Below are 57671 nucleotides of genomic sequence, written 5' to 3' on the forward strand. Positions count from 1 at the left end.
TATTCTTCTCCGTAGGTATCGTAAAGCATTGCGGTTATAGGTTAAGTTAATATTTTGATTTGGATCTCAATTATTATGAAGTAAACTTATCGATTAAGGTCTAGGAAAAAAATAAATTGTGGTATAATCTTAGATTATTGTTGTGAAAAACTAATGTGGTGAGGTTACGTTTTTTTGCTTAATCGGGACCATACAGTTTATCCGATTTTATGTACCTTTTATCTTTTACCTTGATATATTGCCGTAAAATAAGCGCTTATAACCTCTGCCAGAAGAGGAGATACAGCCCTAAATGACCTACCTGATGTTTGTTATTTACCTGACCCTTTATACCCTCTTATAAAACGAATCTAAGAAATACAAGAATATTCTTCCAAGGTCTGTCTTCATTGCAATAAGATAGTTGTAAAAACGTTGAATATTTCCATAGGAACCGACAATCCTACCAAGTCGATGGCTAAACGTAACCCATGATAGCACAAGTGAAAACACCCATATTTAAAAATTCAGCAGTCCGACACGTTTTTTTTATACTTGCTCTTGTATTCTCCCCCTTGGGTCAAGCGAATTCCGAAATAGCACCGGCTGATCGTGAAGTAGTGCCCCTCTCCCCCACGATTCTTTTAGAGAGCCACAGTTTCAATGCGAAACAGAGAAGCAGTTTTAGGGTCAACGACCGAACAGAATATATTGAAAGAGGTATTACCCTTTTGCATTTTAATGGCGCTGAAGCATTTGAATATAAAACTTTTGACACCTATGCCGATGAAAAGTCTTGTCATAAGCTCATCGAAGTAATTGCCGAAATGCAAGCCGATCAGGTAGCGTTCGCCATATTGGCACACGATTCCGCTGCGAATGTTATATTACAAGAATCCAAGGCGTTGAAAAATATGGGATTTGAGAAGTTAACGGCTTTAAAGAGTAGACAGGCCTATATTATGTATCTCCAAAATGGCACTATAGTTGAAAAAGTAGACGACCTATCGGCAAAGGCGAGCTTTGACATTCCTGTCGGTGTAGTGAACAACAAAGTTTATTTTCCTAAGATAACCTATGATTTCGAGCCCAGTAACGATCGATATATAGCACACGCAGGAGGGGAAGTAAACGGGGTGAAATCTACGAACACAAGGGACGCCCTAGACCAAAATTACGCCAAAGGGTTTCGTCTTTTCGAATTGGACATCATTAAGACGTCTGATGGAAAATTCGTCGCCGCCCACGATTGGAACATGTGGGCCCGTTTTACCGATTACACGGGTGAATTACCCCCTACCCTAAATGCATTTAATAAAGAGAAGATATACGGAGACTATATGACACTTGATATGGACGGTATCAATCAATGGTTTGAAGCACACCCAGATGCGACCCTGGTCACTGATAAGATAAATGAACCCATAGCTTTTGCCAACGCCTTTGTCGATAAAGAACGATTGATCATGGAACTGTTCAGTGTGATGGCCGTTGAACAAGCCACAAAAAATGGTATTAATGCCATGATTTCGCAAGAACCCTTTTTTGATATCATCGGGGATAAACTCAATTTCCTCAAAATCAACAATGTTAACTATATAGCACTTTCAAGGAGAACCCTTTCAAAACATACCGAACTAATGTTGAAGTTAAAGGAAGCCGGTATTAAAGTATATGTGTATCATGTCAATTTCGATCCGGGAAAGGATGAGAGGTACGTTCAAGAAAATGAAATTGGACTGGTGTATGGTATGTATGCCGATAAATGGATTTTTGAAGGTGTAGAAGGACCTGCTCCCTCTAAATAGATTTCCCTAAGCATGCTGAAACGATACAAAGTAGCATTTCTACAGGAATATTATTTGGCTGGCAAAAACAAGTTGAAATACTAATAAAAAGGGCAACTAGCTCTATGGGTAACACGGCGTATCAAAATTTAACCTGGTAGGTCAACCCTGCCGATACGGCCCAAAAGAAGTTTCCGGAGTCATAGGAGAGCTCTTGTCTTGCTACTCCAATATTTGCCTTGTAGATATTCGGCGCATTTTTTCCCGTAAATTGATACTCGATGCCCAAACGCTGTGATTCTATATATAATAGAGTCTCCGCCAAAAGTTCGTCTCCCGATCGAAGCTGACGTAATTCCGGGGAATATCCCATACCTACGGTGCCTCCTATATAATTTTCGCCATCCCTCAAATACTTTCGCACTAAAAGGTTTCCGGAAAACCGGGTCAGATTATCGGGTCTAGGTGTTATATATGACCTTAGCGAAAAGTAATAGTTGCCTGTATAATATCCCAATGAATTCGTAACTACCCGCACATCCCTACTTTCGAACTTGATATATCGCCCACCCCCTGATAGCTCAATTCCTTTAGGAAGATTGACATATATATCACCTGCCATTTTGTGGGCAGGATAGATGGGGGCGTTAGAATAACCATAATTGAGATAGGCGTATACTTTTCTTGCTAATTTAGGATATAGGGACACGTCGTATTGCAACCCCTGCTGTCCTAGACGGTTACTGTAATTAATAGCTGGTATGATGCTACCCCATTTAGTCTGGTGCTTAAATGCAATATTGGAATATACCATAGGATCATATCGTTGATCGAACACGGTAAAGGAATTTCGAATTCCAAATCGATTTTTTAAAACCTCCTCGTCTAACGGTGTTTTTGGCTTCACTACGGTTTTGACCTCGGTAGTATCGACACTTTCATCCACTTTCTCCATTTTACGGCCTATTCGATTTTCTTTCTCTTGATTATTTTGGTCCACGGCTATGGCCTGGTCATCAAACCAACCATTTTCAGTAAACTCTTGATGTTCTATTCCTTCGAGGGCAATGGTCCTTAATCTTTCAATTTCGCTATTTCCATCAAGATACTTTAATGCTTTGTTGGCCAATCCTAGTGCCGTGGCATAGTTTTTCGTATATAGCTCGTTTTTGATCGATGAAATCCACGCATTTTTATGATCACGTCGTTTCGAAGTAATCAGGTTAAATTCATCCCTAGCCCTGGTATAATCCCCATTCCAACTATATGTACTGGCAAGAAGTGATCGTGCATCCAAATCATCGGGGGTTTTGGAAACCAAATCCAATAAAATCCGCTTTGCAGCTTCCGTCTCTCCATTATAGGCCAACTGAAAGGCATTGTCGTACGAAACCATAGTCTTTTGAGCAGGTTCTATTTCTTGAGCCTTAGCGAGCAAACAGGCTAGCAAAAATATAAATATCGAATATGTAACTCTTGTGAATATCATTTACTGGTTGAAAGGGCAGCAGCGGTTTGGATCGTACGGGGTTTTATAGGAATTCCTTTTTTTCTTGCCTGTCTTTTGGCCCTTGTTATCTTATCGGCAATCTCATTGACACTTGAACTATTCTGTTCAACCAAATCGATCAACTCAAGAGCTTCTTTGGACCTTTCCGACCAGAAGTATACATCGAAGAGTGCCGCATAAGAGTCAATATAGTTAGGGTTCATTTTAATACACTCATTCAAAATTTCTATGGAGGCTTCATAATTGCCACTCCATACATTAACACGGCCCGTTAAGATTTTCGTATCAATATGACTCGGGGCGTTCGACAGGATATATCTACATAACAACAAAGCCTTATCATATTTTTTATCGAAGGCCAAATCACGGGCGATGAAATATCCTTTATCGGAATCTTGGCCATTGTAGACACTATTGATCCAAATGATCTCACTATCGGTAAATTTCTCTTTCTGTACGGCAAAAATGGCCAGACTATCAGGTATGATCTTTCCATTCGATGTCACATATGCATTGATTGACTTGAACCTTTTTAACTTGGCTTCGGCTTTTGAACCTCCAAATGAGCTTCCCAAATCTATGTTTTCATCAATGGTATAGGTACCCCCATCAGAATATAACTTTTCGCCGCTGACAAACTCTTTGAGTTCGTTTTTGTTGCGCATCAAAGGAATGTCCTTGATACTTCTGAATTCTTTGTTCGTATCGAGAGCCTCCCCCATCCAGGCCACTTTCTTTGGCATCTTCAATTCGTATTTACCCGATAACAAGGCCAATATGGTAGGCGTGACATCAAAATGGGAATTAAGGGCGCTCATCTTTCTCGGCGTTTTTAACATCGGGCTAAACATTATTAAAGGCACGTGAAAACGACTCAAATTATTACGCTGAGGTATTGGTATCAGCCTATGGTCTCCCGTAACAATAAAAATGGTATTCTCATAGTTGGGCTGCTTTTTATACGCTTCAAAAACGTACTTCAAGGCATCATCGGTGTAAAGTAAGGTGGCAAAAACATTATCGTTCTTTTCAATAATTTTTTTGGTGGTACCCTCATGAATACCAGTGGCTAAAATTTGTTCAACTTTTTCTTCATATACGTCTTGTTGCGGAGGGATAAATGGCTCATGGGTACTGATTGTCATATACACTTCCATTCGTGGTTGTTCGGCATCCCTGGGTAGGCTCATGCTTTTCTTAAAGAGCTCTTTGTCAGGATACCCCCAAGACGACCCTGCGGCATCCTCTTCCTGCATTTGGTAATTAGTACCGAACCCCGATTTGTCCAATACAAAATCTACGTTCTCACTCTTTAAAAACCTGTCTACATTGTCAAAAGAACTATTGGTTCCTTGATAAAATGAAGTGTGATAGCCATTATTTTTCAAGATGCTGTAGAGCGTGAGCTTGTTTGGGTATTCTTCCAGTTCCATAAAACCACTCTTTCCAAATGGTAATGAGCCTATCAATGATGGTAACACGCCAAAGGTTCTACCCGTATTGCTAAGGCAATTTTCCCAATAGAGGGACTTCGTAGTCAGCTCGTCCAAAAAGGGAGTAAAGCCCCCAAACTCGGCACCTTCGCCAATAAAATCCCTACCCAACCCTTCTACCATAATAAAAACGATATTGGGCTTGTTCTCCTTCAATTCAAAATACTCTCCCAAAACGTTGGCTACCGGCTTTGATTTGATTAAAGGATACTCAACGGTGGAGTCATACGAAGTATCTTCAGTCGTACTCGCATAAAGATTTACGGCAAGGTACTGGATCTTATTCTGGTTTATGGGCTTGCCTTCGGTAAGGAGGGTGGCAATAAAAAGACTGAACATCACAATAGTGAAGGGATACATTCGGCTAATTCTATGGTAGAACTTTGAGGTAATCTTGAATAACCCTACAAATAGTCCCACCATAATGAGTATACCTGCAAAGAGTGAGAGATACATGCCCGTTCCTCCGGAGTTTGCCAAGGTGATCTTAATATCGGAATAGCTATAGCCCAACAAATCGGATCCCAGAGGAACCAAAGTAGTACAATAATACCCTATTAGCATGGCCTCTATGACCAGAAGCAAGGTGAGTATGGTACAAATGAGGTTAAAACCGTACCTAGGCCTAAGATTCTCCCAAAAATTAAAAGGATAAACCAAAATAACGCTAATGATACAGGTAAACCCTATCTGATGTATAAGGGCGAGCAACAAACTGGTACCGAATATACTATCAACGACTCCTTTAAAGTACAGAGTGGTGTATTGAACGATAGATAACACGGCCAACACACCGAAAAATGCGATCATTAATCGGGTATATTGTTTAAGGTTATAACGCTCTTTTTTACTTGTATTCATTTTGTTTTACTATGAAGCTTTGGCAAACCCCCTTCTTACTTGTTGGCCCCAACCTGATTTAATCCTGAATAGTTTTTTATAATTCCCTCGAACCGCTGCATATATGATGATTGGATGAAACACGAAGGGTTCTATCAGGGCACAAGCCATCAAGATCAAGATATCTTTGGTTTTTTTATACTCATTATAGGAATAGACTTCCCATAGAATGGCATAAAATGAGAACATAATGGAAAAGAGATAAACGGCTACTGTAATCGCTATGAAAAAATTCCAGTTGAGAATCCCCAAATAGGCAAAAAGGATCACCGTGAAAAAACCAAAAAATTCCAAAAGCGGAGCAAGCCATTCATAGAAAAACCAGTAAGGATAACTGAGCAGACCCAATCTGCCAAACTTCGAGTTGAAGAACATATCTTTATGCTTGAACAAGGTCTCAAGGTTGCCCCGGGCCCACCTATCACGTTGATTCATCAATATCTTTAGATCTTCCGGCACTTCGGTCCAGCATAACGGGTCAGGCATATACTCAATGGTATAAGGCTCTCTTCTCTCGTGCATTAACCGCCTCATCTTAAAAACGATTTCCATATCTTCACCCACGGTGTTGGTGTCGTATCCTCCGGCCTCAAGGGCTATTTCCCGATCAAAAAAGCCAAAGGCCCCTGAGATAATCAACAAACTGTCTATACGGCCCCAGGCCATTCTCCCGAGAATGAAAGAACGGGTATATTCAAGGAGCTGAAATCTTGCCAACCAGTTTTTAGGCAGGCGTATCTCTTCAAGTTGCCCACCTTGAATTACACAAGAATTTGCAATTCGTATTACACCTCCTACCGCGATAACCCTCTTTTCCGAACGCTGATAAAAAGACTTTACCACATGCAAAAGGGCATCTGGTAGCAAAAGACAGTCTACATCGATGCAACCCACATAGCGGTTCGTTGAAAGAGCCATTCCAGTGTTCAATGCGTCGGATTTTCCGCCGTTCAATTTGTCGATTACCGTAAGTTTTGCAAAGGCCCGATGTGGAGATTTATAAATTCCCCTGATAGGCTTACTCTTCCAATTTGGGTCGGCCTGATAAGGTATTCGTTCCAGATCATAGGCTTCTATCATCTTTTGCAGTGTATCATCGGTACTGCCATCGTTAACGACCATTACCTCGTAGTTAACATAGCGGAGGGACATGAGTGAACGGATATTTTCAACAATGGTCAGCCCTTCATTATAGGCCGGTGCAATAATCGTTATAGAAGGTGACAAGGGCGACGCCATTATTTTTGAAATATCCCCAAAACTATTCTTCTTGCGATAATGGATAGAATTACGGGTAGAGAGGTACCCCATGAAACTGAACAACGTGAACAATACCACCGTAAATACCAGAAATACGAGATTAATATATTCAAGGGCGATATGAAACGCTTCACTATCCATTCTACTTACCCCTCATCTTTTTTGGAAAAGTTCGTAATTGTGATAGAATATTCTTCTCATCGGGCGATACTACGATCATTTCAACCGGTAAGTTCATGATATTTTCATCTAATTCGGCTTCTCCTTCCTGCAAAAGCTCGAAATCGATTTCAAAAATTTCGCTTTTCGGCGAAGGTTCTATTTCCATATTGTCCAACAACTTTTGATAGCTTCGGTTATCGGCCATCTTGTCGATTGGTTCCACTTCCTCACTAATATCTATCCACTGTCTTTCCGCACCTAAAGGTTCGATACCTGACTCTATGGTTTTCGGTACATTTTTAGAAAGCTTTTCGATTAATTGTTTTAGAACAATACTTGCTTTTTTACGTATTTTCTCATTAGGGTCCTCAAGTAGACCATCCAAAAACTCTATTTCCTTGTGATCTCCCACGTGCACGACCTCGTCAAGTAGAATAAGTTTCGATTCCACATCTAAATTTTTGAACAAATCGGCAAAGACACTGAAAAACGGCAACATTTTGGGTGGATCGACTTCATTCTTTCCAGTCATTTCATAAGGCTTCGTAAAGCGATCGATAAGGCGCTGAATCCTGTCTTTGACGAAAGCCTTGTTTTCCTGTTCCAAAAGCTCCTTTAAAAATGGTACTTCCCGATGGTCGCCCAAGTCTTCAAGATCATCGAGTAAACCCATCATATAATGCTCATGCTCATCGTAATACACAGGTTCAGGTATCAAATGTATTACCCCCTCTCCTGGCTCGTCTTGGCTAAGGTCTTCGTAAACCACTTTTATTTCTCTGAGTTCATTGACTGACATCAGCCAGGAAATCACATCCTCCTCCTTGTCTGAGGCGCTATTTATATCGGAGTCTGCAGATATTTTAGGTTCTTCGACAGTTTTATCATCCTTAGGAATTTTGACAAATTCTTTAGCTTTTTCAAAAGCGACCTCAAAATCGGCTAAGGTAAAGCCATCGATTCCCTTTTCTTTCTCATCAGTGCTAAGTGCCTCCCCGTCTTCAGCTTTCGTATCAGTGACCAAGGGCAAAAAATCCAATTTTTCAATTTCATCGATAAACTTTCCATCGGTAGCAATAGAGGCTTCCGCCTCCTCCATTTTAATACCAACATCTAAGGAAGCCTCTCCAAAACCACCGGATATAGTGATTTTAGGATTCGTTTCTTTATCCTCTTCATTATCGGTTACAATTGGAAGAAAAGCTATTTCGCTAATATCAAAGTCCAATGATTTTTGTGGTGGACGGGAAATTTCATTCTCGGGAATTATTTCTTCGAATTCAACTTCAAAATGGCTAATGTTTTTTTCAGACTCTTGTGAATTTTCCATGGACGGATCTTTACTTATTATTTTGGTAGATGAGGGTTCATTATCGGTAACAATTGGAAGAAATTCAACGCTTAAAGAAAAAGGTTCGGTATCTATATCAAGATCGTCTTCCGAACCTACCTCTTCCTGTTCCATCGAGCGGGGTGTTAGGCTATTATCTTCTAGGTGGTAATTTTCTTCACTCGTATCTAATTCAGGGGCCATATTCAGTTCTGGCACCACTTCAGGTACTTCGGGTACGGCATTGCACACGTTTTCTTCATTAATTTCGGAAGGTTCGGTAGCCAGAAGCTCAGATACCATTCGCTCTTCATCTTCTACAACATCTTCCATCGCCCCCGTCACTTTGTCTTCTTGCTGAACACCGATACCCTGTTGTTCAATATCGAGTTCATCAGGTTTTGATGCCATGTCCGAATCCATTACATCGGGATCAGCTGGGCCGTCTATACTACTTTCATCGGCTATATCGCTTAAAGTACTTTGGCTTTCAGACGGAAGTGGTTTCAAAGTTTCGGTATCTCGGTTATGATCTTCGCTATCAAACTCGTTTGTATGGCCCTCAGACTGGTCTTGTTCTGGTTTTCCATCTTCCTTAAAAGACCTATCGTCAGTCGAAATACTATTTTTTTGCACAGAAAATCCAGCCGGTATATCCAAATCTTCGATACCCTTTGTAGGCATTATAGTATCTGGAGCAATAACGTTAATAGCGTAAAGCGCCTTGCTCTTAATGGAAAAATTGCCGGAGTTTTGCGCTACCTCCTTTAAGAATTCAATATCGGACTCCGTACCCAATTCGGAAATCGTATCAAGTATGGCAATTTTTACGTCAAGATTCCCCTTCCAAAAAACCTGTTTAAGCACGGGTAGTGAATCCACCACGTGAAATTCCTTGATACAACCAATGGCCTCTTGTTTGATTTGATTATTTCGATGCTTTACAAGCTCAATAAGTGCATTTTTTGCATCGTTTTGATGGTAATATTTAATTGCCCTCAACGCAAAAAGAACCACATGCCTATTGGTTGAGGTAAGCCAGTTTTTGAAACGTGGCGGGGTATAATTTTCCTGATTTCGAATGACGTCCAAAAGTTTAAGTTGCTGCCATTCTGAGATTTTATATTTAGTCGAATCTAAAAAATAATTGATTCCTTCTGGTTTGAGGGTGACCGTAGCTATTTCGGCTTGCTTACGGATCGTGCTTCGTTTATCATTGATAAATTTAATGATGAAAGAATAGGCCGATTCGACGTTCATCTCGGTTAGCTCCAAAATTCCCTTGGAAACAAGTTCCCAACGCCAACTCTCTAGTTTTCGGAAAGCATCCTTTTCCAAACCAAGATCTTGGTAAAGATCGAACAACTTCCTTTGGGTATCCCCGGAAACGTCCTTTCTCAGGTCAAGTAAGATCTCGGTGAGCACCTTCCTATCGAAATCGACTTTTAAGAGTTCACGGATTTCTATTTTGAGATTGATGTAGTTTGATTTTTCATTTCTATCCCCACCTTCTTCGTAAAAAAGGAACTCGCTGACCATGGGAGCCAGCTCACTTTTTTTTTGTTTGATACGATTGGCGACCACCGCTATTCTATTTCGAAAAATGAACACAGAAATTAGATAGAGCACTGCAAGTAGTACAAAAATTGCACTTAGCGTCCATAATAGATCTGTATCCACCTCGGGTACGGTTACCCAGACAAGACTTCGATATGTGAGACGCTGTTTTAGCAAATTCAGGTTTTGTTCAATTCACGGGCCACTCGAACCAGTAGTTCAGAAGGACTGACGGGTTTGGAAATGAAATCGTTGGCCCCTAATTCGAATGCATTTAAAACATTCTCCTCGTTACCAGCTGACGATATAATAATGATGGGAATATTTAAGTTAAGCTCTTGACGAACATATGCAATTAACTCAATGCCAGAAAAATAAGGCATCATAATATCACTAATAATGATGTCAGGGGTGTATCGTGACAGATATTCCTTTACCTGTTTTCCATCGGCGCTTAAACTCACCTCGTAACCTCCCTTTTGTAATCGAAAGTTCAGTAACGAAGCTAGAAGCTCATCATCTTCGGCCAATAGAAGTCTTTTTTTCTGCATAGAACCTATTGCTTTTGCAGTTTCTTAAATGCGTCGTCAATCGCCGTTTTTACCAAGGGGTACTCCACAGTAAAACAATCGAAAAGAAACTGAAGGTGTTTCGCATCCCTATCATTTTTACAGCAATTTTCGATCTGCACTACGATGGAATGGAGGCTATATGTTTGCATCATGGCAAGGCCCGCTTTCATTTTATGTGCGGCTAGCCCCATTTGGTAAAAATCAGTTGTTTGCAAGCAAATTTTTCCTATTCCGATGAACTCAAGGGCATTTTTTTCATAGAGTGTGATAAGTTCGGCCAATAGATCATCGCTGCCCATGCATTCTTCGTGTATGGGGCTCAAGTCGATTTCTTCTAGGGTTCCTAATTGACGTAATATAGATTCGCTGACAAGCATTCTTGCCTTTTTATCTGTTTTCATTTGAGATCGATTTTGAGAGATTCAAGTAGCGACGTATAGGCGTCAAAGTGTTCTATTATCGCATTATATATTTCTGCAGTCAAAATAACCGATGACTGATCGGCATCATTAAACGTGTCATCTATAAAGGTTTCGGATACTTCTGAAAAATTATCCGAATGGCCCGATTCATTCTCCTTTTTGGCCAGTTGCAAAAACAAATTTTGCTTAAAGGACACAAAAGACTTTTGAACCAGTGAAGCTTCATTGGAATTGAGTTCTTCAAAAGAGAACTTTTTCAGCAGGTTTTCTACCCGTGAAATTTGAAGTAGTAGGTGTTTTGTTTTCAATTTGGGGAAATTGATTAGATTCAATATGCTTGGATACAGCTAAATTTCAGATTTCAGCTTTTCAAGATTCAGTAATTTTCTCTATTGTAATTTCAATTTTGATTATAAAAATCCACTTTTAACCAAGAGTTTACAATTAATTGTTACCTAGGGTACCATATCTGTTGTCAAAGTGCTTTATTTGTAGGTATATACATTCAAAAAATGAAGCAGTTAGTCTATTTAATCGGTCTTTTGGCGATAATCTCATGTAAGGAAAATTTATCGAAACCCGACGTATCTCCCGAAAAAACAGCCAGACAGATACATGAAGAAATAATTACTATCGATACCCATAACGATATTGATATCAGCAACTTCACAGATAGCATCAATTACAAGCAACGTTTAGAAACGCAGGTCAATCTACCAAAGATGAAAGAGGGAGGTCTTGACGTTACTTGGCTCATCGTTTATACGGGCCAGGATTCTTTAACTCCATATGGTTATACTCAGGCCGAAGAAAATGCTATGTCTAAGTTTGCGGCTATCCATAGACTCTGTGAGGATATCGCCCCTAACGAGATTACGCTTGCCCTCAATAGCGACGATGTTCGACGTATCGATGAAAAGGGTCAAAAAATTGCTATGATCGGTGTTGAGAATGCGTATCCGATGGGACTGGATCTATCAAATTTCGAAAAATATCATGCCCTGGGTGCCCGCTATATTTCTTTGGCCCACAATGGCCATAGCCAGTTTTGTGATTCCCATACGGGGGAGCAGGAAGGATTCTTATACAATGGTTTAAGTGATTTAGGCAAAAGTGCTGTATTAGAGATGAATAGACTGGGAATTATGATAGATGTTTCTCACATATCCAGAGATGCTATGCTACAGATCATTTCACTCTCAAGTGCGCCGATAATCGCATCGCATTCATCTGCTCGTGGCCTCTGCAATCATAGCAGAAATCTTGATGACGAGCAATTGAAGGCCTTAAAAAAAAATGGAGGCGTGGTACAAACGGTAGCGTTCGGCGGTTATTTGAACACCAAGAAAGATTCGTTGCGTACCAGTTACACCAAATCTATTTACGAACATGTAGCAGATTCTTTGGGCGTCAACTGGTATGATATTGAAGATTTTAATTCTCTTACCCGCCAAGAACAACAGGAATTTGAAAAAAACTATTCTAAGGTAAAGGTCATTGCCGAAGAAATGGCCTCAAAACGAAAAGACGCCCCTGAACCTGTAGGGGTAACTGATCTTATTGACCATGTGGATTATATGGTCAATCTTATCGGGATAGATCATGTGGGCATAAGTTCGGATTTTGACGGCGGTGGAGGCATCGCGGGCTGGTCAGACGCATCAGAAACCTTCAACGTTACCCAAGAACTATTACATAGAGGGTATACTGAGGAAGAAATCGCAAAACTTTGGGGAGGTAATCTGCTACGGGTCTTAGACGAAGTGCAGGCCCTGGCAAAGAAGTAACTACAAGATTAATCTTCGTTTGCGAGTCGATCTTTTACGTATTCGACCTTCGTTTTTCCATGCGAAGCCGGTTTCCCGTTGGCACCTAGATTAACCATAATAATGTTATCGACCGTTACAATGGTCTCGTGGGTCATTTTATTACGCACCTCACAGTTGAGCGTTAACGATGTTTTCCCAAACTTTACTACTTCTATTCCTATTTCAACAATATCGCCCTGCTTGGCGGTACTCATGAAATTGATTTCGGACATATATTTGGTAACGATTTTTTTGCTCTCAAGCTGTATAATGCTATATAAAGCCGCTTCTTCATCGATCCAAGCTAAAACGCGACCACCAAAAAGTGTTTCATTTGCATTCAGGTCCTCGGGCTTTACCCATTTTCTAGTATGAAATCTCATAACTCTCCCAGTTTTGATATATTTTATACAAACTACCCTACAAAATTAGGGAAGAAATATCCCTTAAAACAGACTACTCGAAGAATCATGGAGCGTTTTCGGAATTTTAAGATTTGTACCTAGTTTTTCGTTCAATTTTTCAATAAAACGCACGGATAATAGCGGAGATTCCAATTCCATATTTTGATGTACGAAAAAATGGATGTTTCGCAATCCCTTTTCTTTCCATATTTCTAAACGTTCGACCCAATCATCTAAACGCGCGTAGTCGCTTGGGTGATTAGCTCCGACATACCTGATAAAAGCTTCGTTCTTCGTGAGGCGCATGTGCATAATATCTCTTCTTCCAGCGGTATCTACCAATATATTGGAAATACCGTTTTCCTCCAGTAGATGATAGAGTTCTTGGGCAACTTTTGGATCGTTAAACCAGTCTGTATGTCTAAATTCCATGGCTAAGGGGAACTCCTTCGGCCAATATTCAACGAAGCGCACTACCCTATCCCAATTTTTAGGCGCAAAATTGTTGTGCATCTGTAGAAAGATTGTTCCCAACTTTTCTTTTAAATTGGAAGTGACTTCAAGATATCGGTCTACTATGGGATAAACGGCTTCATTCAAGCGTCTTAAATGACTTATGTCATTTGCCACTTTTGGAAAGAATTTAAAATCATTGGGGGTTTTATCATACCATTTTTCATATTGCTCGGCCGGAAAAATTCGGTAGAAGGTAGCATTAAGCTCGATGCTATTGAACTGGGTGGAATAATAAACAAGTTCATCCTTAGTACCCCTCGGATAAAAGTTTTTAAGGTCTTTTCGGTTCCACTTGGCACAACCCACATGTACTTTCAGAGGCTCATTAGATGAAGTTTTACGCAAGACAACCTCTGTTTCAGCGTGGTCTTCCGGAATGGTGAAATCTACGAGTTCTGGTTGCTCTACTTTTCCAAATTTCATTCTTATTTCCTTTAATTTCTTATCATTATTGTATATATACTGTTTTTTTGTTCATGAATTCCTTGATACCGTGCGAAGAAAGTTCCCTTCCATATCCAGATATTTTAACCCCACCAAAGGGCAATCTCGGATCGCTCTTCACTAATTCATTAACGAAAACTGCACCCTCGTCAAATTGGGGAATCAGTTTTTTGGCTCGCTCCCTATCTTTTGTAAATATAGAAACGCCCAAACCGAAATCAGACGCGTTGGAAAGGCTCACCGCCTCTTCATCGGTACTAAATGTAGTGACTCCAATCACCGGACCAAAGGTTTCCTGATAAAAAACGGGCATCTTGGGGCTTACATCGCATAATATGGTCGGTTCGAAATAAGTACCCGCTCTCTTACCTCCTAAGATAACGGTCGCTCCCATAGCTACCGAGTCGTTCACTTGCTCCTCTAAATCCTTGGCCAAATCTTCGCGGGCCAAGACCCCGATATAGGTGTCATCGTCCATCGGATCCCCACTTTTTAGTTCACTTACTTGAGTAACGAATTTTTCCAAGAAATCATCTTTGATTACGGTGTGTAGTAGAAGTCGCTTTCCTGCGATACAACTTTGGCCGGTATTCTGAAAACGAGCGTTTAGGCAGGTAGTCACAGCGGCATCGATATCAGCATCTTCAAAAACGATAAGGGCATTGCTCCCTCCTAGCTCCAATACTGTTTTTTTGATATGTTCCCCTGCTTTCGATGCCACCGATGCTCCTGCCGGCTTACTACCTGTAAGGGTAACCGCTTTAATGTGTTCGTGTTCAATTAGGGGAGCAATTTTATCACTACTCAATACCAGATTTTGAAAGCATCCTTCGGGAAAACCTGCCAAAGTAAAAATCTCTTGAATCATTTGGGCCGATTTCATCACATTTGAGGCATGTTTAAGAACACCGACATTACCTGCCATTAGATTTGGTGCGGCAAAACGGAATACCTGCCAAAATGGATAGTTCCAAGGCATCACCGCCAAAATAACTCCCAAAGGCTCATAGTATACATAACTTTCTGAGGCATCGGTCTTGATATTTTCTTCCTCTAATTGTTTTTTACCGTGCTCAGCGTAGTATTCACAGACCCAAGCACATTTTTCTACCTCTGCTACAGACTGGGTAATGGGTTTGCCCATTTCCTTCGTGATGATCTCCCCATATTTCCGTGCCTGCGCTTTAAGCTCCCTAGCGGTATTTAATAGGAGTTCCGACCGTTCTTCGAAGGACGTTTTTTTCCATTTAAGATAGCATTCATGTGAAAGTTTAACCTTTGAATGCAACTCTTTGTTATTCAATTCTTTAAAAGAATGTAATTTTTCACCATTATATGGATTAATAGATGTTTTCATAATGTAACTCCTGTTTGTATTAAAGCTAGGAATTACAACTTGGAAAGGAAAATCGTTAAGATGAATTTAACGCTATCTCGCTACTTTTAACTACAGTTTTCTAACACCAATGGCATAGGCGTGCTTAGGGTTTTCAACGAGCAGCCGGGAGATTTCCTGTTTTGAGAACCCTTCATTTCGCAATGCCGGAATCAATTTTTCGAATAAGGAGGTATAGCCCCTAAAATCTCCTCCACTCGGCTCTCCTACAGTATACCACCCTGAATCGTGTGAAATGAGTATGTGATCTAACATATCATTTTCTTTGCAACGTAAAAGGGTTTCTACAAACCATTCTATCCTATCCTTTTCTTCGCTTATGTGATCTAAAGATACCCAAGCGCCCTGGGCCACCGCCTCCTCATATCCATCAAACGTACCTCCTTGGGCATGGGTCCAAACAAAGGCCGCGGGGGAAACCCCCATTTCTTTTAAAATACGAAGTTGAGCCATGGCGGGTTCATCAGGGCCCGTATGGGAAACAATGGTCAACCCTGATCCTAAATGGGTAATCGCAGCAGCCTTAATAATCTTTTTGTGCATGGTCGACAATTCTGCTTCACCGTCTACGGATATCTTTATAAAACCTGGGCGTATACCTGAATTGTCTATCCCGTTATGAAACTCATTCAACCAAATATCGGCCCATTTTTCCGCTTGCATTGATTCCATATTTTTAGGAATATATTTATTATTCCGAGCCCCATAGAAGCCTGTATTTGTTAGAATATTCATTCCGGTTATATTCGATAATTCCCTTAAAACATAGGGGTCACGGCCCAGATAGGCGGGCGTGCAATCTATGAAGGTGTTAACACCCCGAGCCTTGGCTTCCTCTAAGAAGGGTGTAGTACGTTTGACCACTTTATCCCGGTCCCAGCGCTGATACCCTGTACTATCGGCACCGATCCAATCGACCATCACATGTTCATGTATGAGTGAAAGGCCCATGTCATCCAAAGGAATCGTTCCGTTTACAGTCATTATTTGGGAAAAGGTCAAGTTATACCAAATCAGTAATAATGGAATTAAAAGAAGACGCGATCTTCTCCCATCAGGATGGCTATATGTTGTCACTTTCATAGTAAGCATATTTAGATGATCTGCCCTTAAATTACAACAATTTCAATAATTGTTCGGGTAAAGAGCTATATCGATTCGATACAATGTTTATAACCTAGTTAAAAACTAATACCTGCACCAAATCGCTCCAAGATGATATTGGCTATCTTTATAAAAACCCACAAAATGAACGATAGAGATCACTATCTTTTAGGCGTTCGGCCAGAAATTCCCGCCGCTAGAATAACCGATGACATGACTGCCGAAGAGCAGTTTCAAAACCGAACATTGCGCCCCGTTATCAAATTTCAGAACAATCTTCTTATTGCGGCATTCAAAAATTATATCCGAAAATATAAGAATTCGTTCTTTGATCTATCGTTGGAGAAACGATTGACCTATATTGAAAATGCCATTCAAAAGGATATCAAATTTCGAAATTCCCTCAAAGGAATGATCATTGGTCAGTTTACCATAACGGAGTACGAAACCTATATTAGACATTCTTCGGCCCTTAACAAGCGAATGATGGGCATGGTCATTGCCCGCCTGAAAGATCAGATTCAACTTTTTGAAATGGAAGCACTAGTTTGAGAATAGGGGTGTACCGTTAATATCGGTAGTCAGCACTTCGCTCATGTAATCGAAATAAGGCCTGATAACCCGAAACGAGCGATCTACTTGATCAATAAATTTTGGAGCCAGTACTTCTTTATCAGTAAAATTTCTAGTAAAGATGTATTGCTTCTTTTTTATAAGGTCAATATTGACATGATCACGATCGAACCCTTTTGGGGCCGTTTTAACTTCACCTCCTTTTATCTCGCCCCATATCTCGGTTAGGTTTTTATCATTTATTATTTGGCGAATCTCAGTGGCATCTTGTTCAAATTCTTTTCTAATTCGCAATAAATCTTCTTTGTCAGGTTGCCAAAAACCCGTAGCGACGAAACTGTTTCCTGGTTCGATGTGTAGATAATAGCCACCCCTCAGTCTTATTCCTGCCCTTGTAAAGGATCCTGAAAAATGGGTCTTATAAGGGGTCTTGTCATTTGAGAACCGAATATCTCTATAAATACGAAACATTTTCATCTTATCGATTTCATCATGCCCACGTAACCTTTCCATTACAAGAGTAAAAAATCCTTTTACCTCTTGTTGGTGCCTCTTGAATTCCTTTTTATGGGCGGTAAACCAATCACGGTCGTTATTTTCTTTGAGATTTTCTAAAAAATACAAAGCTTCCTTAGTAATTAGTGGATGTAACATACGACCAAAATGTTGTTAATTATGCTAAAGTTAACCAATTTGCGAATTTGTCTTTTAGAATAATCAGTATTTTTGAACCAACAGAGAGCCTATGAACCAAGATTCTATAATCGAGAAAATAAACTGGCACAAAAAACAGCCTAATCTTCGATACAAACTCAAAGAAAAAACGGAAGCCTTTACAAACCTTCTTTTTTACACGCTTTTTGATATTGATACTCCCGTTGAAAAAAACCTCGGAAAATTACATTCCATTTTTGATGAACTTGTAGACTTAGCCTGCTGGGACCTTGACAAACCTTGCAAAAGTCTTTGGGAAGGCTATGTAGAGAAACTTCCGGAAATATTAAAGCGTTTAAACCTTGATGCTGAAGCTACGGTCAATTGCGACCCTGCTTCCCTATCCATTGAAGAGGTATATATGGCATATCCGGGATTTTATGCCATTGCCATTTATAGGCTTGCCCACGAACTCTACCAAAGTGGATTTCCATTGGTACCTCGCTTAATGACGGAATATGCCCACAGGCAGACCGGTGTGGATATTAATCCAGGTGCGCAAATCGGCGACTCTTTTCATATCGACCACGGCACCGGAGTAGTTATAGGGGAAACCGCCGTCATAAAGAATCATGTGAAGATTTATCAAGGAGTAACCTTAGGTGGACTTTATGTGGCCAAACACCTTCAGAAAATCAAAAGGCACCCTACTATTGAAAATAACGTTACCATTTATGCCAATGCCACTATTCTTGGTGGGGATACTATTATCGGTGAAAATTCTATCATAGGAGGAAATGCGTGGCTTACCGAATCAGTACCTTCGAATTCTACGGTTTTTCATACACCTGAAATAAAGATAAAAACTCAAACCAATGCCTCATAGTCTCCTAGATCTTATCGGAAATACGCCTTTGGTCGAAGCACGAGTTGTGAACCCGAATAAAAGCGTAAGACTCTTTTTCAAACTTGAGGGACACAACCCTGGAGGAAGTGTTAAAGATCGTGCTGCCAATAATATGATCAAATCGGGACTTGAACGCGGGGATTTTGATACAGGTTCTAAATTGATAGAGGCCACTAGTGGAAACACAGGTATTGCGCTGGCAATGATAGCTTGTATATACGGACTTGACATTGAGCTGGTTATGCCTGAAAACAGCACCAAAGAGCGCGTTCAGACCATGAAGGCCTATGGGGCGAAAGTAACACTTACTTCGGCCGATATAGGCATAGAGGGCGCCCGTGACTACGCGGAAAGCAAAGTAAAGAATGAGGGCTTTATCATGATCAACCAGTTTGCGAACGACGATAATTGGAAGGCCCATTACAAATCGACCGGACCGGAAATTTGGAGGGACACCGAAGAAAAAATAACCCATTTCGTTTCCGCCATGGGAACGACGGGTACAATCATGGGCACCTCTACCTTCTTGAAAGAGAAAAATAATGATATACAGATTGTTGGTGTACAGCCCACGGACGAATCGAAAATACCAGGCATCCGAAAATGGCCGGTGGAATATTTACCTAAAATATTCGATGCCAAAAAAGTCGATCAGGTCATAGAGGTCAGTGAACATGAAGCAATTCACATGGCCCAACGCCTGGCCAAAGAGGAGGGTATTTTTTCAGGAATGAGTAGCGGAGGGGCCGCGACCGCTGCTTTAAAACTGGCCGCTAGTCTGGAAAGTGGGGTTATCGTTTCGATCGTGTGCGACCGGGGTGATCGTTACTTGTCTTCAGATCTGTTCGAGTAAATCATTTTATAAACAGAGCTTCATTCTTCTATAGGTATTAGTCCAAAGCCTCCGCCATTCCCTTTTTGAAGGCCTCAAAGTCTTGAAGGTAATTATGCCCCCCCTCTTTTATACTGAATAGTTTTTTATGATCGGTCGCCATACTTTCATACAACTTTTTTGCGGCTTCATAGGGTATAACTTCGTCGTTTGTCCCATGAAAAATGTATATGGGGCAACTAATGTGTTGTACGTATTCATTGGATGGAAAGCGATATCGCGATAGCCATTCCACCGGCAAAAAAGGAAAACGATGACTGCCCAAAGCTACCGCACTATAAAAAGGGGATTCCAAAATGAGCTTCGACGGATTGTTTTTAGAGGCCAGCCAAGTGGCAATACCTGTACCGAATGATCGACCATAGACTACTATATCCTGCTCGTTATAATTCTCTAAAATATAGTTATAGAAAAGTTGAGCATCACTATAGAGGGCCTCTTCGCTCAATTCACCAGTACTTTTACCATAGGTTCTATAATCGACCAACAACGATTCATATCCTTTTGATGAAAAGAGATTAGCCACATGGATGAGATGCGATATATTCCCTGAATTTCCATGAAAATAAATTACTATGCCCCTTGATTCAGCCTGTTTAATATGTACGGCATTGAGTTCGGCCCCATCTTGCGTTTTTAAAAAAATCTCTTCGTAGTCTTGGCAAAAATCATAGGTATGGTTCAAAGGCATTTTCGAGGGGAAAAATATTAGCCGTTCTTGATACCTATAGGCCAAAACCGTCAAAGACACATACAATCCAATGAGTAAAAACGCCCATATCCTAACCCTTCGCATCGACTAATCCTTTTTAAAATAAGTAATAATCATAGTCAAACTTTACTAGAGCCATCTTTTTCTCTTGAAATAAATAATCATCGCAATAAATAGAAAAAGCATTACTCCTAAAACCATATAATATCCATTTTCCCAATGAAGTTCTGGCATATGGTCAAAATTCATACCGTATATACCGGCTATAAACGTCAAAGGTATAAAGATCGAGGCCATAATGGTCAGCACTTTCATCACCTCGTTCATTTTATTACTAATGTTACTCATGTACATCTCCATCAGACTCATTGACATTTCTCGATAAATCTGTAGGCTTTCATTGATTTCCAACGAATGGTCAAGCACATCTCTTAGAAATACCTTGGTGTCTTTTGAAATGAGCGCGTTTTGCGTATCTATCAATCTACTAATGAGCTCTTTTACAGGAAAAATTGAGCGTCGGATCTTAAGTACTTCTTTTTTTAGCTGCTGGATGTTTTGGGCGACCTCAGGTGTAGGATTTGTATAGACCATCTCTTCTAGATGTTCTATTTTATCGTTCAAATGTTCTAGCACGGCAAAATAGTTATCCACTATAGCGTCCAATAGGGCAAAGTACAAGTAATCCGCACCTTGCGAGCGTATACGCCCCAATTTATTTTTAACACGTTCCCTTACACCATTGAACACATCATATTCCAGTTCTTGAAACACGATTACACAATTTTCAAGAAGCACCATGGCCACATGTTCTCCGACCACTTCACTTTCTTGATTGATATACAGCATTTTGTAAACCCCAAAAATATAGTTCTCGTATTCATCTATTTTCGGTCTTTGGTGTGTATTGACCGTATCTTCCATCACTAGAGGATTCAAACCGAACCGACGCCCCACTTTTTCGATGAATTTTTCATCACTCAGGCCTGCTATATCCACCCACGAGACCAATGGAGGGGCTTTGTGTATCACGATTTCATCAATATTTCCCGGAGCATGTACATTGAGCTCGGTCTCGTTGTATTCCAAGATTTTCACAAAGGTTTCCGTACCTTCCCTACGCCCCATGTAGGTGATGGTACCTGGGGCCTCTCCCATTTTTTTTTGAAACCTTGATGGTCTTTTAGGAATGATCTTCCCTAATTTTATTTTTTTGCCCATAATTGACCGCTGCTTTGATCGTTTTTGTATTTGATATAAATATAGGGAACTTCCGTCGAGATCCTTATTGAACTTTACAGGCCTTCGTCTTCAGTTTCCTGACCAAATTCTACAGCGTGCAGTATGAGCCCTGATCCCGGTGCTACATAAGTGAGTTTTTGATTGCTGTTCCTTTGAAGGGAGCGCTTAATGTCGTTCAAACTGAGCTCTCCCTTCCCTAGCTGAATGAGGGCTCCCATCATCATCCGTATTTGATACCTCATAAACCCCTTTCCTTTTATAATTAGCGTATAACTTGAAGAAGGAAAAAAATTGGCTTCGAACATATTATTTTCACAAATCTCACAGGAAATAACTTTTCTTAAGGTATTGGTACTTTTTTGCAATCTGGCCGTGTAGACATCAAAATAATGTGTTCCCTCAAAAATTTTGGCTCCCTCGATCATTCGGTCGATTTTTAAATCTTCCAAAATATTAGCCATAAAGGGGGCACAAAAAGGATGGTTTTTTTGACCAAATGAAAAAAGATAGACGTATTCTTTCGTCTTTACACTTTTTATGATATTAAAAGACTTATCGACCTGTTCAACAGACAATGCCCTTATATCCGATGGGAGGTTGAAGTTTAATAATTTGTTGAAGGCAACCAAATCTTCTAAAGGGTCTCCCTCCAAAAAAATCTCAACACCCATGTCGAGTGCCGAAACTTTAGCATCGGTTCTACCTGATCCTAAAATTTTGAAATTTCTAGAGGGAAGTATGAACTTTAGGGTTTTCGCCAACATACCTTCAACGGTTTTCCGTTCAGGCTGTTTTTGCCATCCGCTGAATCTAAATCCTAAATATTGCAAACGTAACAAGTAATAACTTCGAAGAGGTTTCATTCGTGTTGGCTTTTGCACCAAGCTAACGATTTTTTCGTATTTTGTAATACACAATCAACCGTTCTGCCATTATGACAACAAACCTTAAAACCAAACCACCCTATTGGTTCTGGGCCGTCAGTGTGATTGCACTACTCTGGAATCTCATGGGCGTAGCCGCATACTTAGGCGATGCCTTTATGACCGCCGAAGACCTCGCTCAGCTTTCACCGGATATGCAATCCCTATACGAATCAAGGCCCGCATGGGTAACCGGTGCCTATGCCATCGCTGTTTGGTCAGGAACGTTAGGTTGTATCGCCCTTCTTCTGAGGAAAAAATGGGCCATTACCTTATTGATACTATCGCTAATCGGTGTATTAGCCCAAAATGTCTATCAGTTTTTTATGAGCGACACCTTTGAAGTATTAGGTACCGAAGCAGTATATCTTCCTATAGTGATTATTCTGGTAACCATTATGCTCGTTTTGTTCGCCAGGACTTCGGCCAACAAAAACTGGATCGTTTAACAATCCGTTCACATCTGTGGGTTTCCGTTTGTCGTTGATGACGCCCCTCGAAACGCTAATAGTCCCTTCATATTTGTTCGTGCTAACCAAAATATGCTGCCCTTTATCGATTTTTTCTAATATCCTTTTTTAAGGACCGTTTTTATATAATAATAGCCTCACCCCATAAGGTGAATAAATTGTTACTATGAAAAATGTCTTTAAATTATTGACTTGGAAACGCTGTATTTACTTCTCAATTGCGGTTTTGACCCTTTTGATAGTTTTTAGTTTTTATGGGTTGTATTCCAACACATTTTATGTACTGAAACCTGACAATTATATATTTCCCTTGCTCACCTTGGTACATTTTACCTTTCTTTACGTGCTATGGTTCAAAATCGAGGAAGGTGAACTTACAGACCCATTAATGCGAAATGTCGAATATACCCTTTATGTGATATGTTTGGTATATCTATACGAAGCCTTCGAAACAGCCAGAATACTCATGACGTATTCAGAATTTGAGAACTATGTAATACCGGAAACTTTTCTACCCATGGGCACTTTTATATTATCGCTACAAATTCTTCTTTTGATGCTTACCCTAATATCTTTTAAATACAGAAAAGACTTTGTGGGAGCTTATACATTCGACAATATCAACCAACATATTGATTCTTGGGAGTAACCCCGTGTAAACTAAAAGATGGTCCAGAGATTAATGCCTGGACCATCATTTATCAACTTCACCATCTATTTTAATAGGTCTCGATACTGAGCGATACCAAATTATACCCTCCCCTAGCATCTCCGTTGGCCGTTACACCGGCAGATGAGTTAACTACTCCTTTGCCAAATTGTACGTCATTTATTTCAGTTACCCTACGTACGGTGTTATCGGTATCATCCGCTCCGGTATTTGGTCCTGATTGGAAAGGTGCCTGATCCGGACCAAACCCTATAGGTTGATCGACCTCGGTACCGGCATCAAAAAGATATACCTGTCTGGAGGCCTTTTCGTTGCCTTTCGATTTTCCTACACCGTGTGACAAAGCATAACCCATATCACCGAAGGATACAAACCAATCGTTGCTAAAAACGAACATCGAATTAATACCTAACTTATATCCCTTGGGAACGTCAATCGTAAATGTTAGGCTCTCCCCGGGTCCTACGGGGGCGGTCTCATTGCTCTTGGCCCCTGGTAAGTGCAAGGTTTCGGTGATATAATCAAAAAGAACCATATTGTTGCCATCTTCTGCGATTTGTTCTATTCCGCTTTCAGGAATTACCATTTCCCCTTCGGAAAAAACCGGGTCGTTGGCAGATTCAAAGGCGTATACAACGCCTGGTGCAAATACGGTAAACGAAGAGGAAAGACGAACTGGCGCACCATCTTTTCCTACCTCGGTAAACCAGCTGTGAAGTGCGGTCGGATTACCCTCTCTTGCGATTTTTTCCAATCCAAAACCATAGTCCTCCTGCCCAACTTTAAAGAATGGACTATTCTGGGCGTGGAGTACGACCACTCCTGGACTAATCGCAATAGGATTCGAATCCACATCGACCCCTCGAATATTCTCAATGGTCAGGGTAAATTGATCAGAACTATCGTCATAATCAAGCCACACCTTCATATAATTCGTGACATCTTCTTCCACTACCCTAACCGCAGTATTATCATCAGGAATGCCAGTATCCATACCACCAAATGTGGCGGGATCCTCTTCTTCCGTACCATCATCCCAAAGATATATTTGATCGGTAATGTCGCCCTTTATAGGGCCATTACTATCGAATAAGGATATACCTTGTTCGCTCGGCGCAAAAAACCAATCATTGGATACGCCCGACATGGTTGCAAAGCTAAGCCTTGCACCGTTTACGGCCTTAAAGTCAATCGAGTATGACTGTCCTACAGCGGTCAAAGGTCCAGCTCCCATAGCCCCATTGGGAGTGTTAAAAGCCAATGCATTAAGATAGTTGACCGTATTGGTCAGCGTTACCTTGTAGGTCGTCGTGGGTTTTACATCATCATCTCCAGGACCATGGCCAAAATGTTCACAAGAAGTGAATAGCAGTGCTGAACCTAATAAGGTAAGGCCGATAATTTTTTTCTTTACTCTTTTCATGATCTTAATTTTTTAAAGGTTAATACATCGACAAACTAACCCCTCAAACATTGTATGGTGATCACAAAAAGATAAAATTTAAAATGGTTTTGTAAGGATTTTGTGAACTTTTCGGCTATTGAAGGAGTCAAGGCATTGATTTACAACCTAAAAAGTGGCATATCGCCTTATTTATCCCCTTTTTGACAATTTATAACGATGTGATATTCATGTGATACTTTTTTCCGTCATTAGCTATTGAATATGAAAGAAATTTTGATCATTGAGGATGATTACGAGATCATCAAACTTTTAGAGATACATCTGACCGACCTTATATACAAAACCTCAAAGGCAACGGATGGTGCACAAGGTTTAAAAATGGCCTTGGATCACGATTACGACCTGGTACTTTTAGACTTGACCTTGCCCACCATGGATGGGGTAGAAATTTGTAAAAAGTTACGCGCAAAAAAAAATACGCCCGTAATCATGCTGACGGCCAAGTCCGAAGAGATTGACCGGGTACTCGGTCTTGAGATCGGAGCTGATGATTATATCACTAAACCCTTTAGTATTCGAGAATTGCTTGCAAGGATCAAAGCGGTTATGCGCAGGGTCAATAGCCAAAAAGTTAGTCGTGAGAATAGCGCTACACTTAGTTTTGAAGGTCTTTTTATCGATATCGACAAGAGAAAAGTAATGCTTGGGGAAAAAAAAGTGGAACTCTCGCCCAAAGAATTCGAGCTTTTGGTATTAATGGCTTCAAACCCAGGTAGAAACTATACCCGAACAGAATTATTGAATGTAATATGGGGCTACAATTTTCACGGGTATGAACATACGGTCAATTCACATATCAACAGATTGAGGGCTAAAATTGAATCGGATATGGCCAACCCGAACTACATTTTGACCACTTGGGGTGTAGGATATAAGTTTAATGAAGAGATAGGAGTATGAAGAAGACCGAAAAAACACTGACTCCAAAATTGGTCAAAAAATTGTGGATTGCCTTTGTGCTCTTAGTTCTACTCATGGGAGCTTCCTTTATATTTATAACCGGATACTTTGCCAACAAGTACAGTCAAGAAACTACACAAAGGGTCAATGCCGATGTCGCTCATCACGTAATTGCCGAGAAATTCACCAATGCATCCCCATTTCTAGAAGATGGAAGTGTCAACAAGCCGCTTTTCGGGGATCTCATGCACGACATGATGGCGGTAAACCAAAGTATAGAAGTTTATCTTTTAGATGAGGCGGGCAACATCCTTTATTCGGTAGTTCTAGACCCTTCCGATAAGCATGCCATGCATAAGGTCTCCCTTGCACCTATAGCCACTTTTATTGATAATAAGGGTGAAAAGTTCGTCTTAGGTGACGATCCCCGAAATCCTGGCGAACAAAAGATATTTTCTGCAGCGCCTTATGCTATCGATAATCGCGAAGGATATATTTACATCATACTAGCCGGGGAAAAGTTTAAAGAAATTAGCAATAACCTTTTAGGGCAATATTTTGCCAAACTGGGAATTGGAGCTACGGTTCTGACTACGATTTTCTCCGCACTTATCGGTTTATTGGCTATTTGGTTCCTAACAAAAAATCTAAGGTTGATGACGCGTACGGTGCGAAAATTTCAGGAAGGAGATCTGAAGGCACGTATAGAAAAGCCAGAGACGTCGGATATCGAGGTCTTTGCCAAGTCTTTTAATGAGATGGCCGACACTATTGTAGGCAACATGGATAAGATGAAATCTGTGGATCTTTTACGAAGAGAATTGATTGCCAATGTTTCACACGATCTTCGAACACCTTTATCTGTTTTAAAAGGCTATATCGAAACCTTACAAATAAAAAGGGATACACTTTCGGAAGCTGAAAAGGAAGAATATTTGCAGATTACGCATGACAACGTAGATAAGCTGTCAAATTTGATCAACCAACTGTTCGAGTACTCCAAACTGGAAGCGGAACAAGTAGTTCCGGTAAAAGAACCCTTTTCAATCACTGAACTTTCACACGATCTTATTGCCAAATTCAAGGTGATTGCCGAACAAAAACAAATTACGTTGGAGCTGGATAATCCGGAAGAGAATTCGATGGTTTTCGCCGATGTGAGCCTAGTTGAACGAGCCTTGCAAAACCTGATCGAAAATGCCATAAAATATACCGAGGCCAGCGGAAAAGTGACCCTCTCGCTTACGAAGAAGGGCGAAAGCGTTGAAATTAATATTACCGATACAGGTACGGGCATTCCGGTAAACGAGCAGCCTTTCATTTTCGACCGCTATAAACAAGTCGCCAAAAACACGACAAAACATCAAGGCCATGGTCTAGGTCTCGCTATAGTGAAGAAAATCATGGACCTACATGATACAACCATTACCGTATTGAGCAAACCTCGGCAAGGAAGTTCGTTTATATTCAAACTACCCGCCTATCAGGTTTCGTAAACGCAAAGAGACAGAATATTTTTATTAAAGCCCGCTTATGAAGCTACCGTACAAATCTTTGAATTGATAGCCCTCGGTAAAACGATGTTTGCTTAACTTTTTATGGGAAACCAACCCCCAAAGAACCAGCTCCTTTAGAAAGTACACATCTTTTTTTGGGAAATCGGGCTGATATTTTTCTACCAATCGGTTCAACGCCGGAATGCTGTCTAGCGTGCGTTTATATTCTTCATTGGTAAAGTCATCGAGCAATTCAAAGCCTTGTCCTTGAAAAAACCACTGAAGCACATCGTCGTACGGCGTTTCAGCATCTTTTTTTTCTAGCTTATCGATTTTTGGAAAATACTCTGGAAACATGGATTTAACGGCGTCATCGACGAGTATTTCGGCGACACTACCGGCACCCTCCTGTTCACCTTCATATACCAATTCTATTTTACCGGTAATCGCAGGTACGACCCCCATGAAATCACTCAAACGAACCGTGGTCGTATCGGAACCGGTCATTAAAGATCTTCTTTCGGCACTACTTAACAAGTTTTCGAAAGCGGTTATACTTGTTCTGGCACTAACACCACTTTTGGCATCCACATATTCGCTCTTTCTTGCCTCGAAACTGATCTGTTCCAATAGGTCTTTGGCTATATCGGGCACATATATGGATTCGGCCTGTCGAGTATCCAAATTGGACTCTTGCTCGGTGATCTTCCGCGCGGTCTGGATATCATCGGGATAGTGCGTAAGTATTTGAGAACCTATTCTATCCTTTAATGGTGTCACAATACTTCCCCGGTTGGTATAATCTTCTGGGTTGGCAGTAAACACAAATTGAATATCCAAGGGAAGTCTTAGTTTAAAACCCCGTATCTGTATATCGCCTTCTTCCAAAATATTAAATAGAGAGACCTGAATGCGTGCCTGCAGGTCGGGTAACTCATTAATAACAAAAATGCATCGGTTGGCGCGAGGAATCATCCCAAAATGTATAACCCGATCATCGGCATAGCTCAGTTTTAGATTTGCCGCCTTAATAGGGTCAACATCTCCGATCAAATCAGCTACAGTCACATCGGGTGTCGCTAACTTTTCAGCAAATCGCTCATTTCTATGAAGCCAAGAGATCGGGGTATGGTCTTCTTTTTCCCTAATAAGTTCTATGGCATACCGAGACATAGGATTCAACGGATCGTCGTTGATTTCTGAACCTTCAACAATGGGTATCCATTCATCCAGTAGATTGACCATAAGGCGCGCCAATCTGGTCTTGGCCTGTCCCCTAAGTCCTAATAAATTAATGTTATGCCGTGATAATAAAGCTCTTTCCAACTCGGGAAGAACCGAATTTTCATAACCCCACACCCCAGGAAAAGTTTCTTCCCCGACCTTTATCTTCTCGATAAGGTTATTACGTAATTCATCTTTTATACTTCTTGTTTGGTACCCCGCCTTTTTTAATTCACCTAGCGTACCGATTTCCCTTGGGTTCAATTTCATATAATGTATTAATCAAATGATAATAATTCAGGTTCTAGAAAAATGTTCTAATTTAGTTTCAATTCTTATATAACTGTTGTACAAGGATAAATAATCAATGAACTAAAGTTATAATTTAAATTTTTAAGAGCCATAGTTTTTGATTTTGAACAGTAGTTAAGAAGGCTTCAATTCCGTATACACGAAGGTGAAGATAACCTAATCGCAAATGTGCTTTAGGACTTAACCATTCCGGTTCGAAAAGGTAAATCTCAAATTGTCGTCTAAATTTCGATTCCCTCAATTTGAAGAATTTCACCATTGTCATAGACTTACTCTCCTTTATTGACTAAATAGGTTTGACCTATTTTATTTTAACCTTTTTCGTCTATTAGACTCATAATCTTCGAATATCATTTCACCCAAGCCCTTTAATCCTGTAAAAAACGCTTTTCCTTTGTTGGCCTCGGTAAAATGACGTACAAACTGCATGAGATAAGGGTCTTGAGCAATCATAAATGTCGTTATGGGGATATGAAGTTTTCTTGCCTGCCGTGCCATATTGTAACACTTTTCGACAATGTACTCATCGAGCCCAACACTGTTCTTATAATAGTTTCCGTCAGGAAGACGAAGACAACTCGGCTTACCATCGGTAATCATAAAAATCTGCTTGTTGGTGTTGCGCTTTCTACGCAACATATCCATTGCCAATCGCAATCCAGCCACTGTGTTGGTATGATACGGCCCCACACGCAGATAAGGTAATTCTTTAATCGATATGGGCCAGGCATCATTGCCAAAAACCAATATATCTAATGTATCTTTTGGATATCTAGTGGTGATAAGTTCGGCCAAGGCCATGGCCACTTTTTTAGCAGGAGTTATTCGGTCTTCCCCATACAAGATCATACTATGACTAATGTCGATCATTAAGACCGTGCTCATTTGAGCCTTATATTGGGTGTCTTCTACGACTAAATCTTCTTCATTGAGGGAAAAGCTGCCGATACCATGATTGATTTGGGCATTTTTAAGACTTTCGGTCATCGAGATATGCTCAAGACCATCTCCGTAGCGATATTCCCTGAAGTCTCCTGTATGTTCGTCACCCTGACCAGATTTCCCTGTTTTATGGTTTCCGGCACCGCTACGTTTTAATTTACCGAATATTTGATCGAGAGCACGTTTACGGATGATACGTTCCATCTTTGCCGTAATCGAAATATTTGCCTTTCCATCCCCTTCATCGCCTTCTTGACCTTCCCCGGCATCCGCGCCACCATCCTCAAACTCCTCTCGAATATAGCCTTTGGCCTTTAGTTCTTCTATAAAGTCGTCAATCGTATACTCATCGTCGGTAAGTTCATATTCCTTATCCAGTTCGCGCAGCCATTCAATGGCTTCATCAAAATCACCCGAAGTATGGGTAATAAGCTCTTGAAAAATATCAAAAAGTTTTTCAAAAGGAGTCTGTTCCGGAGCTTCGTAGGTAGCAAAGCGAAAACCTTTTCTTGTATTCATAGCCATTACATAAAAGTAACGTTTTTAGCTATGAAAAACTCAATTTTAAGAAATGTTAACGGTTCATCCCATCAGAAGAACGGCAAGCACAGCTCTTTGATATAGATTATAGGCTAAAAGTTATTCTACGATGGCCAAAGCGTCGGTACTCTTCCAGGATCCGCGGGTGAAATCGGGAAACTCTTGAGGTGCTCCATTGGCCGCAACAGAAGCCTCACTTAAAGGTCCGACCGCACTCCAAAGACAACCTTCGTAGAGGTTTTGGTCTAGCGGCTCTCCTTTTCTTAAACATTCCACTATTCGGTATCGCATCATGAAATCCATACCTCCATGGCCTCCCATCTTCTTGGCCAGTTCGCCCAATCTTTTATATAGGGGATGCTCGTACTTCTCATATATTTTTTGGAGATCTTCTCCTTCGGCCCATTCGTGGTGACTCTCCGTAGCCCCTTCTACTCCGCCTTCCAGCGCTATACGCGTAGGGAAACTGGCTAATGTACCATTGGTGCCTTGAATGAGGTTTAAACGGGTATACGGTCTTGGACTCGTCTCGTCCCACTGTACCATAATCGTGCGACCAAGGTCGGTTTTAATGATCGAAGTGTTGATATCGCCACCTTTAAAATTCAATTGATTCCATTTATGGTCCGCAGGGAAATTTTCTTTTGCATATAGTGCTCGACCCTTTGCTGGGGATGAGAAGGAATTTAAATACTTGAAATTGTCTTCTCCTCTGGCCAGATTCATATACTGGGCAACGGGTCCCAAACCATGGGTCGGATAAAGATTACCGTTTCGTTCGGCATACTCATAGGTTCTCCATGAACCCGTACCTCGCTCCACTTCGTTCATTTGCCCTCTTAATTCATGAATATAGGCAGCTTCGCCATGCAAAAGTTCACCGATGACCCCCTGACGGCACATATTAAGATATAAGAGTTCTTCTCGTCCATAGTTAACATTCTCCATCATCATGCAGTGCTTCTTCGTTTTCTCCGAAGTATCTACCAACTGCCACATTTCGTCAATGGTCAAAGCGAGAGGAACTTCAACAAAAGCATGGGAACCGGCATTCATAGCACCCAATGCCATCGATGCGTGTACTTCCCAAGGTGTGGCAATGACCACGGCATCCGGTTTTTGCTCTTCCAACATTTTTTTCCAATCATTTTCACCGTTGGTATAAAGCTTTATGTTCTTATGCCTTTCACCCTTTCCATGTTCTTTGCAAACCTTCTCCGACTTTTTGGCCAAATCGTCATATAAATCACAAATAGCAACAACCTCTGTGCCCTCTATGGCCGCAAATTGGCTTGCATGCCCTGAACCTCTTGCGCCAACTCCAATAAAAGCAATGCGAACGGTGTCTAATTTAGGTGCTGCGAACCCCCCCATATAAACAGCTTCTGAAGGTCTGTTGGTGGAGAATAAGTTTGCTTTTGAAAGGTTTGGGGTCAAAGCTATGCCCGCGCCTACTAAAGAGGTCTTTTTAATAAAATTTCTTCTATTTGAATTCATACGATATATTTTGGGAGGTATGCCCTTGATTATTGTTCTCACAAGATAAAAAAGTTTTGGCAAAAAACAGCACTATCAAAACAGTTAAAGAACTGTTTGTAGGCGCAATATTACTTTTTAGTAACTTCAAGGCCCCCAAACCCCTGAAAAGGAGAGATCAGCACAAGCTTTATGGTCGAGAAACAGTGTATCGGATTCATGAGTACCCCCCCGTTATGGGTCAATGCGCAATTTGGGGTGGTTCAATTCGAATTTCCTGAAATCGACTTAAAAAGATTTCGACCAGATCCCATTCCAACCAATCTGCGTCTGGGTCATCAAATCGAATACATTTTTGCTCAGCTCATCGAGAACTCGGTCAACTACAGCATAGCTGTACAAAATCTTCTTGTAAAAAAAGATCTTAGAACCGTGGGCGAAATTGACTTCATACTAGTCAAATCGGATACCAATCAATTAGTACATGTAGAACTCACCTACAAATTCTACATCATAGATCCTCTAATATCAGAACCTGTACATCGTTTGATGGGACCTAATAAAAGGGATATGTTCTTCACCAAACTTGAAAAAATAAAAACCCAGCAGTTCAAGCTTTTGCATACAAAAGAGGGTATTGAGGCCTTGCGCCCCTTTAGTATCAACCCTTCGGAACTCGAACATCAGACTTGCTTTAAAGCTCAATTGTTTATTCCTTACCAATATTCGTCTTTAAATATACGCCCTTTGAATCAACGCTGCGTAAGCGGTTTTTGGTTGAATTTTGACCAATTTAGGCTTTCCGAATTTCAAGAACATTCCTACTATATTCCAAAAAAATCGGAATGGATAGTCGAGCCCTATCTTGAGGTAAAATGGAAGTCACATTACGATACGCTTTTAGATGTCAATGTACGAATGATACAACAAAGCTCTCCGTTGGTTTGGGTAAAGAAACCCAATAACCAATTTGAAAAATTCTTTGTGGTTTGGTTTTAGAGAATGCGATTGATAAAAAGAAAACTGATCATCGGTGACTTTTTGGCAACAAGATAGATTCGTTATACAAGAACCAGCTTCATAAGGAAATTCCAACGCCCCTTAAAACCAATGGTATGTTTTATAGACTCAAAGTCCTTTTTAATCCTCTAATCTTTAAATTTTCCTCCAAGGAAAAATATTTTTCTAAAAATGCAACTTTTTATGAATACCGTTGTCTTTGTTATATAAATGTTGGCTGAGTACGAACAACCATCCCACTTTAATTGAAAAACGAAATCCGATTTACCCATAAGGCCCTTGTGGAAAAGAGCAAGTCTGGTGACCGAAACGCTCAGTACCAATTGTACGAGTTGTATGTGGACGCCATGTATAACATAGGTGTGCGGTTTTTAAAGGTAAAAGAAGACGCAGAAGATATTGTTCAGGACAGTTTTGTGGAAGCTTTCAAAAATATCCACAAATTTAGATATGAAAGTACTTTCGGGGCCTGGCTAAAAAGAATAGTGATCAACAGAAGCCTTAACTACTTAAAGATGAAAAAAATACCCTTGACGCCAATCGACGAACACGAATATTACTTGTCAGAAGGCATTGAACAGAATAAAGTCAATGAGATGGACATTCACAAGATAAGAACCGGAATTGAGCAACTTCCATCAGGCTATAGACAAATTATCAATCTCTATTTAATGGAGGGATATGACCATCAGGAAATTGCAGAAGTGTTGGACATCACTGTCTCGACCTCTAAATCACAGTACCATAGGGCAAAGAAAAAGCTCATTGAAATCATAAATAAATGATAATGGATAAATTTGAAAAATACATTCTGGAAAACAGAAAACAATTCGATGTCCATAAGGCAGATAAAGAAAAGCTCTGGGCCAATATCGAAGAACGTCTTGGCCCCGATTCTAAAGTAATCCCCTTTTGGAAATTTCCCCTATTCAAAATTGCGGCAACAGTAGCCGTTATTTTAAGTGTGGCCGGTTTGATCGGTGTCGCCACTTTCGCTCATTCCGGTAGCTTGGAAAGCCCTGTGGTCTCCCAAGAATTACAAGATATAGACATGTACTATGCTAATCTGGTATCGTATCAAGTTCGATTGGTAGAGAAGAGTAGCAAACTTTCCGATGCCGACAAAGAAGAGTTTTTATCCTTCATGGACGAACTTGACAACGAGCATGAAGAATTACGGCTAGAACTACAGAACAATATCGATAATGAAGCGGTTCTTGAAGCTATCGTAGCCAATTATAAAAAGCGAATAGAGCTTATTGAGAATCTTTTAAAGCAACTCAACGAACCCAAAGTTATACAAGAAGATTATGGATACACTTTATAAAAAAATTATTTTGCTAATTGGTTCGATACTACTGTACCTCCCCGCTCAGGCACAGGAAAAAGTTTCTAAAGAACTGAGTAAGGTGTTCGAACTCACCAACAATGGCGACATACATATTGAAAACAAGTACGGCAACATCAGTGTATTTGGTTGGGAAAAAGAAGAGGTGTCCTTACGCATCACTATAAGAGTAACCCATAAAAAGCGGGATAATGCACAAGATCTATTAAACCGTATCAAACCAATACTGCATCATAGCGAAAATTTCTTGTCCGTCAGTTACGAAATTGAAGAAAAGGGTTCTAGCTTTTTCTCACAACTTTTCGAAAAGGCCAACCCTTTTGATTTTGACCGTAGCAATATTCAAATTGACTTTACATTAAAGGTTCCATCAAAAACAGAAATGGAAATCAGTAACAAATTCGGGGATGTCATCATCGAAGATTGGAATGGCACTCTTGATGCCCAAGTGGAGCATGGGAACATTTGGATCAACGAGAATCTCAAAAACGCAACCGTATCCTTAGAGTTCGGAAAATTACATGCCAAGGATATTAGCTTTGGAAGGCTCGAATTGAAAAATGGTGAATTGAATATGAACGATGCCAAAAACCTAAGGCTATATAGTTCAGGGAGCACGGTTGAACTGGGTACTATTGGCGTATTGGATATCGACTCGAACAAAGACGAGTTGATGTTGAAATGGGTGGATAACCTTTTCGGCGTGGTAAAATTCGGCCGGGTTGAGGTACATCGATTGCAAAAAGACCTGGACATAGACCTAAAAATCAGTGATTTTGTGGTCGATAAAGTTGGCGGAACGGACGTGGATATTTCCATAACACAGGAGTCTTCAGACATTACCTTAAACATAACCGATTTTTCACATCAATTTAGGGCGGTTTTAGAAGAAGGCTTAGTGCGATTGCCCAAAACCTATCGAGAGGTAGATTCCAAAATATTGGACAAGGGTAAAAAACTTAGGGAGATATATGCTACTTACGGCGACCACATCAGGGGAACCATTTTAATTGAAGGCAAGAAAGGAGTCGTGCTTTTAAAAGAATTGTAGGTATCCTAAAGTTTTTATGCCAAGCCCTATAAAGGTTCAGTCAAAATGCGGGAAAGGTGTAAGTACAGCGTAAAAGATAGAAAAAAATTGAACCCTAATGCAACATTTTCAATCCTAGGTTGTCTATTAAATAAATCATCATAAAACGAACAGTAATGAAAAAAATCAAAATCGGTCTCTTCGCCATACTCGTAGGGACTTCAATCTCAATTCTTGGACAAGATAATACAAACGAATACCTAGAATTTAATGACCGTAACAATGTCGTACACGGCGTGTATTTGGGACTCACCACCTACCTAGGCGAAATTGAAGAAAAGGTCACCTATATGGGGGGATTAAAAGTAGCCTACGTGGCCAACCAACAATTCGAGGTAGGTCTAGCGGGAACCTTCCTGTATTCGAGACAGGACGTCTATCGTATCACTGAAAACTATGACCAAGATTTGATAGGAGCGTATGGAGGCCTACATCTGGAGCCTATTTTCTTTAGCAAACACTTGGTAAACCTATCTTTTCCCATACTTATCGGAGCTGGCGCTGTAGGCTATATAGATAATAACTATTCGGATCATTACAACGAAAATCTTACCGAAGATGACTTCGATGCCCTATTTATTATAGAGCCTGGTATAAGTGCCTTATTCAATATTAGCAGGTACGTGCAACTAGAGGCCGGAGTGAAATACCGGTTTTCAAGTGAACTTGAACTAGAACCGAATGCCGTTGAGCGAATCAATGGTCTGTCGGCCGGGCTGGGCATCAAAGTGGGCGTTTTTAATATGGGTCGTAACCGATATAAAAAGAATATATAATGAGTTTCAAAGTAAATCTTAACGGCCTACCTGACAGTAAAAGTATCAAAACAAAATATGTGTATTCCGAGAACAGTCAGGTTTTTCTTAAAAAAGAAACAGAAGGAGACACGCTAACGGAAGAACAATGGTTTCCGATAAATTTCCAATGGATTCCCGTAGTCGAACTTCATAAATCGCTAACCGAAGTTTAACCCTAATATTCATCAATCAATCGTACGTTTTACGTCAAAAAATCTAAAAAATGAAGAAAACAGTATTATTTTCAACCTTGGTTGTACTTTGCAGCCTGATGATATCCTGTGATATCGATCATATTAGAGCAAAGGGAGAAGTTACTTCTAGAGATCTCACACTCACGGGCTATACCGGTCTTAACATATCAAATGCCTTTGAGGTTTTCGTTACCTTTTCAGACACGGTCGAGGACGTTCGTATCGAAGCAAACGATAATTTACATGATCGAGTAGTAGTGGCGCGTGAAGGGAACGATCTTGTAATCAGGTTGAAGAAGCATACGTTAATTCGTGGCAATCCTACCCTTAATGTATATATCACCACCCGAGAAATAAAGAACATTGACCTAAACGGGGCATCCAAGGTTTTTTTCGAGAATACTTGGGAAACAGAAAGCGGAAATGTAAAACTATCAGGTGCTTCGGAACTTATGGGTGAAGTAGACATAGATCATCTAGAGCTAGATTTAAGAGGTGCATCAAAAGCGGATATTTATGGGAAAGCAACTTCATTACATGCCGATTTAAGGGGAGCCAGCGATTTAAGGGACTATGACTTGCTCAGCAACCGACTTCACATCAAACTTTCAGGCGCCAGTGAAGCTTTTCTGTCTGCCATCGAGTCTATAGCTATAGACGCAGCTGGTTCAAGTGTGTTAAACTATAAGGGAGATGCCATTATTGTGCACAAAGACCTTAGGGGGGCATCACAGTTAAAGCACCGAAACTAGTTTTTATTTATGTCGCTTTTTTAGTTCGGCTTCGATATCCTTGAGGGAAAAGCCCTTGGCCTGAAGTAATATGAGGTAGTGAAACAAAAGATCTGCGCTCTCATTCAAAAACAGTTCATCGTTGTTATCTTTCGCCTCGATCACGGTTTCGACCGCTTCCTCCCCTACTTTTTGGGCAATTTTATTGATTCCTTTTTCAAAGAGGGAAGCTACATACGAAGTACTACCATCTGATGAAACACGACGCTTTTCAATTACACTTTCAAGCTTGGAAAGGAATCCGAAACTCGTCGTGTTTTCTTGATTCCAACAGGTATCACTTCCTTTGTGGCAAGTAGGCCCTGTAGGGGAAACGGACACTAAAAGCGTGTCGTTATCGCAATCGGTTTTAATGTCGATTAGATTTAGGTAATTACCGCTTTCCTCTCCTTTAGTCCACAGCCGCTTTTTTGAACGGCTATAAAACGTTACTCTTTTAGTTTCTTGGGTCTTTCTCAAGGCTTCTGCATTCATGTACCCTAACATCAGTACATTTTTAGTAATGGCATCTTGCACTACGGCAGGTACCAATCCGTTTTCGTTTTTTTTAAAATCTACGTTCATTTTTTTCTGTTGATAATTGGCGATCGCTTCGTAATGCTTACATTTCAAAAATCACTGAAAACGCGACCTCCAACGCTGTTCATAATCTCACGGGAATATCTTCTTTTTTTAATGCCTCCTTTAACTCTTTTATTTCGATCTCCTTAAAATGGAAGACACTGGCGGCTAGGGCCGCATCGGCCTTTCCTTGAATAAAAGTATCTGCGAAATGTTGCATGGTACCTGCGCCCCCTGATGCTATAATGGGAATGTTCAATGCATCGGACAATTCGGACAATGCTTCATTGGCAAACCCGTCTTTTGTACCGTCATGGTCCATCGACGTAAAAAGAATTTCCCCCGCTCCACGTTGTTCCACTTCTTTCGCCCATTCAAAAAGTTTGCGATCGGTGGGAACTTTACCGCCTACCAAATGAACGACCCACTCTCCATCGATCTGCTTCGCATCAATGGCTACCACGATACACTGTGAGCCAAACTTGGCTACCAGATCATTGATCAGCTGGGGGTTTTTTACGGCAGATGAATTTATTGATACCTTGTCAGCCCCATTTTTTAGAAGTATATCGACATCTTCGATAGAGGCTATTCCACCTCCCACGGTAAACGGAATGTTGACTTTCTCGGCCACGTGATATACCAGTTCTGCCAGCGTCTTTCTTTTTTGCTCCGTGGCCGAGATATCAAGGAAGACCAGTTCGTCTGCCCCTGCCCTACTGTATATTTCAGCAAGTTCGACCGGGTCACCGGCATCCCTAAGATCAATAAAATTGACTCCTTTTACGGTTCTACCATCCTTAATGTCTAAACATGGTATAATTCTTTTTGCTAACATCGTTCTTGATTTCGTATTTCCCGTTATTCGAACCTTAGCCCGTAGCTAAGCACAACTCCTTGACAATTAAACTTTTTCAACAACAATTCAAGGCTTGTTCTTGGCGTTCAAATCTATGCCATCGTAAAAGCCCAGTTGTTCATCGTTCAGTAATTTTACCCAAAAGGCGATTTGACCTGTATGATATGAAAAATGCTCCACTAAGTGGATGATATTACCAATACCTGAGAGATCGTATCCTTGAACTTCCTGATGCTTCAGCATGCGGCTTATAGAAATCGAGGCAACGCTTTCCTTTACTCGATCTACAGTATCTGAAAGCATCTGTAACAAAGCCACTTTAGCATATCTACCCTCCGAGAAAAACTCATTATCCCGATCTCTGCTATCTTCTATCTCGAGCAACGATGCTATTCCGTATTGGGTCATGTTACCACATATATGCAAAATGAGATTGCCTATACTATTTAAGGATGCATTTGGTTTTTGCCATACCTGTTCTTCAGATACTTTATTCAGGGAAATAGTGACCATTCTCAAATTTTGGTCTAAACGATAATGCGTGTTCTGTACGAACTCATCTCTAAATGCCGTTGTCCGATCCATTTCGTAATATGTAATTTTCCAATTGCTTCAGACTGATTTTCTGTTCATATATCGCTTTTCCGATGATCGTACCCTCACACCCCATTTCTGCGAGTTTAGGAAGTTCTTCAAAGGTAGATATCCCTCCAGAAGCAATCAAATTTAGCCCTTTACATTCCTTCAAAATACGCCGGTACAAAACAAAAGATGGTCCTTCGAGCATTCCGTCTTTCGAAATATCGGTGCAAATCACATGCTTAATTCCTTCCTTTTGATAGGCTTTAATAAAAGGTATCAATTCTTTTTTTGAATCTTCTTGCCATCCAGAAACCGCAATTTTTTCGTCTTTTGCATCTGCGCCTAAAATAATTTTGTCAGCACCATAGTTCGCCAGCCAATTGGTGAACGTGCTTTGATTCTTAACGGCAATGCTACCTCCGGTAATCTGTTTTGCCCCACACTCGAAAGCGATACGTAGATCCTCATCTGTTTTCAACCCACCACCAAAATCAATATGCAAAGTAGTTTTTGAGGCTATTTGCTCTAAAATACGATGGTTAACAATATGCTGCGATTTGGCGCCATCAAGGTCGACCAAGTGCAAATAGCGAATTCCATGGGCCTCAAATTGCTTTGCAACCTCAAGCGGATTCTCATTGTAGATTTTTTTGGTTTCATAATCGCCCTTGGAAAGTCGCACACATTTACCTTCAATAATATCGATAGCTGGAATAATTCGCATTTTATAATTTTAAAAAATTCTCAAGAATCCTGGCACCGTAATCACCGGATTTCTCTGGATGAAATTGTACTCCATAAAAATTGTCCTTTTTCAGCGCCGTGCTGTACCTGAGGCCATAGGTACTTGTGGCGATGGCTTCATCGTCTATAGGTGCATAAAAGCTGTGCACCAAATACACATAGTCGTCTTTAAGCCCTTTGAACAATTCCGATTTTAAGTTTTCAATTTTATTCCAGCCAATTTGCGGCACTTTGAGTCCATTTGAAAATCGTAGCACATCTACATCGAAAATACCCAAACCCTTCGTGTTTCCTTCTTCTGAAAAGCTGCACATCAACTGCATCCCCAAACAAATTCCCAATACGGGTTGTTCCAGCTTTGAAAGAATAACATCTACCCCGCTTGCCCTTAACTTTTTCATCGCACTACTGGCTTCGCCAACTCCTGGGAATATTACCTTATCTGCAGCCTGAATTTCTTCAACGTCATGGGTCAATGTAGCCTCATAGCCTAATCTATTGATGGCAAATTTGATACTCTGAATGTTTCCGGCCCCATAATCTATTATAACAATGTTCATCGTTTCTTCGTAAGTTTCATCCATTTAAAAATCATTCCCAAACTTTTCCATCTATTTTACAAAACCCCTTTCGTACTGGGCAACACCATTTTTTCTGCATCTCTTTTTACCGCCATTTTAATCGCTTTTGCAAAGGCTTTAAAGATAGCTTCTATTTTGTGGTGTTCATTGGTACCTTCAGCTTGGATGTTTAAGTTCGCCTTGGCTCCGTCCGTAAAGGACTTAAAAAAATGATAAAACATTTCTGTGGGCATGTCACCAATCTTTTCACGCTTAAATTCGGCGTCCCATACCAGCCAATTTCTTCCCCCAAAGTCGATGGCGACCTGGGCCAAACAATCATCCATGGGCAGGCAAAATCCGTATCTCTCTATGCCCATTTTATTCCCCAATGCACTATAAAAAACCTCTCCTAATGCAATGGCCGTGTCCTCGATAGTATGATGTTCATCAACTTCAAGATCACCATCTACGGCAATTTCCAAATCCATCTGGCCGTGGCGCGCGAGCTGGTCGAGCATATGGTCAAAAAAAGACAGTCCTGTATGGATGTCACTTTTTCCCGTACCATCGATATTTACTTTGACGCGAATATCGGTCTCATTGGTTTTACGGTGGGTTTCCCCTATACGATTCTCAAGTTTTAAATACTCATAAATCTTTTGCCAGTCATTGCTCTCCAAGGCTATTACAGTATTCAGTTCCTCTTTATTCACACTGATTTCCCCCGTACCCAAATGGGTATTGTCGTTTATAAAAATACCTTTCGACCCCAGGTTCTTCGCCAATTCCATATCTGTCAATCGATCTCCGATAACAAAAGAATTTTCCAAATCATAGGCTTCGGAAAAATATTCCGTCAATAGGCCTGTGCCCGGTTTTCTTGTATCTGCATTTTCATGCGGATACGTCCGATCTAGAAAAACCTTATCGAAAACCACTCCTTCATTTTCAAAAGATTTTATAATAAAATTATGCACGGGCCAAAATGTATCTTCTGGAAAGGTTTCCGTGCCCAATCCATCTTGATTTGTGATCATGACCAATTCATAATCGAGTTCTTTGGCAATTTTCCCCAAAAAGGTGAACGCTTTTGGATAAAAAACCATTTTTTCGAAAGCATCGATTTGCTCATCGGCCGTTTCCTTGATAATGGTACCATCCCTATCGATAAACAAGACCCTTTTTTTTACTCTATCGGTTTTCATTGTAATGATTTTAAAACTTCGATCAATTTTTCATTTTCCGCTTCGGTTCCCACGGTAAATCGCAACGTATCGGTACACAAAGGCTGAGTGGTACGATTTCGTACCACAACCCCGGCCTTCAATATTTGGTTGTAACGTCTATCGGCATTGTCGACCTTCGCTAGAACGAAATTGGCATCCGAAGGATGTACGTATACTACAAAGGGTATACTCTTCAAGGCCTTTACCAAACGTTCTCTACCTCTTAAAATACGTGATACTTCGCTATTTACCGAAGCTGTGTCCCTTACACGTTCCAATGCCTTTTGCTGGGTAAGTTCGTTTACATTGTAGGGCGGTTTTATTTTGTTTAAAATGGCAATGATATCAGAGGAAGCCCAACAGATCCCTAAGCGGATGCCGGCCATTCCATAGGCCTTAGACAGGGTCTGGGTCACTATAAGGTTCGGAAATCGCTGTAAATGAGAAATCCAGCTTTCTGTCGTCGAAAAATCAACATAGGCTTCGTCTATTACGACGAGTCCCCGAAAATTTTCAAGCAATTTTACGATACTCTTCCTAGAAAAGCTGTTGCCTGTCGGGTTGTTAGGAGAACACAAAAATAAAATCTTCGATTTCGAGTCGGCAGCATCCAAAATCTTGTCCACGTCCGGTTCGAAATCTTCGGTCAACCATACTTCTCGATTTTCGACATCATTGATGTTGGCCAATACAGCGTACATACCATAGGTCGGGGGCAGTGTAATAACATTATCTACGGAAGGCTCACAAAAAGCACGAAAAATGAGGTCAAGTACTTCATCACTACCATTTCCCAAAAGGATATTTCCTCGCTCTAATCCTTCTTTATTCGCTAGCTCTTGCTTCAAGCTTCTCTGTTGTGGATCGGGATACCGGTTAACACCGTTCTCAAAGGGGTTTTCATTGGCATCAAGAAACACCATGGGTGAACCGTCGGATACATATTCATCTCGCGCAGAAGAATAGGGCTTGAGACCTCTGACGTTCTTCCGGATTAAATTTTCAATGTCAAATTCTTTTTTCATTTTTCTATCGAATACGAGCCCGATATCTAACACTTAGATTTCTGGCCAAGAATCATTTTTATATACTTTCAAAAGGAATACTATACCTAATTCTATCACTAGTCCGGCCTTTTTTGCAAGCATGGTTCAATTCAAAAAATATTCACTTTTTTTGGCTCGTAGCTTTAAGTAGTTGTAAAATTATTTTTAGTTTTTTAATTCCTTTAATCGCAAACTCACGGCATTTTTATGAGCATGCAATCCTTCGGCTTCGGCCATTATTTCGATGGAAGGCCCAATATTTATAATACCTTCCGCTGTAATTCTTTGAAACGTCATGCTCTTCATAAAGCTATCAAGGTTAACACCGCTATATTGTTTTGCGTACCCATTGGTCGGCAGGGTATGGTTTGTACCGGAAGCATAGTCACCCGCGCTTTCAGGAGTATTATTCCCAATAAATATCGAACCTGCATTTTTAATATTCTCAATATAGAAGTCCTCATTACCCACACACACTATAAAATGTTCTGGGCCATATTCATTGATAAGGTCCATTGCCACATCTTGATCTTCTACCCATATCAACCTACTATTTGCAATGGATTTTTGCGCTATTTCCTTGCGAGGTAATTCGTTTAACTGCAATTCGACCTCCCATTCGACATTATCCAAGAGTGCTTTAGAAGTCGAAACCAATATGACTTGGCTATCTACACCATGCTCGGCCTGACTTAGCAAATCGGATGCAATGAAGGCGGGGTTTGCCGTATCGTCAGCGACCACCAAAAGTTCACTAGGTCCGGCTGGCATATCTATAGCCACACCGAATTTTGTGGCCAATTGTTTAGCTACGGTGACATATTGATTACCCGGACCGAATATTTTGTAGACTTGGGGAATATGGGGCGTGCCAAAGGTCATAGCAGCTATAGCCTGAATTCCGCCCACTTTAAAAATTTGGGTGACCCCGCAAAGATTCGCCGTATACAAAATGGCAGGGTCTATTTTCCCTTCCTTGTTCGGGGGTGAACACAAAACTATCTTCTCGCAACCGGCAATAGTAGCGGGAACGGCCAACATCAATATGGTAGAGAATAACGGCGCCGTACCTCCAGGTATGTAAAGACCGACTTTTTGTATAGGCCTTTTTTCCTGCCAACAGAAGACCCCGTTTATGGTTTCAATTTCGATCTTCTCGGTTCTTTGCGCCTCGTGAAATGCCAAAATGTTCTTTCTGGCTAGATCGATCGCATCTTTAAGTACTTCGGGAACCTGTGATACAGCATTTTCAATTTCTTCATGGGTCACTTTCAAAGTTTCTAGACCGACACCATCGAATTTTTGAGTATATCTTCTCAAGGCATCATCCCCATTTGATTGTACCTCCCTGAAAATATCGGCCACGGTAGCTTCAATATCCGCAACGGTTCTTGTAGGTCTCCGAAGTATATCGGCCCAATCATTTCTATCAGGGTTAAAAATTTTTTTCATGCTACAATTGTTTTTGATAGTGGTACCCTAAAATCTTATATCCCTGGCGTTTCCAGAAGCGTTGTCCAGCCTTGTTCTTTACGTAACAGTTTAATTCGGAAGCTGAACATCCTTGCGATTTCGCATATTCAAAAATCCATTCCATAAGCTTTTCACCAAGGCCTTTTCCACGATACTCGGGCAAAATATAAACATTATCGGGTTCAATATGCCTTCCTACATAGTATTTGGTCAACAACCAAATTCCCGATATGCCCACCAGTATATTTCCCTCAAAAATACCTACACACTGATACCCCTGCGATTTCATTTCTACCAACCGGTGCTCTAAAACGTTCATCTGAATATTAGGATTCAAACGGGCCAAAAGCGGAATGATCATTTCTAATTTTTCTTTTTCGATAAGGCGAATTTCAACTTCCATTTATTTTTGGGATTCTCTTTTTAAGCAAAAATTTTACCTGGTTTTAAAAGGTCTAGACAACCATCTTCTCAATAGGGCACACCAAAATTCCCTCTGCCCCACACTTTTTCAATTCATGGATAACTTCCCAAAACTTATCTTTATTGATCACCGTATGTACCGAACTCCACCCTTTCTCCGCCAATGGCAGGACCGTAGGGCTTCGCATACCCGGTAACAACGCCAAAATTTCATCCAATTTGTCGTTGGGGGCATTTAACAGTACATATTTTGAATTCCTGGCCTTTAGTACCGACTGAATCCTAAACTGGAGCTTTTTTAAAATCTCCATCCTTTCTTCTGATATTCTAGGAGATACGGCCAAAACGGCCTCGCTCTGCAGCATTACCTCCACCTCTTTTAAATTGTTCTTGAAGAGGGTGCTTCCACTAGAGACGATGTCACAGATGGCATCGGCCAAACCAATATTGGGTGCTATTTCTACCGATCCGTTAATAATATGTAAATCGGCATTTACCCCTTTTTTATCTAAATAGTTTTTGACCGTATTCGGATAAGAGGTTGCGATTCTTTTACCCTCAAAGTCTTGCACCGTATTATATTTGACCGATTTTGGAATCGCCAGGGATACCTTACATTTTGAAAAACCTAATTTTTCGGCAATGGAAATATCTTCCCCTTTTTCGATGAGTACGTTTTCACCAATAATTGCGATGTCGACCACACCATCCCTTAAATATTGAGGGATGTCTCCATTCCTTAGGTAAAATACCTCTAAGGGAAAGTTTCGTGAAGACGCCTTTAACTGATCTTTTCCATTATCTATTGAAATACCACAGTCTTTGAGTATCTGTAGCGAATCTTCATTTAATCGTCCTGATTTTTGAATGGCAATCCTGATTTTCATTTTTTTAATTATGGTTTTAAAGGTCAAAAATGTACTTTGTACTTAACTCTTCCTTTACTTGCGCAAATAACGTGAGAGAATTAAAAAAACCCGTTTGATTGCTCAAACGGGTTTTCATATCTTGTAATACTACAATACACTTTTACCTCGCTTGAGAGCAAGAATAAAAATGATGGTGTGTATTTTCGTTTTTCATTTCGGACATAAAATTAAAACTAAATTTTTACCGACCAAATTTATTTTAATTATTTCCTAAAATCAAAGGAAGTCCTGAATCTCCACTACCCACAACGACGACCTTTGCATTGGGTGATTTAGAAAGTTCTAAAGTAGCGTCAATGCCTTTATCCTGCAATATTTTATCTGTCAATGAGGCACTTAATATTCTATTGGCGTCGGCCTTACCTTGCGCTTCTATACGCACTTTTTGAGCCTCCTTCTCTGCAGTTACCAATCTAAACTCATATTCCAATGATTCCTGTTCCTGCTTCAATTTACGTTCAATAGCTTCTTTAATTGTCGGTGGCAAAGTTACATCCCTGACCAGCACTTCGTTCAATTGAATATATTGACCGTCGACTATCTTCTTGGTTTCTTCATAGATTTCGGCCTGAATGGCATCTCTCTTACTTGAATATAACTGTTCTGGAGTGTATCGACCCACGACGCTTCTTGCAGCCGATCGTATCGTAGGCAACAATACCCTTGAAACATAATCAGTTCCCTTCTCTTGATGTAATTTTCCCAGGAATTCTCTTTTTGGTTGAAACCAAGCCGAAGCATCCAATTTAATCTCTAGACCATTCGACGAAAGTACTTGCATCTTCTCAAATACTTCTTGTTGCCTTACCTCATACACAAAAACCTTGTTCCAAGGGGCTACGATATGAAAACCTTCGCCCAGTGGTGGCTCATCTGTAACTACCCCACCACCAAAGGTCTTATAAAGTACGCCGGCCTCACCAGAGCCTATGGTTACGGCCGATTTTGAAATTAATATTATCAATACAATTAAAATAAAAATTGCCGGTAAGGCGATTTTTGGTAGTTTGTCCATGTTATTTTCTTTTTAAATTAATCCGTTATATTTCCTTATAACCCACTCTAATGTCAGGGCAGTAGTGATAATTGCAAGCAAAATCCAGAAATCTATCAAAGATACGATATTTTGAATGCCTTTCCGTATTGGTACAAAGCGATTGTCCGTTTTTAAACGCTCCAAGATTTGCTCAGTTTGCGAGGGAAAATAAAGCTGCCCACCTGTACTTTGTGCCAAACGTTCTAATTTTCTATAATCGGTAGCCAGAAATTGTTGCTCCACGTCAAAATCAAGGATGGTAAAACTTCCAGATTTTGAAATGTTCCCATTATTGACCGAAACCCTAAAATCATACTTACCAGGTGATAAACTACTTAAGTCGGCTTCGTAGTACCCGTCTTTTAAAAGCATGGGGATTTCAACATTTTGTGGCCCTTGTTGTTTTTTAAAAATCAAAACAACCGTAGCATTACCATCGAAAACAAAGGTGTCATCAAAATAGCTCGCTGAAATTCGCGCCTCACTACTTCCTTCATAAACCGAATTATAATCTATGGTAAGCCTATCACGTGTAGCGTTGGTCGTAAGGTAGAGTATTATTTTTCCTAAGAAATCATCAAATTTTATAAAGTATTGGTCATTTCTATACGTCTGCATACGCCATTTCCAAATATTCTGTCCGAAGAGCACGGCCTCCCTATCCGTATTATCTTTAAAAACGACCAATAGTGGCTCTTCTATGGATATCCCCTTAATTTTTTGTGTCATTACAATGTCATTCGGCCCGTTCAAAGATATTTCTCCCAGGCTACTGAGCAAGGGTGGAAAACCTTCTATTGAAAAGTCTTGCAGATCAAAAAGACCAAACGCAGGATTCAATATCGGTTCAATTTCTTCAGTTTGCGCATAATCCTTTTTTGCGAAGCGTTTTTGAATAGAATTCAAGAAATTCCAATCGGTCTGTTCACCCGTTATCGTGAACATATTCACTTTATTCTGCTTAATAAAATCATAGATCCCATTAAAAGCAGGTGTTGGTTGATAAAGAATAAACAGATCAGTTTGCCCAAGTATCTCAGCGTTTATTTTAGGGGTGAAAATGGAAACCGATCGCTGTTCATTACTCTCGATCGCCTTTTTCAAAACACCTAAATCTGGGTGGAGAAACTCAGAAATAATAGTAACGTTCGTTTTTTCATCAATCACTTCGACCGCTATACTCTTCTTATTGTTCGCCGTTATGCGCTCTCCTGGAAGGGTGCCAGTAGATATTTCAATGGTCTTAACCCCCACGGAATTCGCGTCGAGCAGTACATTGATTATTTTTGCCTTAGTATTTTTCGAAAGTGAAACCGTTTCACGATAGGTTGTGCTTCCGTTTATGGAGACATTAAGTGGCGTGGTAATATCTTCATCACCCTCATAGGAAACTAGAATCTCAATAGGAAACTTATTATCCAAGAAAGCATACCTATTGGCATTAACCTGCTTTATAGCCAAATCTTCATACCGAGTGGTATCGCCTATTGCAATAGGGTAAATCGGAAATCGTACGTCGTCGATATATTCATAATCGCGCCCTAAAGTTTGATTGCCGTCAGATACTAATAAAATTACAGAATTTGTACTTGCATAAATTTCTTTCAATGTATTTAGGGCACTGGAAATATTTGTATTCGTGTCATCAAAGGTGAGACTGTCGGAATTTTCTATTGACGTACCGAACCTATATTGTTGAACCTCAAATTTATTCCCTATTTCTGTGCTTTCAGTCAATGCATCTAGAAAAGCAGTTACGGTGCCTTCTGATTGGGATATGGAACTACTATTATCTATTAAAACTAGGAGATTGGCTTTCTCTGTTTGATATTCGATTTTGGTCAATTGGGGGTTGATGAGCAATACAAAACCACCGAAAAATACGATAAATCGTAAACCGGAGAGCCAGAAACGGAGATTATCCTTTCTTTTGTTCGCATAATAATACTGAAATACCACTAGGCTCAAAGAGACGACTGCGGCAAGAAGTAGTAAAAGAACCGTTTGGGTATTCATTAAAAATTGTCCTCATTAAAGTCTTGGGTTAGAAGTTTTGAGCCCTTCACCTCTACAGAACCAACAGCTAGGTTAACATTCCCCCGTCTACATTCAGTACTTGGCCCGTGATATATGAAGATAGGTCGGAGGCCAAAAACAAACAGGCATTCGCAATGTCTTCTGGGGTACCCCCACGTTTGAGAGGGATACCATCGCGCCAGCCTTGAACCGTTTTTTCATCAAGTTTGTCGGTCATTTCGGTTTCAATAAAACCGGGAGCAATGGCGTTACACCGAATATTTCGTGAACCTAATTCAAGAGCCACGGACTTTGTGAAACCTATCATTCCCGCTTTTGAGGCCGCATAATTGGTCTGGCCTGCGTTGCCCTTTACGCCGACCACACTGCTCATGTTAACGATTGAGCCCTTTCTTTGTTTGAGCATGGTTCGCTGTACCGCTTTGGTCATATTAAAAACCGATTTTAGATTGACCTCGATAACCGTATCAAAATCTTTTTCAGACATGCGCATTAACAGATTGTCTTTAGTTATACCCGCATTATTTATCAGTATATCGACCCCGCCAAAATCCTCTAGAACCAAAGACACCAAGGTTTCGGCTTGTTCAAAGCTCGCAGCATTACTCTTATAAGCCTTGGCCTTTACTCCTATTTGGGTCAATTCCTTCTCAAGCTCCAAAGCAGGACCTTCGCTAGAACTATAGGTAAAGGCCACATTTGCTCCCTGTTCGGCAAATACCTTGGCTATACCGGTTCCAATACCTCTGCTTGCTCCTGTAATTATTGCAATTTTTCCTTCTAACAATTTCATTTTTAATCTAAAGTTTTATAACCATCCGAATTAACAATTTATCGGTATTTGCAAAGTATGCCCAGACTGAAAGATACATTTTGACATACCATCAAATATAGTCGTTGTTTTGGCTTGAAAGAAAAAAATCCCAAAGATTCCTGTAGATTCGGAAAAAATGGGATTTAAAGTTTTTGTAAAAATCAGGCCAATATCTATGACATCACCTGCTTTACTTTCAAACCGATTTCCGCGGGGGAATCCACAACATGGATGCCATGTTCGCGCATTATCTTCTTTTTCGCTTGGGCAGTATCGTCACTCCCTCCGACTATAGCTCCTGCATGTCCCATCGTTCTTCCGGCAGGTGCAGTCTCACCGGCGATAAAGCCCACTACTGGCTTCTTACTTCCACTTGCCTTGTACCATTTGGCGGCATCGGCCTCCAATTGTCCACCGATTTCACCGATCATCACCACACACTCAGTTTCGGGATCGTTGATCAAAAGCTCAACGGCCTCTTTTGTTGTGGTTCCAATGATAGGGTCACCTCCAATTCCTATGGCGGTAGTGATACCCAACCCCTGACGTACTACTTGATCAGCGGCTTCATAGGTCAAGGTTCCTGATTTTGAGACAATACCTACGTTTCCTTTTTTGAATACAAAACCTGGCATAATACCCACTTTTGCCTCTCCTGGGGTAATGACCCCTGGGCAGTTTGGCCCTACCAAACGACAATCTTTGTCTTTCAAATAGTTAAAAGCCTTTACCATATCGGCTACCGGAATACCTTCGGTAATTGTAATGATAACCTTAATTCCAGCGCTAGCTGCTTCCATAATCGCGTCGGCTGCAAATGCAGGAGGTACAAAGATGATGGTTGTATCGGCTCCCACTTTTTCAACTGCTTCTTCTACAGTATTGAAAACAGGCTTTCCCAAATGTTCTTGCCCACCTTTGCCGGGGGTCACTCCTCCTACCACATTGGTACCGTATTCAATCATCTGTTCAGCGTGAAACGTGCCTTCACTTCCAGTGAACCCTTGTACAATTATTTTGGAATCTTTATTGACTAAAACGCTCATTCTTATAAGTTATTCGTTAGTGGTTTTTCAGCTCTACAAATTGTGTTTCATCACAAAGCACAAAAATATAGGATTGCAGACGATTTCTAAAGGAATTATCTTTTAATTATTCCCCGATTTTCTTTAAAATGTCAGGAATCTTCTTTACATATGCCAATTGTTTTAACTTCTCCCGAGACTCCTCTATCGGAGTGCCAAAATAACTTTTACCCCCTGGAACGGATTTGGTCACACCAGTTTGCCCCATAATCACCGCTTTCTTACCGATGGTAATACCGCTATTTGTTCCCACTTGACCCCAAAGGGTAACCTCGTCTTCAATAATCACACAGCCCGCTATTCCTGTTTGGGACGCAATAAGGCATTTTCTGCCAATGACCGTATCGTGCCCCACATGTACTTGATTGTCGAGCTTAGATCCCTTTTTGATCGTAGTATCTCCAGTCACCCCTTTATCAATGGTACAGAGTGCCCCGATTTCTACATCATCTTCAATAACAACCCTTCCACCTGAAATCAATTTATCAAAACCGGCAGGTCTATTTTTGTAATAAAAGGCATCGGATCCAATAACTGCGCCGGCCTGAACGATTACGTTATCCCCAATTCGGCAATTATCATTAATAACCACATTGGCATGAATTAGGCAGTGATTTCCTATTTCCACATTGTTCCCAATGAATACATTGGGCTGAACTATAGTTTCTTTACCGATTTTAGCAGAAGTGGCGATAGCACTCAATGCTTTTTCAAAGGGTTTAAAATGCCGGGTCAATGTATTGAAATCACTAAAAGGATCTTCTGAGATCAGCAATGCCTTTCCTTCGGGACATTCAACCTGTTTGTTGATCAGAACCACGGAGGCTTTGCAAGACAATGCCTTATCATAATATTTTGGATGATCGACAAAAACAATATCCCCATGTTCTACTACATGAATCTCGTTCATTCCCAAAACAGGAAAATCATCAGCCCCAACATATTCGGAACCTATGATTTCAGCAATTTGTTTAAGGGTATGTGGATTCTGAAATTTCAACTAATACGTTTAAAATGAAGAAGATTTGCCTGAAAATAGATAGTCATACGATACAAAAGATACAGTATACATCTACTCTTTTACACGCTCCATATAAGAGCTGCTCGATGTATCGATTTTTATCTTATCACCTTCATTGATAAAAAGAGGTACGTTTATCTCTGCCCCTGTTTCTACTTTGGCCGGTTTCGTAGCATTGGTTGCCGTATTCCCTTTTACACCGGGCTCGGTATAGGTTACTTCCAAGACCACACTTGCCGGTAAATCAATCGAAAGTGGCATCATATCCTCCGTATTGAAGAGTATGGTAACGATTTCGCCTTCTTTAAGCAATCCTGGGGCATCTAAGGCGCTCTCTTGTAACGTAATTTGATTATAGTCATCAGTATTCATAAAATGATACGTTTCCCCTTCGGAATACAAATATTGATACGATCGCGTCTCCACCCGTACATCTTCGATCTTATGCCCAGCAGAGAAAGTATTGTCTAAAACCTTTCCGTTGGAAAGACTCTTTAATTTTGTACGTACAAATGCAGGGCCCTTACCGGGCTTCACATGTAAGAATTCGATAATTTTATAAATGTCGTTATTGTACCTGATGCACAATCCCTTTCTAATGTCGGATGTTGTAGCCATACTTTTTTAACTTGTTTATTCAAATTTATTTATTTCCTTTAAAGATGCCGCATAATTATTCTAAGTCGTCAAAACGGTTAGAAAAATCATCCTATAATTTTTTATTATACCTTTTGTTACTTTTTTAAAACAGCACCCCAACATTCTATTTACATACTAAGCCTTGCTAGGTTCGGTCTTGTCCATATTTAATCTCGGTTGTCACTTTACCATATCCGGTAAAAGGGTCTCTCCTCAATTATTACTGAAGTATCCTTTCATTATTCCTCTTTGGGAGTCTCGAATGAATTGAAGAATTTCATCCCTTTCGGGTGTTGCTTCCATTTCTGCCTCAATGATTTGAGTCGCTTGGGTATTGTTATAGTTCTTTTGATAGAGAATACGGTAAATATTTTGGATCTCACGTATTTTTTCAGAGACAAACCCCCTTCTTCGTAGGCCCACAGAATTAATACCCACGTAAGATAAGGGCTCCCGTGCCGCTTTTACGAACGGAGGCACATCTTTTCGTACTAAAGATCCTCCCGTTACGAAGGCATGTTGGCCCACAGCAACGAATTGATGAACTGCCACCAATCCTGCCAGAATTACATTATTACCAATCGTCACATGGCCTGCCAAGGTAGAATTATTCGAAAAAATACAATTATCGCCAACAATGCAATCGTGTGCTACATGGCAATAAGCCATAATCAAGCAATTTTTGCCTATAACCGTTTTATGTCTATCAGAGGTACCCTTATGAATGGTGGCACATTCTCGAATGGTCGTATTGTTCCCTATGGTTACCGTAGTATCTTCTCCGTTGTACTTAAGGTCCTGGGGAGGAGCGGAAATAACCGCTCCAGGAAAAATGTTACAATTCTTTCCGATGCGGGCACCCTCCATAATGGTTACGTTAGAACCGATCCAAGTGCCCTCACCGATAGTCACATTGTTATGAATTGTGGTAAAAGGCTCTACCACAACGTTTTTAGCGATTTTTGCGCCAGGATGTATATAAGCCAGAGGCTGGTTCATGCTACTTCTTTTTTACAATTTGTGCCATCATCTCGGCTTCACAGACCAGCTTGCTATTTGCATAGGCATAGGCCTGCATATGACAGATACCCCTTCGAATGGGCGAAATCAAACTACAATGGAATATCAAAGTGTCTCCCGGTAAGACTTTTTGCTTAAACTTTACATTGTCAATTTTCATGAAAAGTGTGAGATAATTCTCAGGGTCAGGCACCGTACTTAATACCAAAATACCTCCCGTCTGTGCCATAGCCTCTATTTGAAGAACTCCCGGCATAACGGGAGCCCCAGGAAAATGTCCTACGAAGAACGGTTCGTTCATGGTGACGTTTTTCATGCCTACTACATGGGTGTCGGAAAGTTCCAATATTCTATCGATCAACAAGAAAGGGGGGCGATGTGGCAACATTGCCATGATTTGGTGAATATCCATCAATGGAGGTTTATCCAAATCATATTTAGGCACGCTATTACGCTTTTCCAATTTTATCATCTTAGCTAATTTCTTAGCAAATTGGGTGTTCACGTAATGACCTGGTTTATTGGCGATTACCTTTCCTTGGATTCGTGTACCGATTAATGCCAAGTCGCCGATTACATCCAACAGTTTGTGCCTAGCGGCCTCATTGGGCTGATGTAAGGTCAGATTATCCAAAATACCATTGGGTTTAACAGATAGCTTTTTTTTATCAAAGGCTTTTTCAAGCTTTTGCATCGTATCTTCAGAAATCTCCTTATCGACATATACAATGGCATTGTTCAGATCACCACCCTTTATGAGTCCGTTTTCCAATAACATTTCCAACTCATGTAGAAAACTGAAGGTCCGTGCATCTGCTATTTCATCTTTAAACTCCGAAAGATTGTTAAGGGTCGCGTTTTGCGTTCCTAACACCTTGGTTCCGAAATCGACCATCGTGGTCACTTGATATGTATCTGCAGGAATAACTGTAATTTCGCTTCCGGTAGCATCGTCCTTGAATGAAATAACGTCCTTTACCACATATTCTTCACGTTCCGCCTCCTGCTCTTTGGCACCAACTATTTCCAAGGCTTCCACAAAATATTTGGAAGAACCATCCATAATAGGAGGTTCAGGAGCATCGAGCTCAATCAGAACGTTGTCTATTTCCATTCCAACCAAGGCTGCCAGTACATGCTCGGACGTTTGAATCTTGACCCCTCTTTTTTCCAAATTTGTTCCTCTCTGGGTATTCACCACATAATTGGCGTCGGCCTCAATAATCGGTTCTCCTTCCAGGTCTACCCTTTTAAAGGCATACCCATGGTTTTCAGGGGCAGGAACAAATTTCATGGTAACTTCGGCACCGGTGTGGAGCCCGACACCTTTAAGGATAATCTCCTTATTAATGGTTCTCTGTTTCATTTTTGTATCGCTCGCTGTAATTTTTTTCGAGTTCGTCAATTCTATTTAAAATCGTGGGTAATTTTTTGAAATATACGTATGACTTATTGTAATCGCCATATCCAAAAGCAGGGGATCCTTGTAGCACTTCATTACTCTTTACGTTTCGTCCTATACCGGATTGTGCCTGAATCTTGACATTGTCACCTATGGTGATGTGCCCTACGATACCGACCTGGCCACCGATCATACACCTTTTTCCAATTTTTGTAGAACCAGCAATTCCGGTTTGTGCAGCGATTACCGTATGCTCGCCAATTTCCACATTATGGGCTATTTGAATCTGATTATCCAACTTCACTCCTCTACGTAGAAATGTAGAACCTAGAGTTGCCCGGTCAATGGTGGTCCCAGCACCTATGTCAACATTTTCCTCTAAAACCACATTGCCTGTCTGTGGTACTTTTTGGAATTCTCCTTCCTTATTAGAACTGAAGCCGAATCCATCTGCGCCGATAATGACTCCGCTATGAATCACACAGTTTTTTCCGATAATCGATTCGGAATAAATTTTGGCGCCGGCAAAAATGGTAACATTATCCGCAATCTTTACATTATCACCGACATACACATTGGGGTATATCTTCACATTGTGTCCTATCGTCACATTGTTACCCAGATAAGAAAAAGCACCCAAATAAAAATCGGATCCATAAGTAGCACTTTCTGAAAGAAATACAGGTGATTCGACACCTACCTTATTGTTTTTTACCTGATTATAATATTCCAAAATCTTTGAAAACGCCTCATAGGCATCCTCAACTTTAATCAGTGTGGTTTTTAGGTTTTGATCCGGCGTGAAGTCTTTATTGACAATAGTAATCGACGCCTTGGTAGAATAGATATACGAGGTGTATTTTGGATTTGCCAAAAATGTCAGCGAGCCCTCCTCACCCTCTTCGATCTTGGCTAATTTATGAACGGCAATTTCAGGGTTTCCTTCGAGCTCCCCCCCTAAAATACCCGCAATTTGACCTGCCGTGAATACCATGTGCACAAAAGTAAGAAAAATTGTTAAACAGAAACTTTAGGATAACAGATATAATATTTGGTTACCTTTTTCGAAAGTGCTTCCAAATTCAAATGGTCGGAAGCCTTCGCTGCGTCTACCAAGGTTCCATTTTTTCTAAGTATATTGATATTCTGATGATATCTATCGTACGCCGTATTATCTATAGTACCAGTAAATACGAAATATTGAATCTCATGGTCTTTGAGTCGGTACGTCCGTATTATACGACCAATATGTTTTTGTACTTTTTCTTCTTGAATAGGCCTATTCTTCACCTTGATTTTCAAAAGCTTTCTATTGATAACCATTTTGCAGAGACTCGACAGAATAAAGTCAGAATGATCAACCCATGTTTTGACGCCGGATAAAATATCTACGTCGTCTAATTTGGAGAAAATTTCTAGGGATTCCTTGCCGAAATTATTCTTGTTTATTCTGTTTTCGAGAAAAAACCTTAGAGAGGCGCTACATTCTAACGGTACTTGTTTGTCCAAAAGTTCCTTGGAGCGCCTCAGTATTCGTATCAGTAGTTGTTCGGCTACGATACCTGTTTTATGAAGATACACTTGCCAGTACATGAACCTTCTGGCCATCAGAAACTTCTCGACCGAGTAAATGCCTTTTTCCTCGACAACCAAGGCTCCTTCGCATACGTTCAACATGGTAATCAGGCGTTCGGCATTGATATTGCCTTCAGCCACACCGGTGTAAAAACTATCCCTTTTTAAATAGTCAAGCCTATCCATGTCCAATTGGCTCGACACCAACTGGTTTAAAAAGGGTTTGTTACACTGACCCCTGAAAATCTCTATCGCCAACGTTAAACTTCCGTTAAAGATTTCATTTAAAGAATGCATGAACTGCGCGGAAATATACTCATGGTTCATACCATCTACTAGGCTGTGCTCCATAGCATGTGAAAAGGGGCCGTGTCCTATATCGTGAAGCAGTATTGCACAGTATAAAGCCTGTTCTTCCTCTTGTGTAATATCAATCCCCTTAAAACGAAGTACTTGCACGGCCTGCTGCATGAGATGCATTCCACCCAATGCATGATGAAACCGAGTATGGTGTGCCCCTGGATAGACCAAATAGGAAAGACCCATTTGGGAAATTCTACGTAGCCGCTGAAAATGCGGATGTGCGATAAGCTCAAAGGTTAGCGAATCGGGAATTGTAATAAATCCGTAAATTGGATCATTGAATACTTTGAGCTTTTTTGATTTCGACAAAATTAAAACTGCTTTGCTAAAAGTTACAATCGCAAAGTTATACAAATTGAATCTGGTAAATCAATAATTTGAGAACATCGTGTCAGTTCATCATAAGTCCTATGACCTTACAAAGAATCATACAAAATCGAACAAACGCCTAGCACAATCGATCAAATTTGTAAAGATTCAAATTAACCCGTACGACCAATGAATAAAATAACCATTTTATGGGTTGACGACGAAATCGACCTGCTGAAGCCACATATTATTTTTTTAGAAGGAAAGAATTATGAGGTTATCACATGCCAAAGCGGACAAGAAGCTTTGCAAGAATTACAAAGAACACGGGTCGATATTGTCTTCCTCGATGAAAACATGCCTGGAATTTCAGGGCTTGAAACACTCCACGAAATTAAAGTCATAGACAGTTCCCTTCCTGTAGTTATGATAACTAAAAGTGAGGAGGAATTTATTATGGAAGAGGCTATCGGTTCGAAAATTGCCGATTATCTTATTAAACCGGTAAATCCGAATCAAATATTACTATCCCTTAAAAAAAACTTAGATCATTCTAGATTAGTTTCCGAAAAAACCACCGCCAATTATCAACAAGAGTTCCGTAAAATTGCCATGGACTTGGCCTCTGTAAACTCGGTAGAAGAGTGGGTCGAACTTTATAAAAAACTAATTTATTGGGAGC

The 57671-nt window shown here is 40.5% G+C and carries 56 protein-coding genes (1 of these 56 cut by a window edge); 17 read left to right on the forward strand and 39 right to left on the reverse strand.

Annotated features, from left to right (window positions below):
• The first annotated feature begins 470 nt into the window (after window positions 1–470).
• The gene (locus F2B13_RS03260; RefSeq protein WP_149303206.1) at window positions 471–1787 is read left to right on the forward strand and encodes a PI-PLC domain-containing protein; all 1317 of its coding nucleotides are present in this window, start codon (window positions 471–473) and stop codon (window positions 1785–1787) included.
• Between the two features lie 121 nt (window positions 1788–1908).
• Here F2B13_RS03260 and F2B13_RS03265 read toward each other — a convergent pair whose 3' ends face one another.
• The 7 genes from F2B13_RS03265 to F2B13_RS03295 form a co-directional block, all read right to left on the reverse strand.
• Entirely contained in the window at window positions 1909–3162 is a 1254-nt protein-coding gene (locus tag F2B13_RS03265) for a YaiO family outer membrane beta-barrel protein (RefSeq protein WP_198440074.1), read from the reverse strand.
• An 89-nt stretch (window positions 3163–3251) separates the two neighbouring features.
• Window positions 3252–5630 (reverse strand): LTA synthase family protein, encoded by a 2379-nt coding sequence (locus tag F2B13_RS03270; protein ID WP_149275851.1) that lies wholly within the window; start codon window positions 5628–5630, stop codon window positions 3252–3254.
• Between the two features lie 9 nt (window positions 5631–5639).
• A complete protein-coding gene (locus tag F2B13_RS03275) occupies window positions 5640–7070 on the reverse strand; it encodes a glycosyltransferase family 2 protein (protein WP_149275852.1) in 1431 nt (476 codons plus the stop codon).
• 1 nt (window position 7071) lies between these two features.
• A complete protein-coding gene (locus tag F2B13_RS03280; protein ID WP_149303210.1) occupies window positions 7072–10155 on the reverse strand; it encodes a HEAT repeat domain-containing protein in 3084 nt (1027 codons plus the stop codon).
• A gap of 2 nt (window positions 10156–10157) precedes the next feature.
• Window positions 10158–10529, reverse strand: coding sequence for a response regulator transcription factor (locus tag F2B13_RS03285; RefSeq protein WP_149275854.1), 372 nt, complete (start codon window positions 10527–10529; stop codon window positions 10158–10160).
• 5 nt (window positions 10530–10534) lie between these two features.
• Window positions 10535–10951, reverse strand: coding sequence for a hypothetical protein (locus F2B13_RS03290; RefSeq protein ID WP_149275855.1), 417 nt, complete (start codon window positions 10949–10951; stop codon window positions 10535–10537).
• Window positions 10948–11280 (reverse strand): hypothetical protein, encoded by a 333-nt coding sequence (locus F2B13_RS03295; protein ID WP_149275856.1) that lies wholly within the window; start codon window positions 11278–11280, stop codon window positions 10948–10950. The genes F2B13_RS03290 and F2B13_RS03295 overlap by 4 nt, the downstream gene beginning before the upstream one ends.
• Before the next feature lie 204 nt (window positions 11281–11484).
• Here F2B13_RS03295 and F2B13_RS03300 point away from each other — a divergent pair, with 204 nt between their 5' ends.
• The gene (locus F2B13_RS03300) at window positions 11485–12759 is read left to right on the forward strand and encodes a dipeptidase (RefSeq protein WP_149275857.1); all 1275 of its coding nucleotides are present in this window, start codon (window positions 11485–11487) and stop codon (window positions 12757–12759) included.
• Window positions 12760–12767: 8 nt separating this feature from the next.
• Here F2B13_RS03300 and F2B13_RS03305 read toward each other — a convergent pair whose 3' ends face one another.
• The 4 genes from F2B13_RS03305 to F2B13_RS03320 form a co-directional block, all read right to left on the reverse strand.
• The gene (locus tag F2B13_RS03305) at window positions 12768–13163 is read right to left on the reverse strand and encodes an acyl-CoA thioesterase (protein WP_149275858.1); all 396 of its coding nucleotides are present in this window, start codon (window positions 13161–13163) and stop codon (window positions 12768–12770) included.
• 63 nt (window positions 13164–13226) lie between these two features.
• Window positions 13227–14123, reverse strand: coding sequence for a DUF72 domain-containing protein (locus F2B13_RS03310; RefSeq protein WP_149275859.1), 897 nt, complete (start codon window positions 14121–14123; stop codon window positions 13227–13229).
• 25 nt (window positions 14124–14148) lie between these two features.
• Window positions 14149–15501: an NAD-dependent succinate-semialdehyde dehydrogenase gene (locus tag F2B13_RS03315; RefSeq protein WP_149303212.1), complete on the reverse strand. Its 1353-nt coding sequence runs from the start codon at window positions 15499–15501 to the stop codon at window positions 14149–14151.
• Window positions 15502–15591: 90 nt separating this feature from the next.
• Window positions 15592–16623, reverse strand: coding sequence for a phosphotriesterase family protein (locus F2B13_RS03320; RefSeq protein WP_232622996.1), 1032 nt, complete (start codon window positions 16621–16623; stop codon window positions 15592–15594).
• 165 nt (window positions 16624–16788) lie between these two features.
• On the opposite strand from F2B13_RS03320, the gene F2B13_RS03325 reads away from it, so the two are divergent.
• A complete protein-coding gene (locus F2B13_RS03325; RefSeq protein WP_149303214.1) occupies window positions 16789–17196 on the forward strand; it encodes a glyoxalase in 408 nt (135 codons plus the stop codon).
• Here F2B13_RS03325 and F2B13_RS03330 read toward each other — a convergent pair.
• A complete protein-coding gene (locus F2B13_RS03330; RefSeq protein ID WP_149275862.1) occupies window positions 17188–17871 on the reverse strand; it encodes a DUF2461 domain-containing protein in 684 nt (227 codons plus the stop codon). The two genes, F2B13_RS03325 and F2B13_RS03330, sit on opposite strands and share 9 nt — an antisense overlap.
• A 91-nt stretch (window positions 17872–17962) precedes the next feature.
• Between F2B13_RS03330 and epsC the strand changes: the two genes are divergently transcribed.
• Window positions 17963–18757, forward strand: a complete 795-nt coding sequence (gene epsC / locus F2B13_RS03335; protein ID WP_149275863.1) for a serine O-acetyltransferase EpsC — start codon at window positions 17963–17965, stop codon at window positions 18755–18757.
• Window positions 18747–19631 carry a cysteine synthase CysM gene (gene cysM / locus F2B13_RS03340; RefSeq protein WP_149303216.1) on the forward strand — a complete coding sequence of 295 codons (885 nt, stop codon included), beginning with the start codon at window positions 18747–18749 and terminating at the stop codon, window positions 19629–19631. Before epsC ends, cysM begins: the two co-directional genes overlap by 11 nt.
• A gap of 37 nt (window positions 19632–19668) precedes the next feature.
• Here cysM and F2B13_RS03345 read toward each other — a convergent pair whose 3' ends face one another.
• The 3 genes from F2B13_RS03345 to F2B13_RS03355 form a co-directional block, all read right to left on the reverse strand.
• Window positions 19669–20466, reverse strand: coding sequence for an alpha/beta hydrolase (locus F2B13_RS03345; protein WP_149303218.1), 798 nt, complete (start codon window positions 20464–20466; stop codon window positions 19669–19671).
• Between the two features lie 45 nt (window positions 20467–20511).
• Entirely contained in the window at window positions 20512–21603 is a 1092-nt protein-coding gene (gene corA / locus F2B13_RS03350; RefSeq protein ID WP_149275866.1) for a magnesium/cobalt transporter CorA, read from the reverse strand.
• A gap of 74 nt (window positions 21604–21677) precedes the next feature.
• A complete protein-coding gene (locus tag F2B13_RS03355; protein WP_149275867.1) occupies window positions 21678–22487 on the reverse strand; it encodes a tRNA pseudouridine synthase A in 810 nt (269 codons plus the stop codon).
• A 71-nt stretch (window positions 22488–22558) separates the two neighbouring features.
• Between F2B13_RS03355 and F2B13_RS03360 the strand changes: the two genes are divergently transcribed.
• Window positions 22559–22996: a hypothetical protein gene (locus F2B13_RS03360; protein ID WP_149303220.1), complete on the forward strand. Its 438-nt coding sequence runs from the start codon at window positions 22559–22561 to the stop codon at window positions 22994–22996.
• A 187-nt stretch (window positions 22997–23183) separates the two neighbouring features.
• Window positions 23184–23666 carry a hypothetical protein gene (locus F2B13_RS03365; protein ID WP_149303222.1) on the forward strand — a complete coding sequence of 161 codons (483 nt, stop codon included), beginning with the start codon at window positions 23184–23186 and terminating at the stop codon, window positions 23664–23666.
• Between the two features lie 70 nt (window positions 23667–23736).
• On the opposite strand, the gene F2B13_RS03370 is transcribed toward F2B13_RS03365, so the two are convergent.
• Window positions 23737–25110 (reverse strand): spondin domain-containing protein, encoded by a 1374-nt coding sequence (locus tag F2B13_RS03370; RefSeq protein WP_149303224.1) that lies wholly within the window; start codon window positions 25108–25110, stop codon window positions 23737–23739.
• A 243-nt stretch (window positions 25111–25353) separates the two neighbouring features.
• On the opposite strand from F2B13_RS03370, the gene F2B13_RS03375 reads away from it, so the two are divergent.
• Together F2B13_RS03375 and F2B13_RS03380 are read left to right on the forward strand one after the other, a co-directional pair.
• On the forward strand, window positions 25354–26052 hold the full coding sequence (locus tag F2B13_RS03375; RefSeq protein WP_149303226.1) for a response regulator transcription factor: 699 nt from the start codon (window positions 25354–25356) through the stop codon (window positions 26050–26052).
• Window positions 26049–27548, forward strand: a complete 1500-nt coding sequence (locus F2B13_RS03380; protein WP_149275872.1) for a sensor histidine kinase — start codon at window positions 26049–26051, stop codon at window positions 27546–27548. The genes F2B13_RS03375 and F2B13_RS03380 overlap by 4 nt, the downstream gene beginning before the upstream one ends.
• Before the next feature lie 24 nt (window positions 27549–27572).
• On the opposite strand, the gene F2B13_RS03385 is transcribed toward F2B13_RS03380, so the two are convergent.
• The 3 genes from F2B13_RS03385 to F2B13_RS03395 all read right to left on the reverse strand — a co-directional run bounded on the left by F2B13_RS03385 (window position 27573) and on the right by F2B13_RS03395 (window position 32063).
• Window positions 27573–29042, reverse strand: coding sequence for an AAA family ATPase (locus F2B13_RS03385; protein ID WP_149303228.1), 1470 nt, complete (start codon window positions 29040–29042; stop codon window positions 27573–27575).
• A 348-nt stretch (window positions 29043–29390) separates the two neighbouring features.
• Window positions 29391–30551 carry a vWA domain-containing protein gene (locus F2B13_RS03390; RefSeq protein WP_149275874.1) on the reverse strand — a complete coding sequence of 387 codons (1161 nt, stop codon included), beginning with the start codon at window positions 30549–30551 and terminating at the stop codon, window positions 29391–29393.
• A gap of 114 nt (window positions 30552–30665) precedes the next feature.
• Window positions 30666–32063 carry a Gfo/Idh/MocA family protein gene (locus F2B13_RS03395; protein WP_149303230.1) on the reverse strand — a complete coding sequence of 466 codons (1398 nt, stop codon included), beginning with the start codon at window positions 32061–32063 and terminating at the stop codon, window positions 30666–30668.
• Between the two features lie 171 nt (window positions 32064–32234).
• Between F2B13_RS03395 and F2B13_RS03400 the strand changes: the two genes are divergently transcribed.
• The 7 genes from F2B13_RS03400 to F2B13_RS03430 all read left to right on the forward strand — a co-directional run bounded on the left by F2B13_RS03400 (window position 32235) and on the right by F2B13_RS03430 (window position 37243).
• Window positions 32235–33041, forward strand: a complete 807-nt coding sequence (locus F2B13_RS03400) for a DUF1853 family protein (RefSeq protein ID WP_149303232.1) — start codon at window positions 32235–32237, stop codon at window positions 33039–33041.
• Between the two features lie 266 nt (window positions 33042–33307).
• Window positions 33308–33847 (forward strand): RNA polymerase sigma factor, encoded by a 540-nt coding sequence (locus F2B13_RS03405; protein ID WP_232625188.1) that lies wholly within the window; start codon window positions 33308–33310, stop codon window positions 33845–33847.
• Window positions 33848–33849: 2 nt separating this feature from the next.
• Window positions 33850–34389: a hypothetical protein gene (locus tag F2B13_RS03410; protein ID WP_149303234.1), complete on the forward strand. Its 540-nt coding sequence runs from the start codon at window positions 33850–33852 to the stop codon at window positions 34387–34389.
• Entirely contained in the window at window positions 34373–35461 is a 1089-nt protein-coding gene (locus F2B13_RS03415; protein ID WP_149303236.1) for a hypothetical protein, read from the forward strand. The genes F2B13_RS03410 and F2B13_RS03415 overlap by 17 nt, the downstream gene beginning before the upstream one ends.
• A 155-nt stretch (window positions 35462–35616) precedes the next feature.
• Window positions 35617–36276 carry a hypothetical protein gene (locus tag F2B13_RS03420; RefSeq protein ID WP_149303238.1) on the forward strand — a complete coding sequence of 220 codons (660 nt, stop codon included), beginning with the start codon at window positions 35617–35619 and terminating at the stop codon, window positions 36274–36276.
• Window positions 36276–36470: a hypothetical protein gene (locus F2B13_RS03425; RefSeq protein WP_149275880.1), complete on the forward strand. Its 195-nt coding sequence runs from the start codon at window positions 36276–36278 to the stop codon at window positions 36468–36470. The genes F2B13_RS03420 and F2B13_RS03425 overlap by 1 nt, the downstream gene beginning before the upstream one ends.
• Before the next feature lie 50 nt (window positions 36471–36520).
• The gene (locus F2B13_RS03430; RefSeq protein WP_149303240.1) at window positions 36521–37243 is read left to right on the forward strand and encodes a head GIN domain-containing protein; all 723 of its coding nucleotides are present in this window, start codon (window positions 36521–36523) and stop codon (window positions 37241–37243) included.
• A gap of 3 nt (window positions 37244–37246) precedes the next feature.
• Here the strand turns inward: F2B13_RS03430 and hisIE are convergent, their stop codons facing one another.
• The 20 genes from hisIE to F2B13_RS03530 form a co-directional block, all read right to left on the reverse strand.
• Window positions 37247–37870 (reverse strand): bifunctional phosphoribosyl-AMP cyclohydrolase/phosphoribosyl-ATP diphosphatase HisIE, encoded by a 624-nt coding sequence (gene hisIE / locus F2B13_RS03435; protein WP_262713969.1) that lies wholly within the window; start codon window positions 37868–37870, stop codon window positions 37247–37249.
• Between the two features lie 55 nt (window positions 37871–37925).
• Window positions 37926–38681 carry an imidazole glycerol phosphate synthase subunit HisF gene (gene hisF, locus F2B13_RS03440; protein ID WP_149275883.1) on the reverse strand — a complete coding sequence of 252 codons (756 nt, stop codon included), beginning with the start codon at window positions 38679–38681 and terminating at the stop codon, window positions 37926–37928.
• 87 nt (window positions 38682–38768) lie between these two features.
• Window positions 38769–39287, reverse strand: a complete 519-nt coding sequence (locus F2B13_RS03445) for a DinB family protein (RefSeq protein WP_149275884.1) — start codon at window positions 39285–39287, stop codon at window positions 38769–38771.
• Window positions 39265–40008: a 1-(5-phosphoribosyl)-5-[(5-phosphoribosylamino)methylideneamino]imidazole-4-carboxamide isomerase gene (gene hisA / locus F2B13_RS03450; protein WP_149303244.1), complete on the reverse strand. Its 744-nt coding sequence runs from the start codon at window positions 40006–40008 to the stop codon at window positions 39265–39267. The genes F2B13_RS03445 and hisA overlap by 23 nt, the downstream gene beginning before the upstream one ends.
• Before the next feature lies 1 nt (window position 40009).
• Window positions 40010–40588, reverse strand: coding sequence for an imidazole glycerol phosphate synthase subunit HisH (gene hisH / locus F2B13_RS03455; protein ID WP_149276422.1), 579 nt, complete (start codon window positions 40586–40588; stop codon window positions 40010–40012).
• Between the two features lie 56 nt (window positions 40589–40644).
• Window positions 40645–41796, reverse strand: a complete 1152-nt coding sequence (hisB, locus tag F2B13_RS03460; protein ID WP_149303246.1) for a bifunctional histidinol-phosphatase/imidazoleglycerol-phosphate dehydratase HisB — start codon at window positions 41794–41796, stop codon at window positions 40645–40647.
• Window positions 41793–42842, reverse strand: a complete 1050-nt coding sequence (gene hisC / locus F2B13_RS03465; protein ID WP_149303248.1) for a histidinol-phosphate transaminase — start codon at window positions 42840–42842, stop codon at window positions 41793–41795. The genes hisB and hisC overlap by 4 nt, the downstream gene beginning before the upstream one ends.
• A gap of 186 nt (window positions 42843–43028) precedes the next feature.
• Window positions 43029–44315 carry a histidinol dehydrogenase gene (gene hisD, locus F2B13_RS03470; protein WP_149275888.1) on the reverse strand — a complete coding sequence of 429 codons (1287 nt, stop codon included), beginning with the start codon at window positions 44313–44315 and terminating at the stop codon, window positions 43029–43031.
• A gap of 1 nt (window position 44316) precedes the next feature.
• Window positions 44317–44739, reverse strand: coding sequence for a GNAT family N-acetyltransferase (locus F2B13_RS03475; RefSeq protein ID WP_149275889.1), 423 nt, complete (start codon window positions 44737–44739; stop codon window positions 44317–44319).
• 52 nt (window positions 44740–44791) lie between these two features.
• The gene (hisG, locus tag F2B13_RS03480) at window positions 44792–45646 is read right to left on the reverse strand and encodes an ATP phosphoribosyltransferase (RefSeq protein ID WP_149275890.1); all 855 of its coding nucleotides are present in this window, start codon (window positions 45644–45646) and stop codon (window positions 44792–44794) included.
• Window positions 45647–45887: 241 nt separating this feature from the next.
• Window positions 45888–46703 carry a prohibitin family protein gene (locus F2B13_RS03485; protein ID WP_149275891.1) on the reverse strand — a complete coding sequence of 272 codons (816 nt, stop codon included), beginning with the start codon at window positions 46701–46703 and terminating at the stop codon, window positions 45888–45890.
• Window positions 46704–46715: 12 nt separating this feature from the next.
• Window positions 46716–48740, reverse strand: a complete 2025-nt coding sequence (locus tag F2B13_RS03490) for a vWA domain-containing protein (RefSeq protein WP_149303250.1) — start codon at window positions 48738–48740, stop codon at window positions 46716–46718.
• Window positions 48741–48807: 67 nt separating this feature from the next.
• Window positions 48808–49554, reverse strand: a complete 747-nt coding sequence (fabG, locus tag F2B13_RS03495) for a 3-oxoacyl-[acyl-carrier-protein] reductase (RefSeq protein ID WP_149275893.1) — start codon at window positions 49552–49554, stop codon at window positions 48808–48810.
• Between the two features lie 194 nt (window positions 49555–49748).
• Window positions 49749–50621 (reverse strand): succinate--CoA ligase subunit alpha, encoded by an 873-nt coding sequence (gene sucD, locus F2B13_RS03500; protein WP_149275894.1) that lies wholly within the window; start codon window positions 50619–50621, stop codon window positions 49749–49751.
• Window positions 50622–50727: 106 nt separating this feature from the next.
• A complete protein-coding gene (locus F2B13_RS03505; RefSeq protein ID WP_198439803.1) occupies window positions 50728–51660 on the reverse strand; it encodes a UDP-3-O-(3-hydroxymyristoyl)glucosamine N-acyltransferase in 933 nt (310 codons plus the stop codon).
• Window positions 51661–51732: 72 nt separating this feature from the next.
• Window positions 51733–52299, reverse strand: coding sequence for an elongation factor P (gene efp / locus F2B13_RS03510; RefSeq protein WP_149275895.1), 567 nt, complete (start codon window positions 52297–52299; stop codon window positions 51733–51735).
• Between the two features lie 234 nt (window positions 52300–52533).
• Entirely contained in the window at window positions 52534–53319 is a 786-nt protein-coding gene (gene lpxA / locus F2B13_RS03515) for an acyl-ACP--UDP-N-acetylglucosamine O-acyltransferase (RefSeq protein WP_149275896.1), read from the reverse strand.
• A 1-nt stretch (window position 53320) separates the two neighbouring features.
• The gene (locus F2B13_RS03520) at window positions 53321–54706 is read right to left on the reverse strand and encodes a bifunctional UDP-3-O-[3-hydroxymyristoyl] N-acetylglucosamine deacetylase/3-hydroxyacyl-ACP dehydratase (RefSeq protein ID WP_149275897.1); all 1386 of its coding nucleotides are present in this window, start codon (window positions 54704–54706) and stop codon (window positions 53321–53323) included.
• Window positions 54687–55736, reverse strand: coding sequence for a UDP-3-O-(3-hydroxymyristoyl)glucosamine N-acyltransferase (gene lpxD, locus F2B13_RS03525; protein WP_149275898.1), 1050 nt, complete (start codon window positions 55734–55736; stop codon window positions 54687–54689). The genes F2B13_RS03520 and lpxD overlap by 20 nt, the downstream gene beginning before the upstream one ends.
• A gap of 23 nt (window positions 55737–55759) precedes the next feature.
• Window positions 55760–56989, reverse strand: coding sequence for an HD domain-containing protein (locus F2B13_RS03530; RefSeq protein WP_149275899.1), 1230 nt, complete (start codon window positions 56987–56989; stop codon window positions 55760–55762).
• Window positions 56990–57178: 189 nt separating this feature from the next.
• On the opposite strand from F2B13_RS03530, the gene porX reads away from it, so the two are divergent.
• Window positions 57179–57671, forward strand: partial view of a T9SS response regulator signal transducer PorX gene (porX, locus tag F2B13_RS03535; RefSeq protein WP_149275900.1) — the 5' portion only. It continues 1049 nt past the right edge of the window; 493 of the gene's 1542 nt are visible here — the first part of the coding sequence; it begins with the start codon at window positions 57179–57181; the stop codon falls past the right edge of the window.

Source organism: Pareuzebyella sediminis (genome assembly GCF_008367235.1).
Lineage (GTDB): Bacteria > Bacteroidota > Bacteroidia > Flavobacteriales > Flavobacteriaceae > Pareuzebyella > Pareuzebyella sediminis.

Coding starts and splice junctions, on each gene's coding strand:
- F2B13_RS03260 (WP_149303206.1), top strand. CDS start 471: ATGATAGCACAAGTGAAAACACCCATATTTAAAAATTCAGCAGTCCGA.
- F2B13_RS03265 (WP_198440074.1), bottom strand. CDS start 3,162: ATGGTTTCGTACGACAATGCCTTTCAGTTGGCCTATAATGGAGAGACG.
- F2B13_RS03270 (WP_149275851.1), bottom strand. CDS start 5,630: ATGAATACAAGTAAAAAAGAGCGTTATAACCTTAAACAATATACCCGA.
- F2B13_RS03275 (WP_149275852.1), bottom strand. CDS start 7,070: ATGGATAGTGAAGCGTTTCATATCGCCCTTGAATATATTAATCTCGTA.
- F2B13_RS03285 (WP_149275854.1), bottom strand. CDS start 10,529: ATGCAGAAAAAAAGACTTCTATTGGCCGAAGATGATGAGCTTCTAGCT.
- F2B13_RS03290 (WP_149275855.1), bottom strand. CDS start 10,951: ATGAAAACAGATAAAAAGGCAAGAATGCTTGTCAGCGAATCTATATTA.
- F2B13_RS03300 (WP_149275857.1), top strand. CDS start 11,485: ATGAAGCAGTTAGTCTATTTAATCGGTCTTTTGGCGATAATCTCATGT.
- F2B13_RS03305 (WP_149275858.1), bottom strand. CDS start 13,163: ATGAGATTTCATACTAGAAAATGGGTAAAGCCCGAGGACCTGAATGCA.
- F2B13_RS03310 (WP_149275859.1), bottom strand. CDS start 14,123: ATGAAATTTGGAAAAGTAGAGCAACCAGAACTCGTAGATTTCACCATT.
- F2B13_RS03315 (WP_149303212.1), bottom strand. CDS start 15,501: ATGAAAACATCTATTAATCCATATAATGGTGAAAAATTACATTCTTTT.
- F2B13_RS03320 (WP_232622996.1), bottom strand. CDS start 16,623: ATGAAAGTGACAACATATAGCCATCCTGATGGGAGAAGATCGCGTCTT.
- F2B13_RS03325 (WP_149303214.1), top strand. CDS start 16,789: ATGAACGATAGAGATCACTATCTTTTAGGCGTTCGGCCAGAAATTCCC.
- F2B13_RS03330 (WP_149275862.1), bottom strand. CDS start 17,871: ATGTTACATCCACTAATTACTAAGGAAGCTTTGTATTTTTTAGAAAAT.
- epsC (WP_149275863.1), top strand. CDS start 17,963: ATGAACCAAGATTCTATAATCGAGAAAATAAACTGGCACAAAAAACAG.
- cysM (WP_149303216.1), top strand. CDS start 18,747: ATGCCTCATAGTCTCCTAGATCTTATCGGAAATACGCCTTTGGTCGAA.
- F2B13_RS03345 (WP_149303218.1), bottom strand. CDS start 20,466: ATGCGAAGGGTTAGGATATGGGCGTTTTTACTCATTGGATTGTATGTG.
- corA (WP_149275866.1), bottom strand. CDS start 21,603: ATGGGCAAAAAAATAAAATTAGGGAAGATCATTCCTAAAAGACCATCA.
- F2B13_RS03355 (WP_149275867.1), bottom strand. CDS start 22,487: ATGAAACCTCTTCGAAGTTATTACTTGTTACGTTTGCAATATTTAGGA.
- F2B13_RS03360 (WP_149303220.1), top strand. CDS start 22,559: ATGACAACAAACCTTAAAACCAAACCACCCTATTGGTTCTGGGCCGTC.
- F2B13_RS03365 (WP_149303222.1), top strand. CDS start 23,184: ATGAAAAATGTCTTTAAATTATTGACTTGGAAACGCTGTATTTACTTC.
- F2B13_RS03370 (WP_149303224.1), bottom strand. CDS start 25,110: ATGAAAAGAGTAAAGAAAAAAATTATCGGCCTTACCTTATTAGGTTCA.
- F2B13_RS03375 (WP_149303226.1), top strand. CDS start 25,354: ATGAAAGAAATTTTGATCATTGAGGATGATTACGAGATCATCAAACTT.
- F2B13_RS03380 (WP_149275872.1), top strand. CDS start 26,049: ATGAAGAAGACCGAAAAAACACTGACTCCAAAATTGGTCAAAAAATTG.
- F2B13_RS03385 (WP_149303228.1), bottom strand. CDS start 29,042: ATGAAATTGAACCCAAGGGAAATCGGTACGCTAGGTGAATTAAAAAAG.
- F2B13_RS03390 (WP_149275874.1), bottom strand. CDS start 30,551: ATGGCTATGAATACAAGAAAAGGTTTTCGCTTTGCTACCTACGAAGCT.
- F2B13_RS03395 (WP_149303230.1), bottom strand. CDS start 32,063: ATGAATTCAAATAGAAGAAATTTTATTAAAAAGACCTCTTTAGTAGGC.
- F2B13_RS03400 (WP_149303232.1), top strand. CDS start 32,235: ATGGTCGAGAAACAGTGTATCGGATTCATGAGTACCCCCCCGTTATGG.
- F2B13_RS03410 (WP_149303234.1), top strand. CDS start 33,850: ATGGATAAATTTGAAAAATACATTCTGGAAAACAGAAAACAATTCGAT.
- F2B13_RS03415 (WP_149303236.1), top strand. CDS start 34,373: ATGGATACACTTTATAAAAAAATTATTTTGCTAATTGGTTCGATACTA.
- F2B13_RS03420 (WP_149303238.1), top strand. CDS start 35,617: ATGAAAAAAATCAAAATCGGTCTCTTCGCCATACTCGTAGGGACTTCA.
- F2B13_RS03425 (WP_149275880.1), top strand. CDS start 36,276: ATGAGTTTCAAAGTAAATCTTAACGGCCTACCTGACAGTAAAAGTATC.
- F2B13_RS03430 (WP_149303240.1), top strand. CDS start 36,521: ATGAAGAAAACAGTATTATTTTCAACCTTGGTTGTACTTTGCAGCCTG.
- hisF (WP_149275883.1), bottom strand. CDS start 38,681: ATGTTAGCAAAAAGAATTATACCATGTTTAGACATTAAGGATGGTAGA.
- F2B13_RS03445 (WP_149275884.1), bottom strand. CDS start 39,287: ATGGATCGGACAACGGCATTTAGAGATGAGTTCGTACAGAACACGCAT.
- hisA (WP_149303244.1), bottom strand. CDS start 40,008: ATGCGAATTATTCCAGCTATCGATATTATTGAAGGTAAATGTGTGCGA.
- hisH (WP_149276422.1), bottom strand. CDS start 40,588: ATGAACATTGTTATAATAGATTATGGGGCCGGAAACATTCAGAGTATC.
- hisB (WP_149303246.1), bottom strand. CDS start 41,796: ATGAAAACCGATAGAGTAAAAAAAAGGGTCTTGTTTATCGATAGGGAT.
- hisC (WP_149303248.1), bottom strand. CDS start 42,842: ATGAAAAAAGAATTTGACATTGAAAATTTAATCCGGAAGAACGTCAGA.
- hisD (WP_149275888.1), bottom strand. CDS start 44,315: ATGAAAAAAATTTTTAACCCTGATAGAAATGATTGGGCCGATATACTT.
- F2B13_RS03475 (WP_149275889.1), bottom strand. CDS start 44,739: ATGGAAGTTGAAATTCGCCTTATCGAAAAAGAAAAATTAGAAATGATC.
- hisG (WP_149275890.1), bottom strand. CDS start 45,646: ATGAAAATCAGGATTGCCATTCAAAAATCAGGACGATTAAATGAAGAT.
- F2B13_RS03485 (WP_149275891.1), bottom strand. CDS start 46,703: ATGGACAAACTACCAAAAATCGCCTTACCGGCAATTTTTATTTTAATT.
- F2B13_RS03490 (WP_149303250.1), bottom strand. CDS start 48,740: ATGAATACCCAAACGGTTCTTTTACTACTTCTTGCCGCAGTCGTCTCT.
- fabG (WP_149275893.1), bottom strand. CDS start 49,554: ATGAAATTGTTAGAAGGAAAAATTGCAATAATTACAGGAGCAAGCAGA.
- sucD (WP_149275894.1), bottom strand. CDS start 50,621: ATGAGCGTTTTAGTCAATAAAGATTCCAAAATAATTGTACAAGGGTTC.
- efp (WP_149275895.1), bottom strand. CDS start 52,299: ATGGCTACAACATCCGACATTAGAAAGGGATTGTGCATCAGGTACAAT.
- lpxA (WP_149275896.1), bottom strand. CDS start 53,319: ATGAACCAGCCTCTGGCTTATATACATCCTGGCGCAAAAATCGCTAAA.
- F2B13_RS03520 (WP_149275897.1), bottom strand. CDS start 54,706: ATGAAACAGAGAACCATTAATAAGGAGATTATCCTTAAAGGTGTCGGG.
- lpxD (WP_149275898.1), bottom strand. CDS start 55,736: ATGGTATTCACGGCAGGTCAAATTGCGGGTATTTTAGGGGGGGAGCTC.